Source organism: Streptomyces sp. LZ34 (assembly GCF_053890475.1).
The window spans coordinates 1551095-1607653 of the sequence record NZ_CM132680.1; the positions used below are offsets into that span (position 1 = coordinate 1551095).

Below are 56559 nucleotides of genomic sequence, written 5' to 3' on the forward strand. Positions count from 1 at the left end.
GGGCCGATGGGCCGGGCGGGGTCCGGCTCACGGCCGCGTGCGGAGCAGCTCCACCAGGCCCGAGATGTCCTCGTGGCCGTGGCCGTCGGCGACCCGCCGGGTCATCAGCGGCGCGAGCGGGGCGAGCAGTTCGGGGCTGACGCCCTGGTCCTCGGCGGCCTCGAGGAGATGGTGGTAACTGGCCGCCTGCATGGCCAGGTTGGAGACCACGCCCTGGGCGTAGTCGCCCTGGTCGATCTGGGTGGCGAAGCCGGCCGCGGCGCCCGACATGCTGTTCAGCCAGTTGCCCAGCATCGGGGCGAAGTCGGCCGCCTTGATGTCCTCGCTGCGGATCAACGCGTAGGCGTGCAGGATTCCGGCGAACATGCCGTACATCCCGCTGAGCAGGGCGATGTCGTACAGCGGGGCCAGCGCGGCGTCCTCGCCCAGGTACTCGCTCCGCGCCAGGGCGTCCAGCGACGCCCGGTGGGTCTCGAACACGTCCCGGGATCCGCTGTAGAGCACGAAGGCGGCGGGGGTCGCGATCATCGGGGGCACGGCCATGATGCCGCCGTCGAGGTAGTCGGCCCCCTGGTCCGCCGCCCACGCGGCCGTCTCACGGGCCTGCCGCGGGGTGCCGCTGGTCAGGTTGGCCACGGTCTTGCCGGCCAGCGCCCCGGCCACCGGGGCGAGGGTGTCGTGCACGGACTCGTAGTCCAGCAGGCACGCCACCACCAGCGGGCTCGCCTCGACGGCCTCGGCGACCGTCGCCGCGTGCAGCGCGCCTTCGGGGACGAGGGCTTGGGCCTTAGCGGCCGTACGGTTCCACACGGTGGTCCGGAATCCCGCCTTCAGGAGGGCGCGAGCCAGCGCCGTGCCCATGTCGCCCAGGCCGAGGACGGTGACGGGTGTGTCGCTCATGTCGGGTGCTCCCGTTGCTCAATGCTGCTGCTCGTATCGGTCTCGGCGCGCCTGTCCCAGCCTTGCCGCCCGCTGTAGTGTGGGCAAGTACCGATAAAAAAGTGCGTACTTACCTTGAGGTCAGTGTGGATGGGTTCATAAAGAAGCGGCCATATGTCTGTGGCCTGGACGCGGCCGTGGACGTCATTGGCGGCAAGTGGAAGGTGCTGATCATCTGGGCGCTCAATTCCCAGCGGTGCCGGTTCGGTGAATTGAAGCGGCTGGTTCCGGGGGTGAGCGAAAAGGTGCTGACCCAGCAGCTGAGGGAGCTGGAGGCGGACGGCATCGTCCACCGGGAGATTTACGACCAGGTGCCGCCGAAGGTGGAGTACTCACTCACCGAGCTGGGCGAGGATCTCAATACGGCGCTGAAGCCGCTGGGAGCCTGGGGAAAACAGCGGATGGCGGCTCTGGAGGACGCCTCCGACAACTGCCGTCATCAGTCGGCGTGCAGGTGAGGCGGCGGCTTCCGGGAATGATCCCCGGAAGCCGCCGCCTCGTGCCCGGGGGTTTTCAGGACGTGCGGTTGCGGCCCACATATACGTTCCGGGCCCGGTAATACGTGTCCCCGCTGGGGCCCGAGGACCCCGAGGAGCCCTCCATCTGGAGGTTGATGATGAGCCACAGGGGTTTTCCGACGAAACCCGCCCCGCGGTGGACCGCTTTCCAGGTCCCGTCGAGGTAGTAGTGAATGTCGACGTCGGTGTTGTTCACCTTGGTGATCCAGGCTCGATACGTGTTCCAGTTACCCGGTGACGACACCCCGACAATCGTGCTCGACACGTCCGAGGAAGTGCGGAAGGTATTGAACCAGTTGTTGGAGTTCCCCTTGAATTCCAGAATGTCGCTCTCCGGTGGCCAGCTGTTGACCCCCGTCAGCCAGAAGGCCGGCCAGGTCCCCGCGCCGTTCGGCGCCTGGAATTCGCCCTTCACCTCGTAGTCGGGGAACTGGTTGGTCACCACGATCTGGTTCTTGGCGTGCACCGCGCCCGAGTGGTAGCGGATCGGCAGATGCGGGGAGGAGGAGCTGGTTCCCTCGTCCCAGGTGATCCGGCTCGCCTTCAAGGTCAGCACGCCGGAGCCGAGATAGATGTGGTTGTGGTCGCTCGCGCTGCCGTACATCCGGGCGCTGCCATTGTGGTCGGAGCCCCAGGGGTACAGATAGTTCCACTCCGCCTCGAAGGCGCCGTAGCTCCCGAAGGAGCCGTTGATGACGTCCTCCCAGGTCGCGGCCGGGGCAGCGGCCGCGGCGCGCGGCCATCCGGTCAGGGCCGCGGCCCCGCCGAGGGCGGCGGCCGTGCTGAGGAATCTTCTACGTCCGTACGACTCGCTCCGTGCCGACGTGCTCCGTGCCGACGTGCTCCGTGCTGACTCGCCCCGTGCTGACATGCCACTCATGGCTGCCTCCCGAAGTCCGAAACTTCGAACACAAGCAAACAGAAGTCAATCGGAATCACCACAGTCCCAAGGGCCCCACACCTCGTCAAGGGTCTGTGTTAAGCGGAGGTTAGCTCTGGCCCCGGGGGTCTGTACGCCGCCGCCTTCCGCGCCCAAGCTGCCACCCGCGGCGGCGTCCTCGGGCGGGCCGCCATCCACCCGCATGCTCGAGGAGGCCCCATGTCCGTCAAATCCTCCGCACCACAGGCCCGCACACCATGGCGTGCCGTGCTCGGCGGCTCGATCGGAAACCTGGTCGAGTGGTTCGACTGGTTCGTCTACGCCAGCTTCGCCACCTACTTCGCCTCAGCCTTCTTCCCCAAGGGCGACCCCACGGCGCAGCTGCTCAACACGGCCGGCATCTTCGCCGTCGGCTTCTTCATGCGCCCCGTCGGCGGCTGGCTGCTGGGCCGCTACGCCGACCGGCGCGGCCGCAAGGCCGCGCTCACCCTCACCGTGACCCTGATGTCGGCCAGCGCGCTGCTCATCGCCATCGCGCCCACCTACGACCAGGTCGGCTACTTCGGCGCGGTGGTGCTGCTGGTGGCCCGGCTGCTGCAAGGCCTGTCGGTCGGCGGCGAGTACGCGGCCAGCGCCACCTATCTGACCGAGGCCTCCCAGCCCGGCCGCCGCGGCTTCGTCTCCAGCTTCCAGTACGTGTCCATGACCGCGGGCCAGCTGATCGGCCTGGGCCTGCTGATCGTGCTCCAGCGCACCATGTCCGACGACTCGCTGCACTCCTACGGCTGGCGCATCCCGTTCATCGTCGGGGCCGTGGCCGCGGCCGTGGTCTTCTGGCTGCGGCGCAACCTGCTGGAGACCGAGGTGTACGAGGAGGCCGGCTCCCACCGGACGAACGAGCGCGGGACCATCGGCGAGCTGCTGCGCCACCGCAAGGAGGCCCTCCTCGTCATCGCGCTGACCATGGGCGGCACGGTCGCCTACTACACCTACACGACCTATCTCACCAAGTACCTGTCCAACACGGCGGGGCTGAGCAAGTCCGACGCCTCGCTGGTCAGCTTCTGCGCCCTGTTCGTGTTCATGCTGCTACAGCCGCTGGCCGGGGCGCTGTCCGACCGGATCGGCCGACGCCCGCTGCTGATCACCTTCGGAGTCGGCTCGATGCTGGCCACCGTGCCCATCATGACCGCGCTGTCGCACACCGACTCCTTCGGCGGGGCGCTGCTGCTCTCGCTCGCCGCGCTGGTCGTCGTCACCGGCTACACCTCCATCAACGCCGTCGTGAAGGCCGAGCTGTTCCCCACCCACGTCCGGGCGCTGGGCGTCGCCCTGCCGTACGCGATCGCCAACGCCCTGTTCGGCGGCACCGCGGAGTATGTGGCGCTGTGGTTCAAGAACGCCGACGCGGAGTCCGGGTTCTACTGGTATGTCTCGGGCTGCGCGGCCGTGTCACTGATCGTCTACCTCACCATGCGGGAGACCCGGGACACCTCCCTCACGAAGGCCCGCGCCGACGAGCCGGCCACATCCGAGCGGGCGGCGCGCACCCCTGTCTGACCTGGCCCCTGCCTGACCTGAAAGGGGATGTTTACCCTTACGCCCATGCACATTCTCCTGGTCGAAGACGACGACCGGCTGGCGGCCGCGCTGACCGCCGCGCTGGACCGGCTGGGGCACCAGGTCGTCCGCGCCGGCCGCGCGGACGACGCCCTGCGGCTCAAGGACGGCGCCGACTTCGTCCTGCTCGACCTGGGGCTGCCCGACATGGACGGCCTGGAGGCGCTGCGCCGGCTGCGCCGCGCCTCCGCCGTCCCCGTCATCGTGCTCACCGCCCGGTCCGAGGAGCGGGATGTGCTGCGCGGGCTGCGCGGGGGCGCGGACGACTACCTGGTCAAGCCGTTCCGTACGGCCGAGCTGGTCGCCCGCATGGACGCCGTCGTACGGCGGGGCACCCGCCCCCTTTCCGCGCCCGGCACGGTGGTGGCCGTGGGCGGCGTGCGCATCGACCTGGCCGCCCGGCAGCTGGAGGTGGACGGCCGGCCGGTCGCCCTCACCCGCCGGGAGTTCGACGTACTGGCCCTGCTCGCCCGCGAGCCCGGCGTCGTCCGCAGCCGGGAGGAGATCCTGGACGCGGTGTGGGGGGACCTGCTGCTGTCGGCCTCCCGCTCGCTGGACGTGCACATCGCCGGGATCAGGTCCAAGACCGGCTGCCCCTGGCTGGTGGAGACGCTGCGCGGCACCGGGTACCGCCTGGGAACCGGCGGATGCAGCTGAGGATCCTGACCGTCTACACGGTGCTGATCGCCTGCCTGGTGACCGCGCTCGCCGTGCCGTTCTCCCTGGCGTACTCCTCGCACCGCACCGGCAAGCTGCTGCTGGAGCGGCGCGCGGACGCCACCCGCTTCTCCGAACTGGCCGACCAGGCGATCCGCGACGGGGACACCACCGGACTCGTCCAGGAGGTGTCCCGCTACCACGAGCTGTACGGCACCGCGGTGGAGATCCGCGACCGGGACGGCCGGCGGGTGGCGGGCGGCGGGGCCTGGTCCAAGGACCCCGCCGAGCGCGCGCTGTCCGGCCGCACCACCGCCGGCCTGCCCCTGGTCACCCCCTTCGGCCCCGCCTCGGCCGTGGTCGCGGAGCCGGTGGGGCGGGACGCGCAGGTCTTCGGCGTGGTGGTCATGAAGGTGTCCACGGCGGCGGCCAGGCGCGATGTGACGCTCGTATGGGCCGCGGTCGTGGCCGGCTCGGTGATCGCCGTGCTCTGCGCCCTGATCGCCGCCCGCAGGCTGGCGCGGTGGATCCTGCGCCCGGTGACCGAGCTGGACCTCACCACCCGCGCCATCGCCGAGGGCAGGATGGACGCGAGGGTGCGCGACGGCGGCCGCGGCCCGGCCGAGCTACGGCTCCTGGAGCGCCGCTTCAACGCGATGGCCGACGCGGTCTCGGCCGCCCTGGAGCGGCAGCGCGCCTTCGTCGCGGACGCCTCCCACGAGCTGCGCACCCCGCTGACCGTGCTGTCGCTGCGGCTGGAAAACCTGGAGCCGCATCTGACGAAGGACGGCACCGAGGAGTTCGCCGAGGCCCTGGCCGAAGTCGACCGGCTGGGGCGGCTCATGGAGGACCTGCTGACGCTCGCCCGGGTCGAGGCCGGCACGGCGGCCCCCGAACCGATCGCCCGCGCGGCGCTGCGCGGGCGGCTGGCCATCTGGCACGACGTGTACGCGGCGCGCGAGCTGACCCTGACCGTGGAGCTCGACGACGCCGGCCCGTCCGCCGCGCCGCTGCCCGCCGCGGCCGCCCGGATCGCCGACATCGCCCTGGACAACGCCTCGAAGTTCGTACCGCCCGGCGGCACGGTCACGGTCCGTCTGGAGGCAGGCGTGCTGCGGATCGCCGACGACGGCCCGGGGCTCGAGCCCGAGCAGCTCGAGGCGGCCCTGGGCCGCTTCTGGCGCTCCCCCGGCCACGGCAACGTCCCCGGCAGCGGGCTCGGCCTGGCCATCGCCTCGGAACTGGCCCGCGCCGCCGACTGCGAGCTGTCCCTGCGGCCTGCCACGCCGCACGGCCTGGTGGTCGAGCTACGCCTGCGTGAGGCGTAGCGGGGGCGTGCCGGGCCCCCGGAGCGTTCAGCCGTAGACCGCGCGGTAGTACGCCGCCGCCCCCCGGTGCAGCGGCACCGTCCCCGTGCCGATCGCGTACCGTTCGTCGAGCCGGCTGCCGGGGGCGTCCGGGACGGGGAGGCGGGCGCGGGCCTCGAAGAGGACGCCGGTGACGGCGCGCGCCGTGTCCGCCGCGAGGCCGGTGCGGCAGACCAGATAGCTGGGGGTGCCGACGGTGGGGGTCGGGGCGCGCAGGCCGTAGACCCCGGCGGGGATGGAGCCGCTCTCGTAGACGGGACCGTGCTCGCGGCGCAGCGCCGGGGCGAGGCCGCCGAGCGGCACCAGGCGCACGGGCCGGCGCCGGGCCAGTTGGGCTATCGCCCGGGTCGGCGCGCCGCCCGACCAGAAGAACGCGGCCACCTCCCGCCCGACCAGCGCCGCGATGGACTCGCCGAGGCCCAGCTGTACGGAGCGGACGCGGCGCACGCCCGCCGCGGCGAGCACCCGCCCGGCGGTCACCGAGGTGCCGGACTCTGCGGCGCCGAGGGACACCGTGTGCCCGGCCAGTTGGTCCGGCGCCTTGATCGGCGAGTCGGCGGGCACGACGAGATGCAGGTAGTTGAGATACAGCCGGGCGAGCGCCGCGACCGGCTCCGGCCGCTGGAAGAGGCCGCGGCCCGCGGTGGCGTCGGCCGCGCTGTCCGCGAGGGACAGGGCCAGATCGGCCCGGCCGTCGGCCAGCATGCGCAGATTCTCCACGCTCGCCGCGGTGGTGAGCACGCGCACGGTGAGCCGGTCGTGGGCCCGGTGCACCTCGTCGGCCAGCCGGCTGCCGAAGATCGCGTACGGCCCGCCCCGCGGGCCTGTGGCCAGCCGGACCCGGCCGGACGGGCCGTCGCCGGAGCATCCCTGGAGGGCGCCGGTCGCGAGGGCGCCGGCCGTGAGCGTCAGAAGACGGCGACGTGGGACGGGCACCCGGCCATGGTAGGCCGTGCCTTGTGGATCAGGCCGGGCTCCCGCCGCCCGGCACGCCCGGCGGCACGGATCCGGGAGGGAGCAGGCAGGAGAGCCGCGCGGTGTCAGAGCACCGCGCTCAGCTGGGCCCACACCACCCGGCCGCCGTCCAGCCCCGGCCGGTCCCCCCACGCCGCGGCCATGGCCCGCACCAGCGCGAGCCCCCGTCCGCCCTCGTCCTCCGCGCCCGCCTGGCGCGGGGCCGGTCCGGCCGACGCGCCGCCTTGGTCGGCCACCTCGACGTACAGCGTGCGCGGCGCCTCCGCGCGCAGGACGCAGAGGATCTGCTCGCTGCCGGTGTGTACGAGGGCGTTGGTGAACAGCTCGGACATCACCAGCTCCGCGGCGTCGCACACGTCGTCGCAGAAACCCCACACCGGCACCCGGGAGCGGACCCGGCGGCGGGCGGCGGCCACGGACGCGCCCTGCGCGGGCAGCTGGAACCTCTCCTGACGGACCCCGGCGTCGAACCCGCCGGGAGGCACGGGGCGGGCCATCGTCATGCGTTGAGGCAGTGCCATGGCCGTTCGCCTTCCGTCTAACGGTGGGGGGTTCGCATGCCGCAAGTCGGCGACACGTCAGCCACATTGGGCCCAGTCACCCCATCACTATCGGTGGTGTACGCGTCAGTTGGCAAGCGGCGTTCTGCAAAATGCAGAATAGCCAGAGCACTCTGTTCGGGTTCATCCCGAGCATGGCACACTGAGGCCCACAAGACCGTCCGAGGAGGTAAGGCGTGGGTGAAGCGCGGTCTGCCCCGACTGTCGGGCAGATGGTCCTCGGCATGCGCTTGAGGGATCTTCGCGAGAAAGCCGGCGTCAGTTACGACCAGGCCGCCAGAGCGCTGCACGTCAATCAGACGACGGTGCGCAGGATGGAAAAGGCCGAGGTCGGCCTGAAGCTGCCGTATGTCGAGAAGCTGCTGCAGACCTACGGAGCCGAGCAGGAGGAGGTCGACGCCTTCCTCTCCCTGGCCGAGGACGCCAACAGACCCGGCTGGTGGCACCGCTTCCGCGATGTGCTGCCGGACTGGTTCAGCCTCTATGTGAGCCTTGAGGGCGCGGCGAGCCGTATCCGCGCGTACGAGCCCCACTTCATCCCCGGACTGCTGCAGACCGAAGACTACGCACGAGCGCTGCTGACCATCGGATTCCCGCAGGCCGACACCAAGGAGCTCGACCGACGGGTCGCCCTGCGGATGGAGCGTCAAGAACTTCTCACACGACCCAACGGACCTCATCTGTGGGTCGTCATGGACGAGCCGGTGTTCCGCCTGCCCATCGGCGGCCCGGACGTCATGCGCGCGCAGATCGACCGCCTCATCGAGGCGATCCAGATGCCGAACGTCACCTTGCAAGTGGTGCCGTTCACCGCCGGACCGCACCCGGGCATGGGCGGACCGTTCCAGCTCTTCCGGTTCCAGATCCCGGAACTGCCGGACATCGTCTACAGCGAGGGACTGACCGGTGCGGCGTATCTCGACGAACGCGCGGACGTGGCCGCCTACTTGGAGGCCCTCGACCGAATGGGCACCCAGGCCACACCGGCGCGACGCACGGAGGCCTTCCTCCGTGAGATTCGCAAGGAGCTCTGACCGTGGATCAGGTGGATCACATTTACAACGGTATGCCTGCCAAGCACCTCGGTGCGGAAGGCTGGCGCAAGCCCTGGAGCGGCCCCAACGGCGGCGCCTGCGTCGAGGTCCTGAAGCTGAGCGACGGCCGCGTGGCGCTGCGCCAGTCGACCGACCCCGACGGCCCCGCGCTGATCTACACCCCTCTTGAGATCGAGAAGTTCATCCAGGGCGCCAAGGCCGGCGCCGCGGACTTCCTCCTCACCACCCGTACAGAACCGAACCTGACCACCTCGGCGGGTACCGCAGCAGAACGGAGGGCCGCATGAGCGAGCAGCACGGCGTCGCACACGGCCGGATCGACACCACCAAGCCGCATTCGGCCCGGATGTACGACTACTACCTCGACGGCAAGGACCACTACGAGGTGGACGCGCAGGCCGCCGCCAAGGTCCTGGCCGTCCACCCGACCGTCAAGCTCAACGCCCGCATCAACCGGGGCTTCATCCACCGGGCGACCCGCTGGCTGGCGAGCGAGGCGGGGATCCGGCAGTTCCTGGACATCGGCACCGGCATCCCCACCGAGCCCAACCTCCACCAGGTCGCCCAGAGCGTGGCCCCCGACGCGCGGGTCGTCTACACCGACAACGACCCGATCGTGCTGGCGTACGCCCAGGCCCTGCTGAACGGCACCCCCGAGGGCCGTACCGCCTATGTCGAGGCCGATGTCCGGGAGCCCCAGAAGATCATCACGGCTCCCGAACTGCTCGAGACGCTGGACCTGGGCAAGCCGGTGGCCATGTCCGTCAACGCGCTCTTCCACTTCATCCCGGAGGAGCAGAAGCCGTACGAGATCGTCCGCGAGCTGATGGACGCCCTCCCCTCGGGCAGCTACCTGATGATGTCGCACTCCACGCACGACTTCTCGGCGGAGACCTGGCGAAACGTCATCGAGGTCTACAAGGAGAACGGGATCCCCTTCATCACCCGCTCCAAGGACGAGGTCGCGGGCTTCTTCGAGGGCATGGAACTCGTCGACCCCGGCGTCTCGGAACCGCACTACTGGAAGCCCGATCCCGACGAGCGCCCCGAGGCCATCCGCAGCGCGGACATATCCATGTGGACGGGAGTGGCGCGCAAGCCATGAACCCCATGACCCCCATGACCCGTCTGAGCATCGACACCACCAAGCCGCACTCGGCCCGGATGTACGACTACTACCTCGGCGGCAAGGACCACTACCAGGTCGACGAGGAAGCCGCCCGCAAGGTGATGGAGGTCTATCCGGGCATCATCCCGTGTGCCCGGAGCAACCGCGCCTTTATGCACCGGGCGACCCGCTGGCTGGCGAGCGAGGCGGGGATCCGGCAGTTCCTGGACATCGGCACCGCCATCCCCACCGAGCCCAACCTCCACCAGGTCGCCCAGAGCATCGCCCCGGACGCCCGGGTCGTCTACACCGACAACGACCCGATCGTGCTGGCGTACGCCCAGGCCCTGCTGAACGGCACCCCCGAGGGGCGCACCGCCTACATCGAGGCCGACATCCGCGAGCCCGAGTCCATCCTGGGCTCGCCGGAGCTGCTGGAGACGCTCGACCTGAGCGAACCCGTGGCTCTGTCGATCAACGCGACGCTGCACTTCGTCCCCGACAAGTACGGGACATACGAGATCGTGGAGCGGCTGATGGACGCTCTGCCCTCGGGCAGCTATCTCGAGATCAGCCACAGCTCACCGGACTTCGACCAGGCGAGCGTGGACGCGGCGGTCGCGATCTACCGCAAGGGCGGCATCGAGGCCCAGCTGCGCACCAAGAGCGAGATCGAGAAGTTCTTCCACGGTCTGGAGCTCATCGAGCCGGGCATTGTGCCGCCGCACCGGTGGTGGCCCGACGGCCCCGTCACGGTCACCGACGAGGAGGTCTCCTTCTGGGCGGGGGTGGCCCGCAAGCCCTGACACACCTCACGCCCGGCGCGCGGCGTCGGTGACCGTGAAGCCCATCACCGCGCCGCCGCCCGGCCGCCGCTCGGCGAAGACCGTGCCGCCGTGCGCGGCGGCCACTTCCCGGACGATGGCCAGGCCGAGACCGGAGCCGGGCAGGCTGCGCGCCCCGGGCGCGCGGTAGAAGCGGTCGAAGACCCGGTGGCGGTCCTCCTCGGCCACGCCGGGCCCGCGGTCGAGGACCGCCACCCGGCCGTCCCCGACGACCACCTCGATGGGCGCGGTGCCGTCCTGGTCGAACTTGGCCGCGTTCTCCACCAGATTGGTGATGGCGCGCTGGAGGGCCGCCGGGCGGCCCTCCAGGACGGTGTCGTCCGCGGTCACGGTGATCTCCCGGCCGGTGCGGCGGCGGGCGAGACCGGCGGCCCGGTGCGCCACCTCGCCGAGCGAGGTGGCGACGCGCGGCTCGTCGTCGCCCTGCCCGGCCGCCAGGCTCACCACCTCGTTGACCAGGTCGGTCAGCTCCCGGGTCTCCCCCTTGAGGTCGGCCAGCAGCTCCTCGCGGGCCGCCGGCGGCAGCTCCTCGAAGCGGCGCAGCAGCGCGATGTTGGTCCGCAGCGAGGTGAGCGGGGTGCGCAGCTCGTGCCCGGCGTCCTGGACCAGCCGCCGCTGGTCGTCCTTGGAGCGCGCGAGCTGTCCGAGCATGCCGTCGAAGGCCCGCCCCAGCCGGCCCACCTCGTCCTCCCCGGCGACCGGCACCGCCACATCCATCCGCCCGGTGACCGTCACGCTCTCGGCGACCCCGGTCAGCCGCACCAGACGCCGGGTGATCCGCCCCGCCAGCCACCATCCGGCCACCCCGGCCGCGACGATGGCCGCGCCGACGAACAGCGCCGTGCGCTTCTGGAGGTCCCGCAGCAGGTCCTCGATGTCGCTGGACTGCTGCGCGACCTGCACCGCGCCCCGGCCGTCGCCGAGCGAGACGGTGGCCATCCGGAACCGCTCCTCGCCGATCTCGACGTCCCGCCGCGACACCAGGCCCGCCGTACGGGACGCCGCCATCCGGCGTTCGGCGGCGCCCACGGGCAGGGCGGGGCTCCCGGCGTCGGCGACGGCGCCCGTGGGTCGGAGGATCTGGAGGTCGGTACGGGTCGGGCGGCGCAGGTCGTCGCGTGGGCCGTCGTGGTCGGGGTCGGCGGAGACGAAGTCCGCGTAGCCGAGCGGCTGCTGCCTCACCTGGTTCCGCAGGTCGTGGATGACCTCGGTGAAGACGGTCTGCTGGTCGACCCGCACCAGCCCCGCCGCGGCGTCGTAGCTGAGGAAGCCGACCAGGAGCGTGACGGCGGCGGCCACCGCCGCGAAGGAGATCGCGAAGGTGATGCGCAGGCTGGACCTGGGGCGCCGCGGGCGCGGGAGCGGCACGGTCAGGCCTCCCTGAGGGTGTAGCCGACGCCCCGTACGGTGTGGATGAGCGGGACCAGCCCGGGCTGGTCCACCTTGCGCCGCAGGTAGCCGATGTAGACGGCGAGGTTCTTCGATCCGGGGCCGAAGTCATAGCCCCATATGCGGTCGTAGATCGTGGCGTGGTCCAGCACGATGCCGCTGTTGCGCACCAGCAGCTCCAGCAGGTCGAACTCGGTGCGGGTGAGCTCCAGCTCCTCGCAGGCCCGCCAGACGCGCCGGGCCGAGGGGTCCAGGCGCAGATCCGCCACCTCCTCCGTGCCGTCGTCCGGCCCGCTCTCCTCCTCGGCCGCCCGGGGGGCGGGGGCGGCGCGGCGCAGCAGGGCGCGCAGCCGGGCGAAGACCTCGTCCACGTCGAAGGGCTTGGCCACGTAGTCGTCCGCGCCCGCGTCCAGCCCCTCGATCCGGTCGGCGGTCTCCACCCGGGCGGTCAGCATGAGGATCGGGGTACGGTCCCCTTCCGCGCGCAGCACCCGGCACACCTGTAGCCCGTCCAGGCCCGGCATCATCACATCCAGCACGATCACATCCGGGCGCTCGCGGTGGGCGGCGGCCAGCGCCTCGATGCCGTCGGGGACCGCGGTGACCCGGTAGCCCTCCAGGGACAGGGCGCGCTCCAATGCGTGGCGGATGGCCCGGTCGTCCTCGGCGAGCAGCACGGTGTTGTACGTCGTCACACCCCGAGTCTGCCAAGCCGTGCGGGGTGCGGGCGCCGCGGAGCACCCCGTCGCCTGGCTTCTTACCCGGCTCTCACCTTGTTCTCGCGGCCGGCTTACCGTGCCCGGCCATGGTGTCCGGTGTTGTCACCGGCCGGAAAGACATCACATGAAGATCGCATTCCTGCTCCACAACGTCTACGCGATCGGCGGGACGATCAGAACCACGCTGAACCTGGCGGCGGCCCTGGCCGAGCGGCACGATGTGGAGATCGTCTCGATGCAGCGGCACCGTGAGACGCCGCGCTTCACCGTGGACCCCCGGGTACGGCTCGTCCCGCTGGTCGACACGCGTCCGAGCGGCCTCGACGCGCAGGACCCGCGGTTCGGCGAGCCCGCCCGGGACTTTCCCGCCGCCGAGAAGCGGCACCGCCAGTACAGCCGGCTGCACGACGAGCGGGTCGCGGAGTATCTGCGCACCGGCGACGCCGATGTGATCGTCGGCACCCGCCCCGGCCTCAATGTCTACATAGCCCGGTTCGCCCCGCGCCGCGCCCTGCGCATCGCCCAGGAGCACCTGCGGCACGACGCGCACGGCAAGGCGCTGCGGGCCGAGCTCGCCCGCCACTACCGCACACTCGACGCCGTCGTCACGACGACCGAGGCGGACGCGGCGGTCTACCGGGCGAAGATGCCCCTGCCGGGCGTACGGACCCTCGCCATCCCCAACAGCGTCCCCAGGCCCCCCGTCGGCCCCTCGGACGGCACCGCCCCGGTCATCGCCGCGGCCGGCCGGCTGGTCCGCGGCAAGCGCTTCGACCTGCTGATCGAGGCGTTCTCGGCGGTCGTGGACAAGCACCCCGACTGGCGCCTGCGGATCTACGGCGGAGGCACCGAGGAGGACCGGCTGCGGGCCCTCATCGACCGGCTCGGCCTGTCGGAGAGCGCACGGCTGATGGGGCCGCACTCGCCGATCGAGGCGGAGTTCGCCAAGGCGTCGCTGGTCGCGGTCGCCTCGGACGCGGAGTCCTTCGGCATGACGATCGTCGAAGCGATGCGCTGCGGTGTCCCCGTCGTCAGCACCGACTGCCCGCTCGGCCCCGCGGAGATCATCCGGGACGGGGCCACCGGCCGGCTCGTCCCCACCGGCGACAAGGACGCCCTCGCCGCCGCGCTCCTGGACCTCATCGCCGACGCCCCGGCCCGCCGGGCCATGGGCGCGGCGGCCCTGAAGAGCGCGGAGGCCTACGACCCCGAGCCGATCGCCCAGCGCTACGGGCGCCTCTTCGAGGACCTGGCGGCAAGCCGTCTCTCCCGCGGCTGGGAACGCGGCCGGGCCCGGGCGCGGCGCCGCGTGGGAAGCGTGGCCCGCCGCTGGCTCGCCGCACCCCGCCCGGCCACCGTGGCCCCCACGACGGCCGCGAAGCGCCCATGAGCGGCCCCCGGCCGAGCGGCCCGCCCGGCCGGTGCCGGTCGCGGCTGGACGCGGCACGCTCTGCCCGGCACCGGCGGCTGGAGCGCGTACGTGGCGCCGCGCCCTTGAGCCGCTGCGGCAGTCTCCGGGGCGTTACCAGTCCGTGGGGGCGTAGTCCTTCAGGAAGCAGCCGAAGAGGTCCTCGCCTCCTTCGCCCCGGACGATCGGGTCGTAGACGCGGGCCGCGCCGTCGACGAGGTCGAGCGGGGCGTGGAAGCCCTCGGCCGCCAGCCGCATCTTGTCGGGGTGCGGCCGCTCGTCGGTGATCCATCCGGTGTCGACGCTGGTCATCAGGATGGAGTCGGTCTCGAACAGCTCGCGGGCGCTGGTGCGGGTCAGCATGTTGAGGGCGGCCTTGGCCATGTTGGTGTGCGGGTGGCCCGCGCCCTTGTAGCCGCGGCTGAACTTGCCCTCCATGGCGGACACGTTCACCACGTACTTCCGCCGCGCGGGCGAGGCCGCCATCGCCGGGCGCAACCGGCTGACCAGGATGAACGGCGCCGTCTCATTGCACAGCTGCACCTCGAGCAGCTCGACGGGGTCCACCTCGTGCACCCGCTGGATCCAGGTGTTGGTGTCGTCGAGGTCGGGCACCAGCCCGCCCGCGTCGATCGCGGTCCCCGCCTCGATCCGCGCGGGCGAGGCGGAGCCGCTGGTCAGGGCGAGGGCGGTGAGGTCCTGCGCGCTCAGCGCGCCCTCCCGCGCGGCTGCCGGCCCCGGCAGGGCCGCCTGCGCGCCACTGCCGAACGCGCCCAGGACGACGGACTCGGGCAGCTCTCCGGCGGGCAGCGGGGCCGATTCGCCCGCTATGAGCCCCGCGTACGCGGTTGGCGTGCGGCGCACGGTCTGCGCGGCGTTGTTGATCAGGATGTCCAGCGGGCCGGCCGCGCTCACCGAGTCGGCCAGCGCGACCACCTGGGCCGGGTCCCGCAGATCGATACCGACGATCTTCAGCCGGTGCAGCCACTCCCCGCTGTCCGGCATGGCCTTGAAGCGCCGGACCGCGTCATTCGGGAAACGCGTGGTGATGGTGGTGTGCGCGCCGTCGCGCAGCAGCCGCAGCGCGATATACATGCCGATCTTCGCCCGGCCGCCGGTGAGCAGCGCCCGGCGCCCGGTGAGGTCGGTGCGCGCGTCGCGGCGGGCCCGGTTCTCGGCGGCGCAGCTCTGGCAGAGCTGGTGGTAGAAGGCGTCGACCTCGACATAGCGGGCCTTACAGGTGTAGCAGGACCGGGGCCGCTGAAGGATGCCCGCGATCGGGGTGGTCACCGAGCTGCTGAGGGCGCGGCCCAGCGTCTCGTCGTCGATGCGGTCGGCGGCGCCGGTGGCCGTGGCCTCGGTGACCGCCTTGTCGTGGGCCGTCTTCGCGGCCCGGCGCTCCTGGCGCCTGCGCTGCTTGACCGTCCGGTAGATGCCGGAGGTGGCTCGGCGCACCGCGATCGCATCGGGGTGGTCGACTGGCAGCCGGTCGAGCTCTTCGAGCACGCTCAGGCAGGTCGCCAGACGCTCCGGGTCGATGCCCGCCTTCTCGGCCCGGCCCTCTTCAGTCACCGTCATTCGCCGCTGCCGCTTTCTGATTCGCCCGTTCCAGGGCGGTGCCCTAGGTGGTGGGGTGGGTAACGGCGAAACTTTACGGAAGCGGGGGCGGCCACGCCAAACTCGGGGCGGGCTCACCCCCGCCCGGGCTTGCGGTAGACGTAGCGGGACTGGGCCGCGCCGGCCGGGGCGGTGTCGTCCTGCCCGGGCCCCGCGGCCCCGGTGAGCCCGCGGATCAGGCCGTGGTGCGGGGAGAGCCCGCAGGCCGGGTCCGCGGCGGCCGCGTCGCCGGTCAGCGCGTACGCCTGGCAGCGGCAGCCGCCGAAGTCCGCCGCGCGGTGCGCGCAGCTGCGGCAGGGCTCCTTCATCCAGGTCTCGCCGCGGTAGTGGTTGAAGGCGCCGGAGTGGTTCCAGATCCAGTCCAGCCGGTGGTCGCGCACGTTCGGCGGGTCCAGGCCGGGAAGCGTGGCGGCCGCCGGGCAGGGCAACGCGGTGCCGTCGGGCGCCACGGTGAGCGAGACCGCTCCCCAGCCGCCCATGCAGGGCTTCGCGACCCCGTCGAAGTAGTCGGGGACCACCCACACCAGGTCCATCGCGCCGCCCAGCCGCTCCCGCCACCGCTCGACCGCGTCGCGGGCCCGCGCCAGCTGCTCACGGGTGGGCAGCAGAGCGGTGCGGTTGCGCAGGGCCCATCCGTAGAACTGGGTGTTGGCCAGTTCGATCCGCTGGGCGCCCCAGGACACGCCCAGTTCCACCAGGTCGTCGAGCGCGTCGAGGTTGCCGCGGTGCAGCACGATGTTGAGGCCCAGCGGCAGCCCCGCGTCCCGGACCAGTGCGGCGGCCCGCTCCTTGTCGGTGAAGGACCGGCGCCCGGCGATGCGGTCGGAGGCGCGCGGGTCGGCGTGCTGCACGGACAGCTGGACGCCGCGCAGCCCCGCGTCCACCAGCGCGGCCAGCCGCGCCGCGGTCAGCCCGACACCGCTGGTGACCAGCTGGGTGTAGATCCCGGCGGACTCGGCGGCCGCGGTGATCGTCTCCAGGTCGGTGCGCAGCAGCGGCTCCCCGCCCGAGAGATGGGTGTGCACCACACCCAGCTCCCCGGCCTGGCGCATCACCTCCGCCCACTCCTCGCCGGTCAGCTCCCGGGAGCGGCGGACCAGTTCCAGCGGGTTGGAGCAGTACGGGCAGTGCAGCGGGCAGCCGTGGGTCAGCTCGGCCAGCATGGCCCAGGGGGGAGGTGCGCCGGTCATCGCAGCCAGCCCTCCCGCCGCAGTCGGCCGAGGAAGGCGGGGACCTCGGTGGCCACGGGGGCTCCGGGGAAGCGCCCGGCCAGTTCGGCGACGATCGTGTCGATGTCGCGGGTGCCGTCGCACAGCCGCAGGATCTCGCCCGCGGTGCCGCGCAGCACCACGACCCGCTCGGGCAGCACCAGCAGGTCCACAGCGCGCACCCGGTCGTGGCGGAGGTGGACGGCCGGCGCCGGAGCGGGCCGCCACCGGGGCGTGGCGGCCGTCGCGGTGTCGGCGGTTACGGAGGGGTCGACCGCCGTGGGCGGGTCGGCGGTCACGGCCCCTCCTTGGGGTCGGCGTGGTCGACCGCGTCCAGCAGCGACCAGAGCACCTCGCATTTGAAGGAGAGCGCCGCCACGGCCCGCTCCCGGTCGTCCTCGGTGCGCGCCCAGGACAGCACCAGCTCCAGGGCCTCCCGGCTGTCCTGGCGCCCCTGGGTCTCGCGGGTGCGGAAGTACGCGAGCCCGTCGCCGTCGATCCACCGGTAGTGGCGCTCGAAGGCGTCGATGCGGGTGCGCATGATGTCCGGGGCCGACAGCTCGGTGAGCGAGGCGGCGACCGCCTCCAGCGGGGAGCGCAGCCGGCAGAAGTTGACGTAGCCGTCGACGGCGAGTCGCACCCCCGGCAGCACGTCCCGGCCGGACAGCAGTCGGGACCGGTCCAGGCCCGCGGCCTCGCCGAGCCTGAGCCACCGCTCTATCCCGCCCTCGCCCTCGGTCGTGCCGTCGTGGTCCTGGATGCGCCGCAGCCACATCCGGCGCAGCGCCGAGGTGTCCAGCTTGGCGGTGATCAGGGCGTCCTTGACGGGGATGTGGCGCTGGTAGTGGAAGCGGTTGGCGATCCACCGGCGGAGCTCGTCGGGGGTCAGCTCGCCCTGGTGCATCCGGACGTTGAAGGGGTGGCGGTCGTGGTAGCGCTCGCGCGCCACGGTCCGCAGCCGCTCCTCGAACTCCCTCGCATCGCTCACATCGCTCGCATCACTCACAGCTCGATCACCATCCCGTCGGCGGCCACCTCGAGACCCAGCCCGGCCAGCGCCTCGTGCTGGGGCGCCGCCGGGTCGGCGAGGGGGTTGGTGTTGTTCAGGTGGGTGTAGAGGCAGCGGGCCGGAAGTTCGGCGAGCCGCTTGGCGGTGCCGCCGGGGCCGTCGATGGGCAGATGTCCCATGCCGGTGGCGGTGCGGGTGGAGAACCCGGCGCGCCGGGGCTCCTCGTCGTCCCAGAACGTGCCGTCGACGATCACGCAGTCGGCCTCGGCGGCCGCCCGCTGGAACGCGTCGGACCAGGCGGCGAGGGCGGGGGCGTAGAGGAGGGACCGGCCGGTGTCCCGGTCGGTCAGGCGCAGCGCCACCACCCACCCCTCGTCCGCCGCCTGGTCGGCCTGGTCGGTCTCGATGTCGGCCGCGTAGCGCGGGCGTTTGGCGGACACCGGTACGGCGCTGACGGTCAGGGGCGAGCCCTCGGCCAGGGGCAGCGGATCGGCGCCGAGTCCGCGCCACCGCAGGGTGGTGTACGGGCCCAGGACGTCGCCGAGGTGCAGGCCGTCGAGCAGGGCGCGGCGCACGGGGGCGGTGGCGAGTACGTCGACGCCGCCGGCCGCCTCGCGGAGCCGGGCGATGCCGAGGGTGTGGTCGAGTTCCGCGTCGGTGAGGACCACTCCGGCCAGCGGGGTCTGGCGGGGCCGCGGCCCGGGGTGCAGGTCGGGACAGTCCTCGATCTGGTCGCCGAGGTCGGGGGTGGCGTTGACGAGGTACCAGTGGCCTTCGGCGGCCCGTACGGCAAGGGAGGCGTGGCGGCGGCGCCGGCCGGGGTGGGCGCGTGCCCCGGAGCAACCGGGGCACGCGCAGTTCCACTGAGGCAGTCCGCCGCCCGCCGCGGTGCCGAGCACGCACAGCAGCATGGCGGCGCCGTCAGCGGGTGGTCAGCGAGTAGGCGGTGACCTCCAACGCGGTGTCCACGACCACGTAGTCGGGGGTCTGCCAGGCCGTTTCCTCGATACGGGGGCGTGCCTGCTCCGCCGTCCGCCTCGACTGAGGTTCGCTGCGCTGCACGGTTTCGTTCATGTCCGTACCTGCCTTCCTGTGTGTTGGGGGTGATCCGCGGGACGGTTTCCCGTGGATCCGCACGGAGGGTGGAGGGGCGTGGAGGGACGTGAGGGGACGTGGCGTTCCCGGGCCTCATGAGCTCTTCGTCGCATACCCGGAGCCGATCCGCACCTCGTCGATGAGCAGCTTCTGGTAGCGCTTGGTGTCGGTGGCGGCGGCCCAGGTGCTGTCCACGGTGAGCCGGAGGTACCGCTTGGTGGTGGCGGGGATGTCGATGAACTGCACGCCGCGGGCGCTGGGGAGGGTGCCGGTCCTGACGGCGCTCCCCCAGTCGGTGCCGTCGCTGGACACCTGGATCTGGTAGCCGCGGATGCGGGCGGACTGCTCGGTGTCCGAGCGGGCGTAGCCGACCGACCACTCCCGCTGGTTGACGGCCAGGTACTGAATGCTCTTGGCGGAGCGCAGATCGAAGGTGAGCGAGACCGGCAGCTTGGTGTTGTTGTCCCAGTACGTCTGGGGATTGGCGTCGAGGACGGCGGAGGCCGGGTGTCCGCCGGCCGAGGTGCTGGCGCTCGCGGTCATGGAGTCGGCGGGGATCAGGCCCTGCCTGCCGTCGGTCTCGACCTCGAGGACCGTGTCGTACGGGTCCCAGTCGCCGATCCCGGTGATGCTGATCTTGCCGTTGCCCTGGCTGAAACTCAGCTGCTTGCCGGTGCGGAAGTCGGTGATCCGCTTGGCTCGGTAGCCGTTGTCCCGCACGGTCAGGGTGGCGCCGGAGGGCTTGGTCAGAACGTGCACGAAGTGCTGATCCGGATCCGTCCTGGAGACCGTGGTCACGCCGTACGCCCCGTCGTTCCAGGCTCCGGGCGTGAGGCCGCCGTAGCTGTAGCCGCCGCCCTCGGTGCCGTTCAGCGAGCCCCAGATGGCGTCCAGATAGGTCTTGGCAAAGTCGTTGAAGGCTTCCTGTTTGCTCGGGAACCGGCCGTTCACCTGAGCGGTCTCGGCCATCAGCGACTTGACGGAGGAACCCGAGTTGGCGATCAGCCGGCCGAGGGTGAGACCGCGGTCCACCGTCGAGTCGGTGCCGCTGTACCACCAGGCGCCGCTGCTCGGCAGCTTGAAGCAGGCCTCGGTCAGCCGGGGCTGGGGGCTCCAGATCGCCTGCGGGTAGTCATAGGCGGGGGTCATGCCGGTCTTCTGCTCGTTGCTGACCGTGTCCATGATCGGCGTGTCTTCGTTGTTGTTGCTCAGCAGCCAGCCGGGACGGTCCGCGCGGATCTTCTCGTAGAGGCCGTGGTCGAGCCAGTAGTCGTTGTCGTTGTCGATCCAGAGGCCGGACAGCTTGGGGTACTTCCGCATGACCTCGACGAAGTTGTCGTACGAGTACTCACCGAACCCGTCGCGCGTGGTCAGGTCGACATCGCGGCCCTTGTGGGCGGAGTACCCGGCCGAGTCCAGCCATTCGTGGCCGCCCTCGTCGTGCCACTGCGGGTCGTCGGTCATATAGAGCAGGACCTTCAGCCCCTGGGCGTCGGCGGCGCCGATCAGCTCGCCCAGGAAGTCGCGCTTGGTGGAGCAGCTGCCGGGGATGTCGGACGGCCAGGCCCGGGCGTACCCCAGACGGCTGTGAAAGGAGGCCAACACCAGGTATTTCGTGTGCAGCTTCTTGGCCTCGCCGACCCAGTAGTCGGCGTCCCAGCCGCCGTCGGTCACCGCCTTCTCCCAGGCGGAGCAGCTGGTGTAGCCCGGGGAGGTGCGCATGCCCCAGTGCAGGAACAGGCCGGCTTGGGAGTCGCGCAGCCACTGCTGCCGCGCGTGCACGACTTCGGCCCGTGCGGGGGCGGGACCCGCGATGACGAGGGTGCCGACCGCGAGCAGTGTGGCCAGCCAGGCGCGGAGACGTCCGCGCGGTCTGCGGCTCATGGGACTCCTTCCCCGAGCTGTCGGTGCCGGGCGAGCGAGACGTGGGTTCGGGTGGTGTTCTGTTGAAGAGTTGCGAGCCACCAGGGCCGGGTCAATGGGGCGGACACAAAAATCCTCCGATCTCTATCCGCCGACCTGACGGCATATCACACTTCAAGTCACCTATAATCGCAGGCAGTTGGCCCGCGTACGGACCATCGAGCGCCCCTTACCCACCTTCTGGCCTGTACCAATCCTTGACTCGGCAGACCACACCTCCTACCTTCCGCGATGCAACACACAGGGATGCCTCATATGCGTTCGGAGGAGATGATCATGCAAGGAAACGCACGATCCGGCAGACTCCGCTCGTTCGTCGCGGTGGCCACCGCCACCGCCACCACCGCGGCAGCGGCCATCACCCTCACCCTCACCGCCGGGGCCGGTCAGGCCGCCGCGCTGGACAACGGCCTGCTCCGCACGCCCCCCATGGGCTTCAACAACTGGAACGCCACACACTGCGACTCCTCGTTCAACGAGTCCATGGTCAAGGGGGTCGCCGACGCCTTCGTCTCGCTCGGCCTCAAGGACGTCGGCTACGAGTACGTCAACATCGACGACTGCTGGGCGGAGACCAGCCGGGACTCGGACGGCAACCTGGTGCCGAACCGCACCCGCTTCCCGAACGGCATCAAGGCCGTCGCGGACTATGTGCACTCCAAGGGGCTGAAGTTCGGCATCTACACCAGCGCCGGCACCAAGACCTGCAACAGCGCCGGCTTCCCCGGGGGGCTGAACCACGAGAAGCAGGACGCCAAGCAGTTCGCGTCCTGGGGCGTGGACTACCTCAAGTACGACAACTGCAATAACCAGGGCGTGGACGCCCAGCAGCGCTACAAGGCCATGCGCGATGCGCTCGCGGCCAGCGGCCGGAAGATCGCGTACAGCATCTGCGAATGGGGCCAGACCAACCCCAAGGTGTGGACCTGGGGCGAGCCGGTCGGGAATCTGTGGCGCACCACCGGCGACATCAGCGACAAGTGGTCCAGCATGATCGACAAGGTGCACATCAACGACGACCTCGCGCAGTACGCGGGCCCGGGCCACTGGAACGACCCGGACATGCTGGAGGTCGGCAACGGCGGGATGACCGCCACGGAGTACCGCACCCACTTCAGCCTCTGGGCGATGATGGCGGCGCCGCTGCTCATCGGCAGCGACATCCGCGACGCCTCCGCCACCACCCAGTCGATCCTGAAGAACACCGACCTCATCGCGGTGGACCAGGACACCCTGGGCAAGCAGGCGACCATCGCGTCCTCCAGCGGCGGCAAGGTCGTCTACACCAAGCAACTGGCCAACGGCGACCGGGCGGTCGCCCTGCTCAACGAGAACTCGTCCACCGCGACGATCTCCACCACCGCCTCCGCGATCGGCCTCGGCGGCTCGTCCTCGTACCGGCTCAAGGACCTGTGGTCCAAGGCGACCAGCACCACGACCGGTTCGATCAGCGCCTCGGTGCCCGCGCACGGCACGGTGGTGTTCCGGGTCTCCCGCGGCTGAACCGCACAGTCACGACCGAACTGTTGACGGGATAGGAACGTTTCTTTACAGTCCCCCTCAACAGCGATTCACCTCATGCGCCACTCCCCCACCGCGGCCTCTCCATGTCCAGCGAGTTCATGGATATGACCGAAGGTCAGTCAGGAGAATCACTGATGGAGCGCAATCGGCTGTCGGGGCGCCGCACCGCGGCGGCCCTGGCGGCAGCAGGCGCGCTGCTCCTCCCCACGGTCGACGCCCACGGCGCGGAGCGCACACCGACGGCACCCACGGCTTCCTGGAGCCTCAAGTGGAGCCCCGCGTCGGGGGCCAGTGTCGCCGACGCCTTCGAGGGCGCCGAGGACGACCGCGCCGACTCCCACCCCGGGGTCACCCACATCTACCCGAACAGCGGCGGGTTCCGCACCGACATCCACTATCCCAAGGACGTGGACACCAGCACCGACCGCCAGCGCAACGAGGTCAGGGGCATGCGGCAGAACGGCGCCGCCGTGAAGATCCTCAAGGACGAGACCTGGCGGATCCAGTACCAGATGTATGTGCCGGACACGCTGGACGCGACCACCAGTTTCACGCACATCATGCAGATCAAGGTGGGGGACGTCGCCGCCCCGCTGTTCACCATGTCGCTGCACCAGCACGACAACGGCCCGAAGGTCGAAATGCGCACGTCGGACGACGACGACAACCTGACGGAGGCCGGAGCCTCCGACATGTCGCCGGTCCAGGGCAAGTGGAGCGATGTGTCGGTCGAGGTGAAGGCGTCCGACTCCGGGGCCTACGTCGACTGGTCGGTCGTCACCGACGGGAAGACGGTCGCGGGGCACAAGCGCACCGGTCTTGACATGTGGCGCGGCAAGAACTACCTGCGGCCCAAGTGGGGCATCTATCGCAGCCTCAACAGCTCCGGCCTCCAGACGACTTATCTGCTCACCCGCAACTTCAAGGCGTACAAGCTCCAGTAGGAGGAGACGCGATGAAGAGCCATCGGAACCTTGTGGTGGCGGCCACCGCCACCGCACTCGCCGCCGGGCTGCTGGTCGGAACGGCCGCCACGGGCAACGCTTCGCCCGACAGAGCGGACTCGGCGCCGTCCGGCATCAAGACCGTCTCGTCCGGCTGGTCGATCCCCTGGGGACTCAGCTGGCTGCCCGACGGGTCGGCGCTGATCACCGAGCGCGACTCGTTCAAGGTGTTCAAGCTCACCCAGTCGGGCACCAAGACCCAGGTCGGCTCGGTGCCGAACGTCGTGACCACCAGCGGCGAGGGCGGGTTGCTGGGGATCGCGGTCTCCCCGAACTGGAGCACCGACCACTACGTCTACCTCATGCACACCGCGTCCGAGGGCAACCGGATCGCCCGGATGACCTTCGACGGCTCGTCGCTGAGCGGCTACACCACGCTGGTCAGCGGCATCAAGAAGAACAAGTACCACAACGGCGGACGGCTCAAGTTCGGCCCGGACGGCTATCTGTACGCCACCGCCGGGGACGCGCAGACGTCCGACCTCGCCCAGGACAAGAACGCGCTCAACGGCAAGATCCTGCGGATGACCACGGACGGCAAGCCCGCCCCCGGCAACCCGTTCGGCACCCTGGTCTACTCCTACGGCCACCGCAACCCGCAGGGCCTCACCTGGGACGCACAGGGGCGGCTGTGGGAGGCCGAGCTCGGCAACAGCAAGTACGACGAGCTCAACCTGATCGAGCCGGGCAAGAACTACGGCTGGCCGACCTGCGAGGGCAACTGCTCCACCTCCGGGATGACCAACCCCAAGCGCCAGTGGTCGGTCGGCGAGGCCTCGCCCAGCGGGGTCACCTACGCCGATGGCGCGCTCTACATGGCGGCGCTCAAGGGCGAGCGGCTGTGGCGGATCCCGGTCGACGGCACGTCCGCGGGCACCCCCAAGGCGTACTACGTCAATGAGTACGGGCGGCAGCGCACGGTCGAGACGGTCCCGGGCAAGAACACCCTGTGGCTGTCCACGACCAACGCCGACAACAACGGCGGGGAGCCGGACGGCGCGGACAAGGTGTTCCAGGTGGAGCTGAAGTAGCCACCGCCACCGGCGCCCGGGCCAACTGCCCCATGTCGCACTGTCGCGCTCCGCGGTCCACCGCGGAGCGCGACCGTGCGGGTGGTCAGTAAGCGAGCCGCTCGTTCATGAGCAGGAAGGCGCCCAGGCCATGGAGATCGTTGGTGTTGCGCTTGCGGCCGAAGTAGTAGTCCAGATCACCGATGTTGGTGCCCTCGCTGATGTCGATGATGTCGGTCAGCCCGTCCGCGTTGACCTTCACCTTCTTCAGGACACCCTGATAGCCCCTGCGCGCCGCGGACACATAGTCGCCGCCGGCGATGTATTTGCGCTCCAGCGCCGCGTGCAACATCAGGGTGTACATGCTGGAGGCGGAGGTCTCGGTCCAGTTGTCCGCATCACTCCCCTTGTCCACGACCTGGAACCAGCGGCCGGTGCTCCGGTCCTGGTAGCGGACGAACCCCTTGGCCAGGTGTTTGACGTCGGCGATGAGCCCGGCCCGCCGGGGGTGGTTCGCGGGCAGCACCTCCAGCACCTCCAGCACCTCGATAAGGGTCATCGCGGTCCAGCCGATGGCCCGGGCCCAGTGGTAGGCGGAGGTGCCGGTGGCGGGGTCGGGCGACCAGGGGGCGTCGCCGTCGGCGTCGTACGCGTGGTAGAGCAGCCCGTTCGACGCCTTGAGGTGGTCGAAGTACACGGCCAGATTGCGGGTGACCTCGTCGTACGCGTAGGCCTCGTCCCCGTACGCGAGGCCGTAGCGCAGCAGGAACGGCTGGGCCATGAACACGCCGTCCGCCCACAGCTCGTTGGTCTTGCCGGTGGCGTGCCACATGCCGCCGTCGGAGGTGCGCGGATAGGTCGTGATGCGGGTGCGGATCTGGTCGGCGGCGGTGCGGTAGCGCGGGTCGCCGGTCTCCTTGTGGAGGATCAGCAGCAGGTTGCCGGACTGCATGGCGTCGAGGTTGTCGAAGCTGTGGTTGATGTGGCCGTCCGCGTCCACGTAATAGTCCACCCAGCGCTTGATGTACGCCAGGTAGGACGGCTCCTTGACCCGCTGGTACACGCGGTGGGTGCCGTAGAGGAACAGCCCGCGCGTGTAGCCCCAGCCGCCGAGCGTCTTCGGGTCCGGGTTGCGGGCGATGGTGGAGTCCACCACGGCCCGGGACCAGTCCGCGGGGGCCGCTTCCGCGGCCGTCCCGAGGAGGAGGCCGCCGGTGATGCCCAGGGTGCTCGCGAGTACGGTCCTGCGTCTGATCACTGGTCATCTCCTGAGTGTCCGATGTCCGTGTTCACGCCTTCTTGTACTGAGCACGCCAAGGATAGATCTGATATTTGAGCGCAGCAATGGTTTAATTGCTATGAAATGATCCGGATCTGAGTGGGGGTATCCCTGCGATAGATCGGACCTCCGCCACTTCCGGTAACGCTTCCGGGCCCACCCGCGTTAGGCATCGGAGCCCCGCACTCACATCGGATGAGCGCACCCCGGACAGGAGCCGCCCGTGGACACCGAACATCGCGCCCAGGTCCGCGCGCGGGCGCGCGAGGAGGCCGGTCGGCTGGCCGCCCAGGGGATCGTCGGCACCGCCCTGACCTGGGTGGACAACGCGGGCCTCACCCGCGTCAAGGCCGTGCCCACCGCGCGGCTGGAACACGCCGCGCAGTGGGGTGTAGGCATGTCCCCGGTCTTCGACGTCTATCTCGTCGACGACTCCATGACCACCAGCCGTCACATCGGCGGCCCCGACGGCGATCTGCGGCTCTTCCCCGACCTCGACCGGCTCACCCCGCTGGCCGCCCAGCCCCGCTGGGCCTGGGCCCCAGTCGACCGCTACGACGTGAGCGGGCGGGAACACCCCGTGTGCCAGCGCAGGTTCGCGCACCGCATGACCGAGCGCGCCCGGGAGCGCGGCCTTGGGGTGCTCATGGGCTTCGAGACCGAATGGGTCGTCACCACCGCCGACGCGCCGGAGCCGGAGTTGCGCTACCCCACCTCCGGGCCCGCCTACGGGATGAGCCGCCTGGTGGATCTGTCCGACTACCTCGCGGATGTGCTCGACGCCCTCCAGGCCCAGCGGGTCGAGGTGCTTCAGCTGCACCCCGAGTACGCCCCGGGGCAGTTCGAGGTGTCCGTGGCGCCCGCCGACCCGGTCGGCGCGGCCGACCTCGCCGTGCTGGTGCGCCAGACGATCCGGGGCGTGAGCGCCCAGCACGGCCTGGAGCCGTCCTTCGCGCCCCAGGTCACCCCGGGCGCCGTCGGCAACGGCGGCCATCTGCACCTGAGCCTGTGGCAGGGCGACCGCGATCTGTGCCGCGACGGGGACGGGCCGTGCGACATGACGGCGACCAGCGAGGCCTTCCTGGCCGGTGTGTTGCGGGCGCTGCCCGCCCTGCTCGCCATCGGCGCCCCCTCGCCGGCGAGCTATCTGCGGCTGGAGCCCTCCCGCTGGGCCGGGGCGTACCAGTGCTGGGGGCTGGAGAACCGCGAGGCCGCGCTGCGCTTCGTGGCCGGGGCACCGGAGGACCCCGGCGGGGCCAACGCCGAAGTCAAGTGCGTCGACCAGGCGGCCAATCCGTATCTGCTGACCGGCGCGGTCATCGCCGCCGGGCTCGCCGGGCTCGACTCCGGGCTGACGCTGCCCCCGCCGGTGGCCGGCGACCCGGCGCACGAGGGCCGCGAGCAGCGGCTGCCGACCTCGCTGCCCGCCGCCCTGGAACACTTCGAGGCCTCGGACACGCTCCGCGAGGCGCTGGGCGACCCGCTGTTCGAGTCGATCGCCGCCGTGCGCCGCGCCGAGGCCGCGCTGTTCGAGGGGGCGAACCCGCAGGACATCGCCGCGGCCACCCGCCGGAGGTACTGAGCCATGGCCGGCCACGGCGAGCCGCGGCCCCGGCCGCTGGTGGACCACCACTGCCACGGCGTGGTGCGCGGCGAGCCGGACGCCGCGGCGTTCGAGGCGTACCTCACCGAGTCGGACGCACCCGCCGCGCCCGGCACCAGCTACTTCGACACCCAGCTGGGGTTCGCGGTGCGCCGCTGGTGCCCGCCGCTGCTGGGCCTCGCGCCCCACTGCCCACCCGAGCGCTATCTCGCCCGGCGGCACGAGCTCGGCCCGGCGGAGGTCACCCGGCGGCTGCTGCGCGCCGCGGGCATCACCGAGTTCCTGGTGGACACCGGGCTGCCCGGGGACCTGACGAGCCCCCAGGAGCTGGCCGAGGCCGCCGGGGGCGCGGCGCGCGAGATCGTACGCCTGGAACACCTCGCCGAGCGGATCGCGGACACTTCACGGACCGCCGACTCCTTCCTCACCGCGCTCGACGGCGCGGTGCGCAGGGCCGCGCGCACCGCCGCCGGGTTCAAGTCGGTGGCCGCCTGCCGCTACGGACTGGACCTCGCGCCCACGCCGCCCGCCCCGGCCGCGCTCCGCGCGGCGGCGGACCGCTGGCTGGCGGCCCGCGCCGGCGGCGCCCCGGGCCTGACGCGGATCGCCGACCCGGTGCTGCTGCGGCATCTGCTGTGGTCCGCCGTGCGCACCGCCCTGCCGCTGCAGCTGCACACCGGGTTCGGCGACCCGGATCTGCGCCTGGACCGCTGCGACCCGCTGCTGCTCACCGACTTCATCCGCGCCGTGCGCCCCACCGGCTGCCCGCTGATCCTGCTGCACGGCTATCCGTACCACCGCGGCGCCGCCTATCTGGCCGCGGTCCATCCCCACGTCTACGCCGATGTGGGCCTGGCCCTGACCCACACCGGGGCGCGGGCCGGGGCCGTGCTGGCCGAGGTGCTGGAGGTGGCCCCCTTCGGCAAGGTCCTCTTCTCCACCGACGCCTACGGCCTGCCCGAGCTGTACGCGGTCGGGGCGCTGCTCTTCCGGGAGGCCCTGGACAGGCTGCTGGCCCGCTGGGTCCGCGACGGCGCCTGGTGCGCGGCGGACGCGGAGCGGGTGGCGGCCCTGGTGGCCGCGGGCAACGCCCGCCGAGTGTACGGGCTGAACAGCACAATCACCGGTAATACCTGGAGTCGACCGTAAAATCACCGGTAACCAACGCGCCGGACGCGGGCTTTCGCCACGATGGTGTCATGGACGAAGAGCACTTCCTGGAGCGCGCCAAGCAGTTCGCCCACCGGCTCGCCGAGCTCCAGAACCGTCTGGACCCCGACTCGTACGACCTCCTGCTGCGCATCCTCCGTGGCATCAACGACGCCATCGTGCACCGCGGTGACGGCGACGGCATCGACGTGGCGTTCTCCCCGCGTGACCAGGATCGGTTCACCCCCGCCCTCGGACAGGAGCTCGCCGAGCTGACCAGCCTGCTCGGGCCGCACGGCCTGCGGCTGGTGGTGGACTTCGGGGCCGAGCAGGAACGCGACCGGCGGGAGGTGGAGGCCATCGCGCGGGTGAGCGGCATGGCCCCCGGGCGGTCGTGACATGAGCCGCGCGCCGCCGGGCAGTACCGTTCGTCCGGTACGGACCGGCCCTACGGCCACCACCCGGACAAGCCCACTACGCGGAGGAGACACGCATGCGGATCGGCGGCGCGACCGTCCTGCTCACCGGAGCGACCGGAGGCATCGGGCAGTCACTGGCCCGCGCCCTCGCGGCCAGGGGAGCCAAGCTGCTGCTCACCGGCCGCCGCGAGGAGGTGCTGCGGCCCTTGGCCGACCGGCTGGGCGCCCGGGCCATCGTCGCCGATCTGGCCGACCGGGCCCAGCTGGACGACCTGATCGCCGAGGCCGCCGATGCCGACATCCTCATCGCCAACGCGGCGCTGCCGTCCAGCGGTGAAGTCCTCGGCTACGCCCCCGACGAGGTCGACCGCGCCCTGGAGGTCAATCTGCGCGCCCCGCTCCAGCTGGCCAGGGCGCTGGCGCCGCGGATGGTGGCCTCCGGCTCCGGCCACATCGTGATGATCGGCTCGCTGTCGGGCCGCACCGCCTCCCCCGGGGCGGCGCTCTACAACGCGGCCAAGTTCGGGCTGCGCGGCTTCGCGCTCGGGCTGCGCCAGGACCTGTACGGCACCGGGGTGGGGGTCTCGGTGGTACAGCCGGGCTTTGTGCGCGACACCGGGATGTTCGCGGAGTCCGGCGCCACCACGCCCCCCGGTGTCCGTACGGTCTCCGCCCGCCAGGTGGCGGTGGCCACCCTGCGCGCCATCGAGCGGGACCGCGCCGAGGTGAATATCGCGCCCCTCGAACTGCGCCTGGGCAGCGCCCTCGGCGGGCTCTTCCCGAGCCTGGCCGCCGTGGCGCAGCGCGGGGCCGGGGCCGACCGGACGACCCGCCAGTTGGCGGAGGGCCAGCGGCACAATCGCTGAGCCGAGGAGCGCCGCCTGTCTCGCCCACCCCTGCGGGCCGACGACGCCCGACACTCCCCCAGCGACTGCGTCGGCGGGCCCGCCGGAGGAAGCCCGCCCCAGCCTTCGGCGGGGCGGGCTCGGGAGGACGGCCCTCCGCCTCGCGATCCCACGCGCCCCGGCTGCTGCCGACCCGGTGGAGGCCGGCCGCCAGTTCCACGAGGGCGGCGCCTACCAGTACCAGTGGCTGGTTCCGCAGGACCCGGCCGGGCTGGTCGGGCTGATGGGCGGGCGGCGCGCCACGGAGCGGCGCCTCGACTCCTTCTTCGTCTACGACAAGCCGACCTACAACCGTTCCTAATCTGATTGGCCAATATTGGCCGTATCGGGCATTCCGAACAGCTCTGGTTGCTGGTCGTGGATGCTGGGCCCCCGAACGGTGTTGGCGCTTTCTAGGGGTCGTTGCAACACGTAGTCGTGTTGATCAGGCCGCGAGTAGTTTATGCAGGCGCTCGGCTGGGGTTTCCCAGCCGAGCGTCTCTTTGGGATCGATGCCGATCAGCATCATCGGCGGTCCTCTTTCTCGGACGTCGGGTCAGTGGAATCCGCAGCTGACATCCCGACTTCGAGAAACGTGGGGTGGCCGATGCTCATGCCTCTGTTGAGTCAAGCCGCGAACGGACACCAGGCAGGTCGACACACCCAAAGAGAGCCAGCGTCCGCGAGCGGCAGGAAGTACTCGAGTCAGCCTGCCCGATGTCCTGCGGCACGTTACGGGCGGCCGACCCGATCACGAACACCGCTACCCCCAATACAAGTCGGAAAGTACTGCCGCAGCAGGCCGTTCGTGTTCTCGTTGGAACCGCGCTGCCAGGGGCTGGCCGGGTCGCAGACCTCTCACGGCATCTACTCGTCAAGCGGCGGTGGCGAGAAGGTGCGGGAAGGCCACTTGTTCTTCGAACATGGTGCGGGTCTGGAGGCAGTGGAAGAGCTGCCCGAGCATGCGGTTGAACAGGTTCCGGAGGGCCGCCGCGTGGAAGTCGCCCGTGCGCCCGTCGTCGGCGGTAGTGGGCGTTGGCGCCGCCAGAGGCGGTGAGGGAGGAGAAGGACCACAGGAATCCGGCGTTCAGGAGGCGGTTGTTCTTGACGCGGCGGCGTCCGACGTAGTGGTGCTTGCCTGATGCCCTGGTGATCGGTGCGGCCCCGGCGTATGCCTTCAGTCCTCTGGCATCGGTGAATCGGGACCGGTCGTCTCCGATTTCGGCGAGGATGCGGGCGCCGAGCTGGACGCCGAGGCCGGGAAAGCTGAGCATCACCTCGGAGTCGGGGTGCTGCCGGAACGCCTTCTCCGTCGCGTCCGCGAGATCGTCGACGGTGCGGCAGGCGGCGTCAAACTGCCGCAGCAGCCCGAGCATCTGCCTGCCCAGCGCGTCCTCGACCAGCTCGGGATGCCGGGCCTGTGTTGTCTGGAGGATCTTCTGCCAGCGTTCGGCCTCCGCCTCGATGCCGCGGACCCGGCCGGCCTTCTTGAGGGCCGTGCAGAGCCGTTGACAGGTGACCTTGGCCGCCTTGCCGGGCGTCGGGACGACCGCCAGGATCGCGCGGGCCTCGGGACGCGTCAGGCCGTTCTGCCAGCCGACGACCGCTTCGAGCGCGGCCGGGTAGTACTCCCGAAGCAGGGACCTGAGCTGGTTGCTCAGCTGCTGGCGGTTCCATACGGCGTCCTGCTGGGCTCGTGCCAGCACGGCCACGGACCGGGCCAGATCACTGTCGTCGGGCAGTGGCCGGTGCATGTCACGGTCGGTGCGAAGGATGTTGGCCAGCACCAGGGCGTCGCCGGGGTCGGACTTCTTCCGCGAGACTCCGTGGCGGTCGCGGTAGCGTGCGGCGGACATCGGGTTGATGGCATAGACCGGCCGCCCGCCCTGGCGGAGGAAGGCCACCAGCAGACCGCGGTTGGTCTCGATGGCGACCGGGATGGCCTGCGACTCGGTGTCGCCGTGTTCGGCCAGCAGGTCCAGCAGCTGCTGGTAGCCGGCCAGGGTGTCGTCGATCCGTAGCTTCACGGCGAGCTTGCCGGCCTCGTCGGCCAGAGCGACGTCGTGGTGCCCTTCCGCCCAGTCGATTCCACAGGTGATGCTCAAGCTGCCCCTCCCCTTTCGCTCGCTGATGCGCTGGTGACGAGCGCAAGCGGGCCACGCGGCGTTCTAATACCAGGGCTCTGCCCGTGCGGGTCTGGCCCTCCCTCTCACTGGCCGTTCGTGGCACCAGCGCACCGCGCGGGCCTCGGCCGGTCCCGGGCCTCAAGGGCCGGAAGCTGTGAGAGGTCACCATGCAGCGGGCTCGCACCATGAACACAAACGAGTGACGCCCGGATCGGGTGGCGGCAGCTCCGAGAGCACCGGGCTGTGCCGGTCTCTACGGAGGCTTCACGAGCCGGAAGTAGTCGAAGCATCGGGCCCGATGCCCGCGGAACCACCACCACCCAAAGCCTCGACCGGTTGACGGCTACGCAGCTTCAGCGGTGACCATCTGCGACGAGGCTTCGACGAACCGGAAGTAGACAAGGCATCCGTCCGCAACCACGCAGCCACCATCAACCAATCGAACAGCCAGCACCTGCCGGAGGGCCCGAAGGCTTCCATCGAGGGCGCTGACCCCTCGTATTAGAAGTAGACGGGGATGTCGGTGGCGACAGTGAACTCGCGGTGGCGGCCCATCTCGCTGCCCTGGTCCCAGGTCAGGGACCGCTTGAGGTGGCCGGGCAGGGTCTGGGCGGTCTTGACCAGGGCGTCGCGGACTCGTTCGGTGCCACGGCCGTCGGGCAGGTGCAGGAGCATCACGTAGCGAGTGGAGCGTTCGACGAGGGTGCCGATCGCGGAGGTGCTGTCCTTGCCGATGATCAGTCGGGTAGCGGGGACGTATTACTACGTCCCCGCCCCCTCAGAACCGTGCAAGCAGCTATTCGCCGCACACGGCTCAAGCAAGCCCCAGAGGCTCACCGGCAGGCAAAAGTGCTGGACTCGTCATAGCGGCGGCTTTATTCCGCCGCTGACAATGGGTGTGGAGGAGACGGAGTCGTTGACCGTCCGGTGCGCTCTCGTCCGGGAACGCGATGTATTGCTTGGAGATCGCTTTCCGGATGACGGCCCGCCACGTTTCCCATTCCTGCGGGCTTTGTGGCGGGTGGTCGGCATGCAGCAGGAGCCCTCCGCAGGTCGGGCAGCGGCCGTCTTGCGCCTGTAGGAGGCGCACGGTCATTGCGTCGACTGGCAGAGGAGTTCCCTTGCGGCGCCGCTGAGCCCAATACGATTCCAGGGCGGGGTCGTCCGGGGACGCCTTCCCCTTGACCAACTGGTGCCGGACTATCTTCGTCCAAGAGAACTTGAGCAGGTAGGCGCCGCTGTCGCGATCACCGAACACCCACCGGTCCTTCCTGGACCTGTTGAACCGGCCGAAGTACTTGTCAGATATCCAGTGCTTCGACTTGTTCGGGTGGCTGTGTTTGGCCCACTTGTAAGCGAGCTTCCACATGTGATTGTCCAGCGCCGTAAAGATCTCGCTGGACACCACCGTCCGGTAGTAGGCCGACCAACCCCGCACGATCGGGTTGATCTTCTTGAGCACCGCACCGGCGTTGGCCCCTCGCAGGGCCACCATTTCGGTGCTGAGCCGTTCCCGGATTCTCCGTTGAGCCGATGTGCTCGGCTTGATCAGCAGTTTGCCGTGATAGCGGCGGACATTGAACCCCAGGAAGTCGAATCCGCTCTCCGCATGGACGATGCGCGTCTTGTCCTCATGGAAAGCGAGTCCCCTGGGTGCGAGCCATGCAGTCAGCCGTTCCTTGACCTCTTCGGCCTGTTCACGGCTGGTGCACATCGCGACAAAATCGTCTGCGTACCGCACCAGCACGGGGCTGCCGCTCTGTGCACTCCCGGCGTCTCTGCCGGTTGTGTAATAGCGGACCCCTGCGGCTTCCTCCATTCCGTGCAGGGCCACGTTGAAAAGCAACGGGCTGATCACCCCACCCTGCGGAGTCCCCTCCTCGGTCGGGGCGAACCGACCTCGATCCACGACCCCAGCCTTCAACCACTGTCGGACCAGTCCCCGGGCGGGGAAGGCGCCGAGAGAGGCCATGAGCCGGGCATGGTCGATGCGGTCGAACGCCGCTGTCAGGTCCGCATCGAGTACCCACGCCCGCTGCGGGTTCTTCCCGTTGAGCGTGGAGTAGATGGCCCCGATCGCGTCGTGACAGCCGCGGCCGGGCCGAAAGCCGTACGACTTCGGCTCGAACCGCGCTTCCCACTCGGGCTCCAATGCTCCCAGTGTCACAGCTTGCAGGCACCGGTCAACAATCACGGGAATTCCGAGTCCGCGCTTATTCATGGTCCCCGGTTTGGGGATGAACACCCGCTTGACGGGCTTGGGAATCCACGGTCGGGCCCGATGCTGGACCCAGTTGGCCAATGCGGCCTTGGACTGGGAAACCAGCACGACTTTTCCGTCGACTCCCGCCGTCGCGCGTCCAGCGTTGATCTCCGTGACCCGTCGCACGCTCAGGAGCGTGTTCGAGCGGGACCGGAGCATCAGCTTCTGCAAATTGCGGCCCTTCTTCAGATCCCCTGCCTGCGATGCCGTGAAGATTCTCTGCCGCAGACGCCGTACGTCTTCTTCGACCCGCCGCCAGTCAATCGACGCCCAGTCCAAGTCTTCGCCCTCGGGTCCGTTCACCGGAGCGGATGCAGCCGGAAGGGCCGAAGCCGCCCCGTCCGCTATCAGCGTGGTGTCCAACTTGCCCCTCGGTTCCGTCGTCTTTATCCAGTAATTCTGCACAGGCTCACCCGGCCCACGTCAGCACCCTTTCGGGTCCGGGCAGCTTGCCCGTATCCGGACGGTTATGCGGGGCAACCGGCGGAGAGGCCGATCATGACGCCCCGGGTTCCCGTTTCCTTTCGGCTTCCGGCGTTGGCTTGTTGGGCCGTCCTGTTCCCGCTGGGGAGTTGAGCCTTCCTCGCGGTCGGCTGACCGAGCCAAAACGGCCCGGACCCAAACGGGGTTTCCACGTTCCACGCGAATGAGATACGACCGGGGTGGGTGCTCCCTTTACCCCGAGGCGGCGGTGTCCACCTGGCCGGAGTGACCTCTACCAGCCAGCGCCTGCCGCTTCTCAACGGCTAGCCATACACCCCACTCACGCATTCCATCGGCGGGGCTTGGGATCACGAGGCATCATCGGGAGTTCATATTCTTCACCCGTCCGGTCTTCCCCTTGCCGGTAACTCCCGGATGGAACGGAAGTCCTTGGGCTTTCCCCTGAGCTTCGCACCACGCCGTTACCGGCATCGCACGTCAAGGGCGGGGACGGGTCATACGGACACGGACCCGTGACTGCACCTACAGCTTCATCAGCCGCCTCTCCAATCGGTCAGTCCACTCAAATTCGTGCGGCATCGTGTCGCACGGTCGCCTTCCCAGTGGCCGGGCACCGCCCGGTCCTCCGCTTCGGCAGGGCGTTCGCTGATCATCACCATGGGGTCGCGGAAACGGGACTGCCGCTGCTGGGCCTGGCGGCGGGGCTTGCGCCGGGCCCGGCCGGTCCGCAGGGCCCTGGCGAGTTCGCGGCGCAGTTCACCGCGGCCCTGGACGTAGAGGGCCTGATAGATCGTCTCGTGGACCACGTGCATCTCCGGACGGCCGGGGAACTGTGCTCGCAGAGCCTGGCAGATCTGCTCCGGGCTCCACCGCACGTCGATGGCCCGTATGGACGCCTTCTCCCGCAGCCGGTCGGCGATGTGGATGCGCTCGTCCTCGTTCAGGTACCGGGGGCGGTGGGAGCGGTCAGGGAGAGCCCGCACCGGCCGCGCGGCGTTCCTGGGCCGCTTCTTGCGGCCCTCGGGCCGGCCGTTACGCCACTCACGGCCGGTCCGGGGGCTGACGCCTACACGTTCACACGCATCCGCGTTACTGAAGCCCAGTCGCCTGAGCCGGAAGTATTCCTCCCGCTCCCGACGCAGCTTCTTTCGCCCCTGGATCTTCTGCTTGCGGATCTCGAAGTCCATCGCACCCCCTGAGCTGGGGTGTTGCGACGACCACTAGAACCTAAGCTCGGGCCGGATGGCGGGGGCTTCCGCATGCTCTGACCAGCCGATAAGCTCCAGAACTCTCACTTACGAGCGTCGGGGCTTCCCGAACCAGAGGGCTCCGCCCCCTGCCCCGGACGCCGGCGGGGCCAAGGCCACTTACCTTGCCAGCCAGAAGAGGAACCTGAGAGATTCGCGATGATTTTCGCCGGGGCAGCCCTGCTGTTGCTCGTCTTCGTCCCCGGCACGTTTGTGCGTCTGTTGAGGGCGCGGGCCTTCCCCCGGCGTGGTCCACGGGCGTGGTCGGCGGCCGCAGCAGTGTGCGTCGGCATCACACTCTTCGTGTACATGTTCGGGGCGCTGTCCGGCTTCACGCAGACGAGCGAGGTCTGCGCCGTGAAGTCCGGGCACGGGTCCGGAAATCGGCCCGACTCGGTCACGGAGACCGCGTTCCCGCTGAGTTATGAGTGCCGGTGGAGCGACGGCACCACGATCGATCTCGTTCCGGCCTGGGCGAACCCGATGGTCTTCGTCTTCGCCGCAGGTTTCGTTCTGTGTTCCGCCAAGGCCGTGCACGCGGCCGTCACGTCGAGAACAGGAGCCCGTTCATGAACGACCAGGCTCGCCTCAGCCACTACAAACGACGCGGACACAGCCCATGAAACTGCCCAACGAGGCGGACGAGGCCGTGCAGCAGCTCCGACGCGCCGTCGAAGGCCGTATAGAGGCCGGACCGGACGTCGTCGTCCTCCAGCTCGTGCAGCATGGCCAGGCACTCGCGCGGATCGCGGTCCGCAGCAACCTGCGCGAACGTCTCCACCGGCCGCGTCCGCAGAGCCGCCCGGTAGACCTCGTCCGCATCCAGCCCGTACCGCTCCGCCCAGGTTCCCCAGACCCGGCGCTGGTTGCTCACCACGTCGAAGCATCGATCATGCCAGGCAGCAAGCAGGCGATTGCGGGACAGCCATCCCACCCATCGGCCGGAGGCCGGATGGGAAAGGCGCGCCGCGCGGGTTACGTGCCATCGGCGGGCTGTGGGGCCTCGGACAGCAGGCGTTCGCGCTGGGCGAGCGCCCACGCGTAGCCGGGGTCCATCGCCACCGCGCGCTCCAGGTCCGCCAGGGCCTCGGTACGTCGCCCCAGGGCCTCGTGCGTCATCGCGCGGCTGCCGAGGGCCCAGGCGTACCCGGGGTCGAGGACGAGCGCCCGGTCGTACTGCTCGAGGGCCTCCTCGTACCGGCCGGCGAAGTGGAACACCCTCCCGCGCTCCCCCACGACGCTCCGCGCGTCAGGGGCCGCTCCCTCCGCCCGGTCGAGGTCCTCCAGCGCTCCCGCCACGTCGCCGAGCCGGCTGCGCAGCCGGGCCCGCCGGAGCAGGGCCCAGAAGTATTCGGGGTACAGGCCGATGGCCCGGTCGAGGTCGTCCAGCGCCGCACGCTCCATGCCGAGTTCGGCCCGGATCTGTCCGCGGCTGGCCAGGGCGAAGGTGTCCGCCGGGTCGGCCTCGACCACCCGGTCGAACTCCGCGAGCGCCTCCTCGCGGCGACCGGCCTGGCGGTAGGTCTCGGCGCGCTCTCTGCGGACCCAGATCGAGTCCGGCTCCAGCCGGTCCGCTCGGTCCAGCGCTTCCAGGGCCTGCTCGACGTGGCCCATCGCCCGGTGCATCACAACGCTTCCGAAGTGGGCGCGGACATGGCCGGGGTCCAGGGCGAGGGCCTGCCGGAAGTCGGCGAGCCCGGCCTCGTGCTCCTCCACGGACCTGCGATGCCAGCCACGGACCACGAGCGCGGCGACCCGGCCCGCGTCGTCCAGCTCCGCCCGGGCCAGCAGCAAGCCCAGCACCTCGATCCCGAGGCGGCGGTCTTCCGCGAGCGCGGCGAGAGTGTCGCGCCCCCACCCGCGCAGCAGGTCCGAGTCGGTGTCCTCACCCGCCTCGGCCAGCGTCCCCGCCCACCGGCGGGCCACCGCGGGGCCCGCGTCGCAGGCGTCGATCCCGTCCCGCAGCACGTCGGGCAGCGCCACGGATGGCCGGGCGCACAGGAGGTGGTACGACTCCTCCAGCCGCAGCGCGCGCCAGGGCTCGTGCTTCCACAGCCCGGCCGGTTCCAGCCCCGCCGCGGCCGCCTCCCGCCACTGGGCGTAGGCGCCGGCCAGCCGCGTGTGCCCGGCGCTCCACCGCTGGGGCGAGGCGGTCCGCTGGAGGCGGAGCATCGGGGCGCGCACGACGTCGTGGTAGCGGGCCGGGCCGCCGCGCTCGCTGACGAACGGCAGGGAGCGCAACCAGGCGAACAGCTCCGCCGCGCGGTCCTCGACCACCGCCTCGAACACGTCCTCGTTCAGCAGCCGCGGCAACGCCCCGGCGAGCGCGGCGAACCGGCGGGCCGGGTCGCGCTCCCACTTCAGGAAACGCCCGACAGCCGTGGCGCTGGGGTCGTGCACACCACCGGGGTGTCCGGAGTTCTCGGCGAGGGTGGACACCAGGACCGGCAGCCGGCCGGAGAGCCGCAGCACATCCCGTACCACCTGCTCGTCGGTGACCCCTCGGGCGGCGAGCAGCTGCCGCGCCTCCGCCTCGCTGAACGGCGCCAGGGGCAGGTCCTCGACGACGTCGCTGAGGTCCGCCCAGAAGCTGGGGTCGAGCGGGCCCTGTCCGGCCAGGACGACGACGGTGTTCTCGGGCAGCTTGCCGTAGCGTTCGCTGGTCAGCAGGGTGCGCAGCCAGGGGTCGAGAAGCGGCCCGGTGCGCTCGTACGTGTCGAAGAAGAGCACGGTCCACGGCGCCGCGGCCGCCGCCTTGGACAGCTCGGCCACCAGCAGCGGGGTCAGCACCTGGAGCGGGTCGAGCAGCAGCTGGACGTCCTGGTGGTTGCGGAAGCGGGCACTGAGCGCGGCGCGCAGCCGGTCGGCGCCCTGGGCGAGTTGCGCCGGGTCGACGGCGCCGGTCAGTGTCCCGATGCCCGGGATCAGGCCGATTCCGGCGAGTCCCGCCCGCGCCACGGCCAGCCCACCGGCGCTGGGCGTCCGCGGATCGTCCGCCACCTGTATCGACTCCGCCTCGTGGACGCGCTGCCGGTAGGTCACGAGCATCCGGTCCAGGGAGGTGAACTCGCACCCCTGCTGGGCGAACTGGGCGCTGATGGCGGCCATGACCTCGGGCACGCTGCCGGCCGTCTCGTCCACGCAGGCGGTGAGCGCGGCGTGTTCCTGGCGGGCGGCCTGTTCCAGCTGGCGGACGAGCCAGGTCTTGCCGACGCCGGCGTCGCCGTGGACGTGGAAGACGAAACGGTGCCGCTCGTCCTCCGACGGGAAGGTGAAATTCCGGCGGAAGAGGGCAAGTTCACCGCGCCGGCCCACGAATCGGGCTCGTCCGCGCCGCTGGATCAGCTCCTGCATCGACGGCCGTGCCTGCCCCATCAGCCCTCCCCGGTCCGCGCCCAGTCTCTCATCCCGGGTGGGCGTACTCGGGTGTCGAACAGCCGCGACAGGGCGGCCATGCGCTCGTGGTCGGGGTCTTCGGCGTCGGCGCGGCGGCGGGCGTAGAGCCGGATCAGGGCGTGGTAGCGGTAGTGGCCCGGGGCGGGCGACTCCAGGAGGCCGCTGTCGACGAGGGATTCCAGGAGGGGTTCGACGGACGGGTCGCGCAGGTCCCGGCCGAGCAGCGCGGCGGCCGCGGGGAGGGACAGATCGGGGCCGTCCGCGAGCGCCAGCAGCCGGAAGGCGCGTGCCTGGTCGGGGCGCAGCCGGCCGTACGCGGGGGCGAAGCAGGAGGCGACGGTGAGGTCGCCGATCCGCAGCTCGTCCAGCCTGCCGCGCTCGTCGGCCAGCCGGGCGGCGAGGGCGGAGACGGTCCAGGCGGGGCGGGCGGACAGGCGGGCCACGGCGATACGGATGGCCAGCGGGAGGAAACCGCAGGCGGCGACGGTCTCGCGGCAGGCCGCGGGGTCGGCCTCGGCGCGCTCCTCGCCGATGGCGCGGGTGAACAGGGTGAGGGCTTCCTCCGGGGTCATGACGTCGAGGTCCACCGGGCGGGCGCCGTCGAGGTCGGCGAGCCGGGCGCGGCTGGTGACCAGGGCGGCGCAGCCGGGGGCGCCGGGGAGCAGGGGGCGGATCTGGGGTCCGTCGTGGGCGTTGTCGAGCAGGACCAGCACCCGGCGGCCGGCGAGGGTGGACCGGTAGAGCGCGGCCCGTTCGGGTGTTCCTTCGGGGACGGCGGCGGCGGGGATGCCCAGCGCGCGCAGAAACGCGGCGAGGACGGCTCCGGGGTGGCCGGGGCCGGGGCCGTGGCCGAGCAGGTCGACGTAGAGCTGCCCGTCTGGGAAGTGGCCACGGACCGCGTGGGCGACCCGTAACGCCAGCGCGGTCTTGCCCACTCCGCCGAACCCGCGGACGGCGAGGACGGGCATCACCGCCCCTGGGGCGCGTGGCAATTGCTCGGCCAGGCGGTGGGCCAGGGCGGTGCGGCCGGTGAAGTCGGGTAACTCGGCGGGGAGTTGCGCGGGACGTGGCGAGACGTACGGGACGGCGTCCTTGGCGGGCGGGCGCCGTCGCGGAACCGGGGTACGGGCGAGGGCCGGGGAGGCGCACAGGACGTTCTGGTAGAGCTCGGTCAGCTCGGGGCCGGGGTCCACGCCGAGCTCCTCGGCGAGCGTGCGGCGGGTGTCGGTGTACACCCGCAGCGCCTCGGCCTGCCGGCCGCCGCGGTACAGCGCGAGCATCTGCAACGCGCGCAGCCGCTCCCGCAGCGGGTATTCGACGGACAGCGCCGTGAGCTCGGCGATGGCCGCGGTGTGGTGGCCCAGTTCCAGGTCGAGTTCCAGCCGGGCCTGTAACAGGGTGAGCCGCCACTCCGTCAGGCGGGCGCGCTGTGCCTGCGCGTAGGGCCCGGGGACGCCGCCGAGGGGTTCACCGTCCCACAGGTCCAGGGCCTTGCGGACCAGTGTCCGGGCGCGCGGCGGATCGCCCGCGGCCCGGGCGATCCTGGCCTGCGCCTCGTAGCTCTCGCACACCACCAGGTCCAGCGCCTCGGGCGGCACCTGCAGCGCGTATCCGCCGGAGTCGGAGACGAGGGCGCGTGGGCCCAGTGTCTTGCGCAGCTGGAAGGCGTACGTCCGCAGGGTCGCGAGCGCGCGGCGCGGCGGTTTGCCGCCCCACACCGCGTCCATCAGTTCCTGCGCGGTGGCCGTGTGGCCGCGGCGCAGCAGCAGGGCGCACAGCAGGGCCCGCTCCTGCGGCCGCCCGGCGGCCAGTGTCTCGTCGCCGCGCCGCACCCGCACCGGCCCCAGGACCGCGAACCGCATGGTGGCCGGGGCCGGCTCGGCCGCGGACACGGGGGGAGCCGAGGTGTCCCGTCGGCGGTGTTCGGGCACGTCGAAGCCGAGGTGGTGCAGCGGGGTGCCGAACATCTCCTCCAGGACGCGCTGTGCGGAGGGCTGAGGGCAGGGTGGCCCGGGCTGCCGCCACCGGTGGAACTGCCGCGCGGTCACATCCTGTGGTTCGCCCAGCCGCGCGGCCACCGTCGCGTAGACCATGAGAAAGACCGCCGGCCGTGCCCACTGCCGCTCCTCGCACGCGTGTGAAAAGGCCGTCCCCCGCATTCCCTCGCCTCCGAGCCCTGTCCCCCGATGCTCGTAGATCACTCTAGTCGCCGGGGCTCGCGGGCAGCAGGGTTGGCCGTAGCGGGAAAAGTCCGGGGAGAAGTCCGGTTTTCCGGCCTTCTCCCCGGCCGTGCCAGGGGGCGGACCAGGATATGGACATCGACCTGCCCCCGGCGGGCCCGGGCGGGCGGCGTGTCATCCGACGTCAGTATCGATCCGATGGCCACCACTCCGCTTTTCCACTCTCAACTTCCGGACATTCGCCCGCATCCCAGCTCCTCCTGATCGGACGCCAATCCCGGCGATGTTGACTTTTCCCCACTCAGCCGGGACGGCACCCCCGGCAGCCGATCGGCGCGCCGCCACGCGGCCCGGACCGCGGTGGCGAGCACTGCAACTACGTAAGGAGTGCCGATCATGCGAACGACCCATCCCGGTTTTTCGGTCCTTCTGGGGCCGGACTACGCCGGAAAGTCTTCGGTGATGTCCGAGTTCGCCAGGTCCTCTCCGTCCTGGCGGCTCATCTCCACGGACGAGCGTTTTCTTCAGCCCGCCCACGCGCTGATCGGCCGGCTGCGCAGAGATGTGGCAGTGGATGTGCTCCCGTCCCTGGGGACGGACTACTCGCCGGAGTTCACGGCCAGCCTGCTGCAGACGGCAGTGGTGCATCTGCGCGACCGCGTTGAGGAGAGCGACACGTCGTTACCCACGCTCGTTGACTCGTACTACTACAAGATCTTGGCCAAGTGCAGGCTCGCCGGGCTGCGGGACAACCCGATGTTCACCTGGTGGCGTTCCTTTCCGCAGCCACGGCGCGTGGTGTTCCTGGACGTGTCCACCACCACGGCCTGGCGCCGCTCCGGCAACGGCGCGGCCACCAACCGGCTGGAGTACTACGGCGACCGCCCTGACCAGAAGGGTTTCGCGGCCTACCAGACCAAGCTGCGGCGCCTGATGCTCGACGAGGTCAGCCATCTGCCGGTCACGGTGATCCGGGCGCAGGGCGATGTCGCCCAGACCGCTCAGGCCATACGAAAGGTGTTGTCAGATGAAGACCGCTGAGCCCCCGACCGCCGAACCCCCGAACACCGAGCCCCCCAACACCGAGCCCCCGGCCGCCGAGGACCGGCTCGACCAGTACCGGGCGCGCGTGTTCGAAGAGCGAAACCGGCTGTGGCGGGCGTTCTCGGACCCGGCGGCGCGGCAGCGCGAAGTCCTCACCGACCTGCTGACGTTCAACGTGGGGACCGCCTACGGAAAGGCCCACGACTTCGGCCGGCTGCGCACCCTGGACGACCTCCGCAAGGCGGTTCCGATCCAGGACTACGCGGCGCTTTCGCCGTGGATCGAGCGCATGGCCGAGGGCGAGCCGAACGTCCTGACCGCCGACCAGCCCGCGGTGTTCTTCACCAGCAGCGGCAGCACGGGCGCGCACAAGAAGATCCCGGTCACCCCGCGCTTCATGCACACCACCTTCTTCCCGTTCTACTACGCCGCGTGGGCCCCGATGGCCGAACACTTCCCGGACGTCCTCACCCGGCCGGACGCGGTGCTCAACCTCAAGCACGACCCCGTCGCCGCACCCGCGACCACCGCCTCCGGGCGTCCCCATGTCGGCGCCAGCCAGGTGGACTTCGGGAAGATGTTCGGCGAGCACCTGTCGGCCGAGCCCGGCACCTCGGCCCCCTGGGCCGTCCTGCCGGTGCCGGTGGCGGCGGACGACCACATGGAGAAGATGTATCTGCGGCTGCGCATGGCCGTCGAGAGCGATGTCCGCTGTGTCATCGGGATCAATCCGGCCATGGTCGCCGCGGTGCCGTACCAGCTGAGGCTGTGGTGGCCGCGGATCGTCAAGGACGTCCGCGACGGCACGCTGGGCGGCCATCCGTTCCGCTCGCCCAACCGGGAGCGCGCCGCCGAACTGGAGCGGCTGGCCGCGTACTTCGGCACCGTACGGCCCGCCCACATCTGGCCGAACATGCGCCTGCTGTTCTGCTGGACCACCGGCCTCGCCTCGCTGTATCTGCCCCTGCTCCGCGAGGAGTTCGGCACCGCGGTGACGGCCCTTCCGGCGCCCGTGGCGGCGTCCGAGGGCCCGGTCGGCGTGGCGCTCGACCGGCACCCGACGGCGGGCAGCCTGGTCGTCACGGCCTCCGTGTACGAGTTCGTGGACGCCGACCGCGACCTGGGCCCCGACGTGGAGACGCTCGGGCCTGACGAGCTGGAGGCGGGCCGGGAGTACCACGCGATCTACAGCCATGTCGGCGGCCTGTACCGCTACGCGGGCGGCGATGTGGTCCGCGTGGTCGATGTGCCCTCCCAGCCCGGCGGCGTGCCGCGGTTGTCGTACGCGGGCCGCAGGAACCTCTCCGACGTGGCCGGGGAGCGGCTGCGCGACGCACAGGTCGTCCGGGCCCTGCGGTCCGCGCTGGGCGGCGCCGGCCTCGCCGTGCGCAACGCCGCGTGCCATGTGGAGACCCCCGACGGCCGGACGCCCCGGTATGTGTTCGCCCTGGCCGGCGAGTCGGCGTGGAGCAGCGACGAGACACGGCGGCTCACCGCGGCGCTCGACACCGAGCTCACCCGCGAGTCGGCCGGCTACCGGGCGGCTCGTGCCGCGGGCCGACTGGGACCCGCCGAGCTGCTCCGGCTCGACCGGGACGCCTTCCTGAAGGAGTGGCAGGACTCCGTCGGCCGCGGGGTGCGCCCCACCCAGGTCAAGGACCGGCTTTTCCGACAGGACCCCGAGAACTGGCGGCAGCTCACCGGCGAGGCCGCCCGGCAAGGAGATCGATCATGACGCAACTCGACGCCATCGAGCGCACCTGTCTGCTCACCGCCGCGCTCAGGGCCGGGGAGAGCCGCAGGGACGACCGGCTCTACCACGACCCGTACGCCCAACTGCTCGTCGGCGAGTCGGGCCCCGAGCTGCTGGCCGAGATCCGGTCGGCGACCTTCCCGGACGGTGAGGTCCCGCGCACGGTGCCGAGCACCTTCGACTTCAACCCCATCCGCACCCGGTTCTTCGACGACTGGCTGCAGAACGCGGCCGCCGACCCGTCGATGACCCAGATCGTGCTCGCCCCGGCGGGCATGGACTCGCGGGCCTACCGGCTGGGGTGGCCGGACCACGTCCGCTTCTTCGAGATCGACCGGCCGATGGTCCTGGAGGTCAAGGAGAAGCTGCTGGCCGCCGAGCGGCCCGGCGCCGACCGCCGCCCGGTCCCCGCCGACCTGCTCGCCCCCGGCTGGGAGGACGCTCTGCTGGAGGCGGGCTACGACCCCGGCCTGCCCTCGACCTGGCTCTTCGAAGGGCTGCTGTACTACTTCTCGGAGGCCGAGGTCGACGGGCTGCTGCGGCGGGTCGCCGCGGTGACGGCGCCCGGCAGCCGGATCGGCGCGGACGTGGTCAACGACATGGCGCTGACCGCCCCGAACATGCGTGGCCTGCTGGAGGTGTTCGCCGGCTGGGGCTGCCCGTGGGTGTTCGGCACGGACGAGCCCGAGGCGCTGTTCGGGCGGCACGGCTTCACCGTCGAGGCGGTGCAGCCCGGGCAGCCGTCGGCCCACTACGGCAGGTGGCGGGACCCCGTGCCGCCGCGCACGGCCGAGGGCGCCGAGAGGGTGTTCCTGGTCCACGGAAGCCGGGCCGCATGACCGGGACCGCGGAACCGATACCGCTGCTCCGCGGCGACCCCGGGCGGCCGTACGGACCGGCGCCGCTGCCCGGTGGCCGTGGCGGCCCGGCCGCGCCGCGTCCCGGCCGGCCCCGGGTCCTGCTCGCGCCGGTCACCATCACCCCCGGCAAGCCACTGACCCCCAGCCACCTCAAGGGGCTCTTCTGGGTCGATGTGATGTACCGCGCCACCGCGCGGCTGGCCGATGTCACCTACCGCTACAGCCCCACCACGTACCACCCCACCGACCAGACCCTCGGCTTCTGGGAGTACCTGGACCACACGCTCGGCGACACCGACTACTCCCAGCTGTCCGAGGAGGAGATCGGCGAGCTGTACGTCGGCTACCGCGCCGACGGCCGCCGGGCCCCGGTGTCCGCGCTGCGGCCGTATCTCGACGCGATCGAGCACCACGGCTGGGTGCATCCGTCCAGCGCCCGGGTCCTGGAGCTGTGGTCGGCGCAGTACGCGCGGCTCGGGATGCACGACCCCGGCCTCACGGAACACCAGCCGCCCGGCATGACCCTCGACGAGGTGCTCGACCGCCTGGTGCCGCTGGGGCTGTGCCTGGACATGCGTGACTACGGCGGGCCGGTCTACCTGGACGCCACCCGGTACGGGCTGCCGCTGCGGCAGATCGCCACGGCGCAGGGGCGGCCCAACTACCTGGCGTGCGCCCTGCGTGAGCTGGTCCCCCTCGTCCCCGGCTACGACGAGGTGGTGCTGCTGTACGACCGCGAGCTGGAGCCCGACTACCAACTGCTGCAGCGCGTGCTGTCGGAGCTCGGCCCGGTCGTGCGGCGGGTGCCGGTGGGACGGGTGCCCATCGACGGACGGATCCGGTCCGCGCGCCACGGCGACTGGCGCGGCCACTCGGCGGGCGCGCTGCTCGAGGCCCTGGGCGCGGACCACGACGACCCGGCGCTGCGGCTCGGCATGCGGCTGTACTTCATCGCCACGCTCGGGCCGGGCGACCGGCAGTCGTTCCGCCCGGACCTGCTGCGCCAGTGCGTGGTGCGCGCCGAGCGGATGCTCGCGTCGTCCGGCGCCCCTGCCGACGCCGCCCTGACCGAAACGGACCAGGGCGAGGCGGACCAGCGCGAGGCGGGTTCGCCGGGGACGGCGCTGACCGGTTTCCTCGAGCGGCAACGCGGCGACCACACGTACGTCGACCCGTACCGCCTGACCTCTGGGCTGCTGGCCAAGCGCCGCCCGGCCCCGGTCCGCGAGTTGCTGCCGGCGGTGTTCCTGTGAAGCTCTCCCAGGACCTGCTGCGGGCCGAGGCGGCGCGGCGCGTCCGGGTCGCCCGCCCCGATCTGGCCGAGGACGTGGATCTGTCCACCGCCACCGGTCTTTCGGAGGTGCAGGCCCGGATCCAGGAGTTCGCGGACACCGACGGGCTGCTCGCCGTGTCCGTCGTACGCCGCTTCGAGCTCGCCGAGTGGACGCGCGCCACCTGTGAGTTCGCCATCGGCCTGGCGCCGGAGCGGCTGGCGGCGTGGCGGGGCTCGTTCTCCCGCACGATCTTCCTGGCCGGAAACCCGGACAACCTCGGCGACCGGGTCCGGTTCGACCACATCGCCGAGGACGGCTCGGCCGCGTGGACGGGACCGGCCCCGGCCGGCGCCTCGGCCGGGCTGCGCAGACTGCTCAAGCTCTTCGACGGCTCCCGCGGGCTGCCGCCCCGCCCCGACACACCGGTCCGGATCCCGGAGGCCATCGGCCCGCGCCACCGGCCGCCCGTGCGGCGCGAGCTGTACGTGGCCACGGCCGGAATCACGGTCGCGGACTGCCTGGTGCACCTCAACCATCTACTCGTCGAGGCGGTCCTGGACGGTCTGATCGCCCCCGGGGACACCCTGATCATCCGCCAGGTGCCTCGCCTGGCCGGGCTGGCCGGGCCGTACGCGGCGCTGCGGGTCGGCACGGAGCGGGAGCACCCAGACCGGCTGCGGGCGTACGCCTGTCTGACCGAGGAGACCGTGGGCGCGGGGCGGGGGTGAGCCGGCCGGCGCGCGAGCGCGGTGGCCGGCTCGGGCGGCCGGCCACCGCTTCACGTCACCGCCTCACGTCACCGCCTCACGACGCCGACGATCCCTGCTCGTCACTGCCGTAGGGGCGGGTGATGATCTCCATGCCATGGCCGGCCGGATCATGGAAGTACAGGCCGCGCCCGCCATGGTGGTGATTGATCTCTCCCGGCTGCTTCCCGTGCGGATCGGCGTAGTAGGTGATCCCCGCCTGCTTGATCCGCCCGAAGGCCTCGTCGAACTCCTCGTCGGAGATGAGGAAGGCGTAGTGCTGCGTGGTGATGGACTCGGCCGGGATCGTGGCGAAGTCCAGAGTGACCCCGTTACTGGTGGCCACGGGGATGAACGGGCCCCATTCGGCACCGACCTCAAGACCCAGGATGTTCGCCAGGAACTCGGCGGATTCCCGGTTGTCCCGGGAGTGCACGATGGTGTGATTCAACTCGACTGACATTTTGGAATGCCTCCACAAGGCATGTCCCGGACACCTCCATGCCTCACCCAGCCGGTGACCGACACGCGATGCCGTACTCATGAGCCTAGTCGGCGGCCGACCAGCACGTCGAGTGCACGCCAAGGACCTCACAGGCCGAGGTCGCTCAGCCCCGGGTGGTCGTCCGGGCGGCGCCCCAGCGGCCAGTGGAACGTGCGCTCCGACTCCTTGATCGGCAGGTCGTTGATGCAGGCGTAGCGGCGCGTCATCAGCCCGTGCTCGTCGAACTCCCAGTTCTCGTTGCCGTACGACCGGTACCAGTTGCCCGAGTCGTCGTGGCACTCATAGGCGAAACGCACGGCGATACGGTTGCCGTCGAAGGCCCACAATTCCTTGATCAGCCGGTAGTCCAGCTCCCTGCGCCATTTGCGGGCCAGAAACGCGACGATCTCCTCGCGGCCATTGACGAACTCCGCGCGATTCCTCCAGCGGGAGTCCACCGAGTAGGCGAGGGCGACCTTCTCGGGGTCGCGGGAGTTCCAGCCGTCCTCGGCGGCGCGGACCTTCTCGATGGCGGATCCCCGGGTGAAGGGAGGGAATGGGGGACGGGATTCCTCGGACATATCAGCTCCTCACAGGAGAGAACCATCGTTCCCTGCCTCCGTGGAGGACTCTACGAGAACGATGGTTCTCATGCAAGTACGCCGCAGCCGATGCCGGCAGGGGTGAAGGGCGGGTCAGGCCCTGGGAGCGCTCCCGATCGCGGTGGCGGCCAACGCGCGCGAAAGGTCACCGGCCACCACGCACAGGAAGGTCCAGTCCACGCGATCCACGGAGAAGAAGCGGACGCGGCCCTCGCCGTGCTCCGTCAGCGTGTCCACGAACCGCTCCAGGTCGTACGTCGGGCGGGGGCTCGACATCCGCGCGTACTCCTCGGCCCTGGCCCGGTAGTTGCCCACCAGGGCCGCCGCGCTTCCCAGCCACAGCGGAACGGAGCCGGACGGCCGCTCGGCGAGCCCCTGAACACCCAGCTCCGCCGAGCTCCAGCCGTCCGCGAGCAGTTCCTCGCAGAAACCTCCCGCCGCCGCGGCCGACAGCTCCCCCTCCGCCGCGCTCCGCCCGGGCCGCCCGCCGCCCCGGACCGCGGTGGCGGCCACTCCCCGCGCGAGGTCGTCCGAAATCACGCAGAGGACGGTCCAGTCGCCACGGTCCACGGAGAAGAAGCGGACGACGTCCTCGCCGCATCGCGCCAGCTCGTCGGCGAACCGCTCCAGCTCGACGGTCCGGCCCGGCTCCCCGGACATCAGCTCGCTCCGCAGGGCGTACACCCCCGCCATGGTGGCGGCCCCGACCCGGGGCGCGCTCACCGGCTCGGCGCTTCGGCGCGCCAACTCCTCCAGAGCCAGGCGCGCCGACTCCCACCCCCGCCGCGCCAGCTGCGCGCAGGCTTGTTGTGCGGCGCTCGACGGAATCGCGACCTGATTCATCTCGTCCATGCTCTCTCCACGGGGCCGGGATCTCTTCAGGATGCCGGAATGTGGAACACCTTGGCGTTGGTGACAGACCCCTCGACCAGGTGCTCCGTCAGCTCCCACAGCTCCGAGGAGAACATGAACGAGGGATACACCGGTTTCCCGAGCGGAAGCGCGACCTGAAGGACCACGCCTGGAAGATCGCTACGCCCTTCCGCGGCGCCACGTGCGTAACGCCACGCCGTGTCCGGCGTCGTGGCCCAGGACGTATAGACGCTCCGCGTATCGCCTTGATGGTGGGCGACCATATCGGAGTGCCCGCCCCGGGGATGGGCGATTCCGTTCACGGCGTCCTGGTAGGCGGGGCTCTCCACGGACACCCCGCGATACAGGTAGTTGACCCCCGGCTCCTCCGGCAGGGACGCGACGAATTCCTCGCACGGCGTGAGGCCGAGCGGATCGCTCCAGGTGGTGGGGTTGTGGACGTAGGTGGCGGGGTTGGGGGCGGGGGCGAGGCCGAGGGGGTCGGGGGTGAGGTAGCGGGCGGTGGTGGGGTCGTAGTAGCGATGGTGGTTGTAGTGGAAGCCGGTTTCCGGGTCGTAGTACTGGCCGGGGAAGCGGAGGGGGGTGTCCGTGGTGCCGTCGGCGGTCGTGGCTGCGGTGCCCCACAGGGTGGTCTCGGTGCGCCAGGCGGTGACGCCGGTCTCGTCGATGAGGTGGGTGGGGGTGCCGACGAGGTCGGTGACGATCGCGAAGAACCGCTGGTCGATCTCGCGCTGGGTGGTGGCGTCGGTGATCCGCTCGGTCTGGGCGACCGGGTGCAGGCCCTGATGGTCCCAGGTGAGGCTGACGGGGTGGGACAGGTCGGGTGCGGTGGTGGTCTGTTCGGCGAGGGTCGGGCCGTCCCAGGTGAAGTCGGTCTGCTCGGCGATGCTGTGGCCGTCGGGGGCGAGGCGTTGTTTGGCGGTGCGGCGGCCGAAGGGGTCGTACAGGTAGCGCCACACCGTGCCGTCGGGGGTGGTGACCGTGGTCAGGCGGTCCTCGGCGTCCCAGGTGTAGCGCCAGGTGTCGGGCTTGCGGGAGAGGCGGGGCTTCTGGCGCAGGGTGAGGCGGCCCGCTTCGTCGTGTTCGTAGCGGACGTGTCCCGCGCGGATGATCCGGGTGCCGGTGTAGCGGCGGTCTCCGGTGGCTTCCTGGGCGGGATGGCCGGTGGGCCAGGTGGCGTGGGTCTGGTTGCCCGCCTCGTCGTAGGCGTAGCTCTCGGTCCAGCGTCGCGCCTGGACGGCGGTGACGCGGCCCGTGTCGTCGAGGGTGAAGGTGCGGGGGCCGGTGTGGTGGTCGTCGATGGCGGTGAGGTGGCCGTCGGGGCGGTAGGTGTAGGCCCGGTGGTGGAGGGGGTCGGAGGCGGCGGGGCCGGTGAGGGTCTGTGCGGTGAGCCGGCCGAGGGGGTCCCAGGTGTGGGTGAAGGTGAGGGTGTCGTCGATGTGGCGGGTGGTTTCGCGGCCTGTGGCGTCGTGGCCGAAGCCGAGGGTGTGCCCGGAGGTGGTGAGGGTGGTCTGGTTGCCCGCCGGGTCGTAGGCGTACGTGGTCGTGGCGCCGGTGGGGGTGGTGCGGCGGGTGCGGCGGCCCAGGGCGTCGTACGCGTGGGCCAGGACCCGGCCGCCCACCATCTCGGATTTGACGCGGCCCATGCGGTCGCGCTGGTAGACCACCTCGGCGTCGGGCCCGGTGGCCGAGGTGAGGCGGCCGGCGGGGTCGTAGGCGTAGGCGGTGGTCCGGCCGTCGGCGGTCTTGCTCAGGGTGCGGCCGAGCGCGTCGCGCTCGAAGGCCACGGTCTGGCCGAGGGGGTTGGTACGGGTGGTCAGCCGGCCCGCGGCGTCGTGGGTGTAGGTGAGCGTGCGGCCGTCGAAGTCCGTCTCGGACACCATACGGCCCGCCGGGTCGTACTCATAGGACCAGGTCAGGCCCTGCGGGTTGGTGACCTGGGTGAGGCGCAGCGCGGTGTCGTGGGCGAACGCGTAGCGCAGCCCGTCCGGGCCGGTGCGGGCGGCGAGCAGGTCGAAGTGGGTGTACTCGTACGAGGTCACCCCGCCTGCCGCGTCGACGCTCTGCGTGCAGTTGCCCTCACCGTCGTACGTCCAGGACTCGCTGGTGCCGTCCGGATGGGTGCGGGCGGCCAGCTTGCCCTCCACCGTCCACCGCAGGTGCGTGGTGTGGCCCAGGGGGTCGGTGAGGACCACCGGACGGCCGAAGGCGTCGCGCCGGTAGCGGGTGGTGGCGCCGAGCGGATCGGTGATCTCGACCGGCAGGCCCGCCGCGTCACAACGCACGCCTGTGGTCTGACCCAGTGCGTCGGTGATGGCGATCAAGTGGCCGCGGTCGTCGTAGGCGTAGCGGGTGGTGTGGCCGGTCGGGTCGGTGACGCTGGTGCGTCGGCCTGCCTCGTCGTAGGTGTTGTGCCAGGTGGCGCCGTCCGGGCCGGTGACGGTCACCGGCAGCCCCAGGGCGTTGTAGGCGGTGTTTGCTTCCAGGCCGTCGGGGCGGGTGACCGTGGTGAGGTGGCCTGCCTCGTCGTATGCGTACGTGGTGGTGTGGCCGAGTGGATCGGTGCGGGTCTGGGGCCGGCCGTGGCGGTCGTAAGTGGTGCGGGTGGTGTGGCCCAAGGGGTCGGTCTCGGCGATCACCTGGCAGGCATCGTCGATGACGTAGCGGCTGATGTGGCCTTCGGGCGTGGTGACCGTCGTGACCCGGTGGCCGGTCGCCTGGTCGGCGTCGTGGTAGTCGATACGGACCGCTATATGGCCCGCCTCGCCGCCTTCCGCGATACACCGGTCCCGGTTGTCGTACACGTAGTCGTAGCGGCGGTCGTTGGTGTCGGTCCAGGAGATGACACGACACTCGTCGTCGTACTCGAACCGCAGCGGGCGGCCGGAGGAGTTGATGACCTCGGTGAGGTTGCCGTCGGCGTAGCCGTACCGAAGCAGCTCTTGGTCCGAGCCGTCCTCTGCCGCGCTCGCCAGGTGAAGGGCGGTGATCCGGCCCGCTGTTGCCGTCAGCTTGAGCTGGTGTCCGGCGCTGTGGCGGATGCCTGTGGGCACACCATCGGTGTCGTAGTCGAAGGTGATGACGTGGCCCGCGCGATCCGTGATCCGCGTGGGTCGGGCGGCTCCGTCTCCCCCACCGTCCGGGCCGGTGAAGTGGCGGGTGTGTCCGGTGGCGGGGTCGGTGAGGGTGTAGTCGCCGTCGGCGTCCCGTTCCAGCGGCCACCGCGGACCCGCCACCGGGAGGGTCGCCAGGCCCGGGGCCGGGTGCGGATAGGACAGCAGCAGGCCGTCCTCGCTGATGAACACGACGCCCTCGGCGTCGATCTCCAGCCGCTGGTCGGCCGTGCTCGACCACGACGGCCCGAACCAGCCCCCCGCCGCATACCCGGACTCCACCCGGCGCCGGAAGACCAGCGGCAGCTCGCCCGGCAGCGCCACATCCGTCTGCGGCAGGAACATCTTCCCCGTCGCCAGGTCCACCGGGTCCGTGCCCTTGCAGACTTTCGCCATGTCCTCGCGCCCGTACGCGTGCGGTCCCTCTTTACGCAGGGCCGCGCGGACACCGCCGCTGGAGAGCGGCCGGGCGTACTCGGCAGCCTTGGCGGCGCCCCTGAGGCCGCCGAGTCCCTTGGTCCCGATCAGCTCGGGCACCAGGCGGCCCAGTCCCTCCGACGGGTCCTTGGCGAAGGCGTCGAGCATGTTCTTGCCCGCACCCATGGGGTCGTTGGCCAGCGTGACCAGCCCGGCCGCGGTGCTGTTCAGGTTGGTCACATACTCGGCGGGATGGGTCACGTTGTACGGGTCCAGCGGATTGATCTGGCGTACGAAGTCGACGAGGCCCGCCGTCCCCTTCACCACACCCCCGGCGAAGTGGTCCAGATCCAGGGTCATGCCCTGCAGGCCACCCGCCACCTGTTCGGCGTAGGAGGGCTTGGGTGGGGCGGCGTCCCGCGCCTGCGCCACCGCCTTGGCTGCCGTCTCCTCCGCCCTGTTCCGCTGCCGCCGCGCCTCGTCCAGCTTCTCCTGAGCGGTCTTCGCCTTCTCCGGACCCGGGTCGTGAAACTCCCCCGGCTGCGGGCCGGGGTCCTTCCCCGCGTCCACGGCCGCGCTGTACGCGTCCACTTTCCCGTTGTAGGCCGACCGCGCCTCCTCCGACGCCCTCTTCGCCGCCTTGTACGCCTCGACCGCTTCTCGCGCCTGGCCCTGCGCCCACTCCACGGTGCCCGCGAAGCCTTCCAGCGCCACCGCGGCCTTCTCGCAGGCGTCGGCGGCCTTGAACCACTTCTTCGGCTCGATGGAGACCTTGTCGCGGAAGGCGTCCGCGCTCTTGCCCTTGAGGTGGGAGGCGTCCAGCCCCTTGAGGCCGTTGCCGACCTGGTCGAAGGCCTTCTGGAAGTCCCGCAGATGTGTGGCAGTGGACCGGAGCTTGCCGGCGCTGCCGAAGATGAGTTTCTTCGGGTCCTCGGTCTCGTCCAGCTGCATCTCGGCGACATCGGCGCCCAGAGCGTTCGCCGCCGAACGGGACTTGTCACGGACCCAGTCCGCTCCGCTCTCCCACCCGACCTTGTCCAGACCCTCCGCGGTCTTGTTGCCCAGCCACTCGACACCGTCCCCGACGGCCTCCGTGCCCGACTCGACCGCGTCATCCAACCAATCGGGCGTGAGGTCCCATCCCATCAGGCCTCACCGCCCCGGCCTCGACCCGCCGAACGACCGAGGCGGCTCGCCTCGACCAGCCGCGCACGCAGCGCCATGTCCCCCGATATGCCCACGTCAATCCCCTGATCACGCCGTCGTCCCACGACAGTTGGGGGACACCGTACTCCGCGCGCGGTTCCTCACGAGCTCCCGGACACCGCGAAGGGGGGCTGGGCGGTGAGCGGCTCTTCGCCGCGGAAGGGGTGGTTCCATAGGCCTCGCTCGCGCAGGATCGGCAGCACACCCTCGCCGAACCAGTACGCCTCTTCCAGGTGCGGGTATCCGGACAGGATGAACTCGTCGATGCCCAGCCCGTGATACTCAGCGATCCGGTCCGCGACCTCGGCATGGCTGCCCACCAGCGCGGTCCCCGCACCGCCACGCACCAGCCCGATACCGGCCCACAGATTGGGGTGGATCTCCAGGCCGTCACGCCCCCCACCATGCAGCGCCAGCATCCGCCGCTGCCCCTCGGACTCACTGCGGCCCAAGCCCTCCTGCACCGCCCGCACCGTCTCCTCGTCGAAGCCCTCCAGCAGCCGCCGCGCCTCCGCCCACGCCTGCCCGGCGGTGTCCCGGGTGATGACATGCAACCGGATACCGAACCGCAGACTCCGCCCCTCCTCCGCCGCCAGCCCTCGCACCCACGCGATCTTCTCCGCCACCGCACCCGGCGGCTCGCCCCAGGTGAGATAGACATCCGCGTGCCGCGCCGCCACAACTCCCGCAGCGGGCGAAGAACCGCCGAAGTACACCTGAGGGACCGGGTCGGGCAGCCGGGTCAGTTTGGCCTCCTCCACCCGCAGATACTCACCCGTCAGATCCACCGTCTTACCCGCCCACAGGTCCCGGACGACCCCCAGGAACTCACCGGTACGCGCGTACCGCTCGTCCTTGTCGAGGAAGTCCCCGTACGCGCGCTGCTCCCGGCTCTCCCCGCCGGTGACCACGTTCAGCAGCAGCCTCCCGCCCGTCTGCCGCTGATAGGTGGAGGCCATCTGCGCGGCGAACGTGGGCGACAGGAACCCGGGCCGGAACGCGACCAGGAACTTCAGCCGCTCGGTGCGCTGGCTGACCATGGCCGTGGTCAGCCAGGCGTCCTCGCACCACGCGCCGGTCGGCGTCAGTGCCCCCACGAACCCCAGATCCTCCGCGGCACGGGCGATCTGGGAGAGGTAACCCACGGTCGGTGGCCGGTCACCGCCGGACGCGGTGGCCGGGGAGCCATGGCCACCGCCGACGACATGGCGGCTGTCGCCATTGGTGGGCAGAAACCAGTGGAAAGTGAGACTCACGTGAGGAACTCCGTTCAAGGTGGCGTGCGGCCGGCACGGGCAGTGGGGGCGCCGGGGCCGTTCGGGCGGTGTCAGCCGGCGGCGGCGAGCAGCGGGGTGCCGCCGAGCGCGAGGGAGAACCCGTCGACGACCTGGGCGAGGGCTTCGGCGGAGCCGGGGGCGACGGTGAGGCTGCCGTCCGGCCCGACCTGGAGGTCCTTGTCGAGGGTGAACCAGCCCTGGACGATGTGTCCGGCGCCCATGGAGTTGAGCACCGGCCGCAGCGCGTAGTCGATGGCCAGGACGTGGGCCGTGGTGCCGCCGGTGGCCAGCGGGAGCACGGTCTTGCCTTCGAGGGCGTACTGCGGGAGCAGGTCCAGCAGGGACTTCAGCAGGCCGGAGTAGGCGGCCTTGTAGATGGGCGTGCCGATGACGATGCCGTCCGCGCGCGCGAACAGGGCGGCGGCCCGGACGACGGCCGGGTGTGCGAAGTCGGCGCCGAGCAGGGCGGTGGCCGGGAGTGTACGGACGTCCAGCGGTATCACCTCGTGTCCGTGCCGCTCCAGCCGGGCGTCCAGGTGGCGCAGCAGCCGCGCGGTGCGGGAGGTGGCGGAGGGGCTTCCGGAAACGGACAGGACGGTGGCCATGGCGGACCCTTCGGGGAGGTGGTGCGATGCGGTGGTCCGGCCGGTCGGCCGGTCAGGGCGCGAGAGCGATTGACAGGGCATCATGGGCGTACGGCGTCACGGGCGTACGGCGACCCGCATCACGGCCTTGACGTGCCGGCCGTGACCTCGCGACGGTCGAGTCGCGGCGGTGGAAACGTCGTAGCCGAGTGGCGCGCGGCCGCGAGGCCTCAAGGGCAAGGCGGCGGGGACGCTCAGGGATGTTGGCGGGCTCGCTCAGACCCGACGGCAACAGAATGCGCTCGAGACACGCAGGAGATCGACGTGGCGCCGCCGCGTGAGGTCCTGTCGCTTCATGTCATCGATCAAATCAGTGGCGAGTACATCGGGTCAAGGAGGTCCCAGCCGGATTCCATATCCCGGACCGCTCTACTCGCTTCTACTCGCTTCTACTCGCTCGCCGTGTGCGCCGGCAGCAGGGCGACCGCCGCCACCGGGAGCGCCGCGAGCACCAGCCAGGGGACCGCGGCCGGCAGCCCCGCGTCGAGCAGCGAGCCGGTCGCCGCGCCGCCGGCCAGGACGACCAGGCCGGAGACGGACGACAGCGCGCCGGTGTAGAGGCCGAGCCTGCCCTCGTCGGCGAAGTCGGGCACCCAGGCCCGGGCGGCCGGGGCGAGCAGCATTTGGCCGAGGGTGAGCAGTACGACGAGGCCCGCCGACGGGAGCAGCCCGGCGGTACCCGTCCAGGCGGCGGGGCGGGCGGCGGCCACGGCGGCGAAGCCCGCGGAGATGAGCAGCAGTCCGGCCGCCATGGAGCGGCGCAGGTCCAGCCGGGCGGCCGCCCAGCGGGTGATGGGCAGCTGGGCGGTCACGACCAGCGCCGAGGAGAGGGCGAACAGCCAGGCC

Annotated in this window: 46 protein-coding genes and 6 pseudogenes (1 of these 52 running past the window's edge); 23 read left to right on the plus strand and 29 right to left on the minus strand. The window is 71.0% G+C overall.

Annotated elements, in window-relative coordinates; translation table 11 throughout:
- Positions 1-27: 27 nt before the first annotated feature.
- Positions 28-900 carry an NAD(P)-dependent oxidoreductase gene (locus tag ACWY4P_RS05530; protein ID WP_456208999.1) on the minus strand — a complete coding sequence of 291 codons (873 nt, stop codon included), beginning with the start codon at positions 898-900 and terminating at the stop codon, positions 28-30.
- Positions 901-1037: 137 nt separating this feature from the next.
- Between ACWY4P_RS05530 and ACWY4P_RS05535 the strand changes: the two genes are divergently transcribed.
- Positions 1038-1397 carry a winged helix-turn-helix transcriptional regulator gene (locus tag ACWY4P_RS05535; protein ID WP_456212828.1) on the plus strand — a complete coding sequence of 120 codons (360 nt, stop codon included), beginning with the start codon at positions 1038-1040 and terminating at the stop codon, positions 1395-1397.
- Between the two features lie 55 nt (positions 1398-1452).
- Here ACWY4P_RS05535 and ACWY4P_RS05540 read toward each other — a convergent pair whose 3' ends face one another.
- The gene (locus ACWY4P_RS05540; RefSeq protein ID WP_456209000.1) at positions 1453-2337 is read right to left on the minus strand and encodes a glycoside hydrolase; all 885 of its coding nucleotides are present in this window, start codon (positions 2335-2337) and stop codon (positions 1453-1455) included.
- A 219-nt stretch (positions 2338-2556) separates the two neighbouring features.
- Between ACWY4P_RS05540 and ACWY4P_RS05545 the strand changes: the two genes are divergently transcribed.
- Genes ACWY4P_RS05545 through ACWY4P_RS05555 form a run of 3 tightly spaced genes read left to right on the plus strand, consistent with a single transcriptional unit; the run spans position 2557 to position 5942 of the window.
- Positions 2557-3897, plus strand: coding sequence for an MFS transporter (locus tag ACWY4P_RS05545; RefSeq protein WP_456209001.1), 1341 nt, complete (start codon positions 2557-2559; stop codon positions 3895-3897).
- Positions 3898-3942: 45 nt separating this feature from the next.
- The gene (locus ACWY4P_RS05550; RefSeq protein ID WP_456209002.1) at positions 3943-4614 is read left to right on the plus strand and encodes a response regulator transcription factor; all 672 of its coding nucleotides are present in this window, start codon (positions 3943-3945) and stop codon (positions 4612-4614) included.
- Complete coding sequence (locus ACWY4P_RS05555; protein WP_456209003.1) at positions 4605-5942, plus strand: sensor histidine kinase; 1338 nt, start codon at positions 4605-4607, stop codon at positions 5940-5942. The genes ACWY4P_RS05550 and ACWY4P_RS05555 overlap by 10 nt, the downstream gene beginning before the upstream one ends.
- Before the next feature lie 27 nt (positions 5943-5969).
- Here the strand turns inward: ACWY4P_RS05555 and ACWY4P_RS05560 are convergent, their stop codons facing one another.
- Positions 5970-6917 (minus strand): TAXI family TRAP transporter solute-binding subunit, encoded by a 948-nt coding sequence (locus ACWY4P_RS05560; protein WP_456209004.1) that lies wholly within the window; start codon positions 6915-6917, stop codon positions 5970-5972.
- A 104-nt stretch (positions 6918-7021) separates the two neighbouring features.
- Positions 7022-7477, minus strand: a complete 456-nt coding sequence (locus tag ACWY4P_RS05565) for an ATP-binding protein (protein ID WP_456209005.1) — start codon at positions 7475-7477, stop codon at positions 7022-7024.
- Positions 7478-7692: 215 nt separating this feature from the next.
- Here ACWY4P_RS05565 and ACWY4P_RS05570 point away from each other — a divergent pair, with 215 nt between their 5' ends.
- Genes ACWY4P_RS05570 through ACWY4P_RS05585 form a run of 4 tightly spaced genes read left to right on the plus strand, consistent with a single transcriptional unit; the run spans position 7693 to position 10485 of the window.
- Positions 7693-8550, plus strand: coding sequence for a helix-turn-helix domain-containing protein (locus ACWY4P_RS05570; RefSeq protein ID WP_456209006.1), 858 nt, complete (start codon positions 7693-7695; stop codon positions 8548-8550).
- A 32-nt stretch (positions 8551-8582) separates the two neighbouring features.
- Positions 8583-8858, plus strand: a complete 276-nt coding sequence (locus ACWY4P_RS05575; RefSeq protein WP_415925440.1) for a DUF397 domain-containing protein — start codon at positions 8583-8585, stop codon at positions 8856-8858.
- Entirely contained in the window at positions 8855-9676 is an 822-nt protein-coding gene (locus ACWY4P_RS05580; RefSeq protein ID WP_456209007.1) for an SAM-dependent methyltransferase, read from the plus strand. The genes ACWY4P_RS05575 and ACWY4P_RS05580 overlap by 4 nt, the downstream gene beginning before the upstream one ends.
- Before the next feature lie 14 nt (positions 9677-9690).
- Positions 9691-10485 carry an SAM-dependent methyltransferase gene (locus ACWY4P_RS05585; protein WP_456209008.1) on the plus strand — a complete coding sequence of 265 codons (795 nt, stop codon included), beginning with the start codon at positions 9691-9693 and terminating at the stop codon, positions 10483-10485.
- A gap of 6 nt (positions 10486-10491) precedes the next feature.
- Here ACWY4P_RS05585 and ACWY4P_RS05590 read toward each other — a convergent pair whose 3' ends face one another.
- Positions 10492-11892: a HAMP domain-containing sensor histidine kinase gene (locus tag ACWY4P_RS05590; protein WP_456209009.1), complete on the minus strand. Its 1401-nt coding sequence runs from the start codon at positions 11890-11892 to the stop codon at positions 10492-10494.
- Between the two features lie 2 nt (positions 11893-11894).
- Entirely contained in the window at positions 11895-12608 is a 714-nt protein-coding gene (locus ACWY4P_RS05595; protein WP_456209010.1) for a response regulator transcription factor, read from the minus strand.
- A gap of 148 nt (positions 12609-12756) precedes the next feature.
- Between ACWY4P_RS05595 and ACWY4P_RS05600 the strand changes: the two genes are divergently transcribed.
- The gene (locus tag ACWY4P_RS05600; protein WP_456209011.1) at positions 12757-14022 is read left to right on the plus strand and encodes a glycosyltransferase family 4 protein; all 1266 of its coding nucleotides are present in this window, start codon (positions 12757-12759) and stop codon (positions 14020-14022) included.
- 132 nt (positions 14023-14154) lie between these two features.
- Here ACWY4P_RS05600 and ACWY4P_RS05605 read toward each other — a convergent pair whose 3' ends face one another.
- The 7 genes from ACWY4P_RS05605 to ACWY4P_RS05635 form a co-directional block, all read right to left on the minus strand.
- Positions 14155-15618, minus strand: a complete 1464-nt coding sequence (locus ACWY4P_RS05605) for an SDR family NAD(P)-dependent oxidoreductase (RefSeq protein WP_456209012.1) — start codon at positions 15616-15618, stop codon at positions 14155-14157.
- Positions 15619-15731: 113 nt separating this feature from the next.
- The gene (gene pqqE, locus ACWY4P_RS05610; protein ID WP_456209013.1) at positions 15732-16847 is read right to left on the minus strand and encodes a pyrroloquinoline quinone biosynthesis protein PqqE; all 1116 of its coding nucleotides are present in this window, start codon (positions 16845-16847) and stop codon (positions 15732-15734) included.
- On the minus strand, positions 16844-17164 hold the full coding sequence (gene pqqD / locus ACWY4P_RS05615) for a pyrroloquinoline quinone biosynthesis peptide chaperone PqqD (RefSeq protein ID WP_456209014.1): 321 nt from the start codon (positions 17162-17164) through the stop codon (positions 16844-16846). The genes pqqE and pqqD overlap by 4 nt, the downstream gene beginning before the upstream one ends.
- Entirely contained in the window at positions 17161-17871 is a 711-nt protein-coding gene (gene pqqC / locus ACWY4P_RS05620) for a pyrroloquinoline-quinone synthase PqqC (RefSeq protein ID WP_456209015.1), read from the minus strand. The genes pqqD and pqqC overlap by 4 nt, the downstream gene beginning before the upstream one ends.
- Positions 17868-18785, minus strand: a complete 918-nt coding sequence (pqqB, locus tag ACWY4P_RS05625; RefSeq protein ID WP_456209016.1) for a pyrroloquinoline quinone biosynthesis protein PqqB — start codon at positions 18783-18785, stop codon at positions 17868-17870. Before pqqB ends, pqqC begins: the two co-directional genes overlap by 4 nt.
- A gap of 10 nt (positions 18786-18795) precedes the next feature.
- Positions 18796-18948, minus strand: coding sequence for a pyrroloquinoline quinone precursor peptide PqqA (gene pqqA, locus ACWY4P_RS05630; protein WP_456209017.1), 153 nt, complete (start codon positions 18946-18948; stop codon positions 18796-18798).
- A gap of 114 nt (positions 18949-19062) precedes the next feature.
- On the minus strand, positions 19063-20853 hold the full coding sequence (locus ACWY4P_RS05635; protein WP_456209018.1) for a discoidin domain-containing protein: 1791 nt from the start codon (positions 20851-20853) through the stop codon (positions 19063-19065).
- Between the two features lie 309 nt (positions 20854-21162).
- Between ACWY4P_RS05635 and ACWY4P_RS05640 the strand changes: the two are divergent.
- The 3 genes and pseudogenes from ACWY4P_RS05640 to ACWY4P_RS05650 form a co-directional block, all read left to right on the plus strand.
- Positions 21163-22386 (plus strand): annotated as a pseudogene (locus ACWY4P_RS05640) (glycoside hydrolase family 27 protein); the annotation flags it as partial.
- A gap of 164 nt (positions 22387-22550) precedes the next feature.
- On the plus strand, positions 22551-23360 hold the full coding sequence (locus ACWY4P_RS05645) for a hypothetical protein (RefSeq protein ID WP_456209019.1): 810 nt from the start codon (positions 22551-22553) through the stop codon (positions 23358-23360).
- An 11-nt stretch (positions 23361-23371) separates the two neighbouring features.
- Positions 23372-24451, plus strand: a complete 1080-nt coding sequence (locus tag ACWY4P_RS05650; RefSeq protein WP_456209020.1) for a PQQ-dependent sugar dehydrogenase — start codon at positions 23372-23374, stop codon at positions 24449-24451.
- A gap of 85 nt (positions 24452-24536) precedes the next feature.
- On the opposite strand, the gene ACWY4P_RS05655 is transcribed toward ACWY4P_RS05650, so the two are convergent.
- Positions 24537-25688 (minus strand): glycoside hydrolase family 88/105 protein, encoded by a 1152-nt coding sequence (locus ACWY4P_RS05655; protein WP_456209021.1) that lies wholly within the window; start codon positions 25686-25688, stop codon positions 24537-24539.
- 244 nt (positions 25689-25932) lie between these two features.
- Between ACWY4P_RS05655 and ACWY4P_RS05660 the strand changes: the two genes are divergently transcribed.
- From ACWY4P_RS05660 to ACWY4P_RS05680, 5 genes and pseudogenes are all read left to right on the plus strand, one after another.
- On the plus strand, positions 25933-27291 hold the full coding sequence (locus ACWY4P_RS05660) for a glutamine synthetase (RefSeq protein WP_456209022.1): 1359 nt from the start codon (positions 25933-25935) through the stop codon (positions 27289-27291).
- A gap of 3 nt (positions 27292-27294) precedes the next feature.
- The gene (locus ACWY4P_RS05665; RefSeq protein ID WP_456209023.1) at positions 27295-28461 is read left to right on the plus strand and encodes an amidohydrolase family protein; all 1167 of its coding nucleotides are present in this window, start codon (positions 27295-27297) and stop codon (positions 28459-28461) included.
- Between the two features lie 50 nt (positions 28462-28511).
- Positions 28512-28859: a hypothetical protein gene (locus tag ACWY4P_RS05670; RefSeq protein WP_456209024.1), complete on the plus strand. Its 348-nt coding sequence runs from the start codon at positions 28512-28514 to the stop codon at positions 28857-28859.
- A gap of 95 nt (positions 28860-28954) precedes the next feature.
- Positions 28955-29746: an SDR family NAD(P)-dependent oxidoreductase gene (locus ACWY4P_RS05675; RefSeq protein ID WP_456209025.1), complete on the plus strand. Its 792-nt coding sequence runs from the start codon at positions 28955-28957 to the stop codon at positions 29744-29746.
- 169 nt (positions 29747-29915) lie between these two features.
- A pseudogene (locus tag ACWY4P_RS05680) lies at positions 29916-30065 on the plus strand (glycoside hydrolase domain-containing protein); the annotation flags it as partial.
- 573 nt (positions 30066-30638) lie between these two features.
- On the opposite strand, the pseudogene ACWY4P_RS05685 reads toward ACWY4P_RS05680, so the two are convergent.
- The 4 genes and pseudogenes from ACWY4P_RS05685 to ACWY4P_RS05700 all read right to left on the minus strand — a co-directional run.
- Positions 30639-31869: pseudogene (locus tag ACWY4P_RS05685) on the minus strand (IS110 family RNA-guided transposase).
- A gap of 525 nt (positions 31870-32394) precedes the next feature.
- Positions 32395-32631, minus strand: a pseudogene (locus tag ACWY4P_RS05690) (transposase); the annotation flags it as partial.
- Between the two features lie 73 nt (positions 32632-32704).
- The gene (gene ltrA, locus ACWY4P_RS05695) at positions 32705-34558 is read right to left on the minus strand and encodes a group II intron reverse transcriptase/maturase (protein WP_456208456.1); all 1854 of its coding nucleotides are present in this window, start codon (positions 34556-34558) and stop codon (positions 32705-32707) included.
- Between the two features lie 629 nt (positions 34559-35187).
- Positions 35188-35784: pseudogene (locus ACWY4P_RS05700) on the minus strand (transposase); the annotation flags it as partial.
- 219 nt (positions 35785-36003) lie between these two features.
- Between ACWY4P_RS05700 and ACWY4P_RS05705 the strand changes: the two are divergent.
- Positions 36004-36417, plus strand: a complete 414-nt coding sequence (locus tag ACWY4P_RS05705) for a hypothetical protein (RefSeq protein ID WP_456209026.1) — start codon at positions 36004-36006, stop codon at positions 36415-36417.
- Between the two features lie 22 nt (positions 36418-36439).
- Here ACWY4P_RS05705 and ACWY4P_RS05710 read toward each other — a convergent pair whose 3' ends face one another.
- The 3 genes and pseudogenes from ACWY4P_RS05710 to ACWY4P_RS05720 all read right to left on the minus strand — a co-directional run.
- A complete protein-coding gene (locus tag ACWY4P_RS05710; protein ID WP_456209027.1) occupies positions 36440-36718 on the minus strand; it encodes a hypothetical protein in 279 nt (92 codons plus the stop codon).
- 101 nt (positions 36719-36819) lie between these two features.
- Positions 36820-39219 carry a tetratricopeptide repeat protein gene (locus ACWY4P_RS05715; RefSeq protein ID WP_456209028.1) on the minus strand — a complete coding sequence of 800 codons (2400 nt, stop codon included), beginning with the start codon at positions 39217-39219 and terminating at the stop codon, positions 36820-36822.
- 53 nt (positions 39220-39272) lie between these two features.
- Positions 39273-41207, minus strand: a pseudogene (locus ACWY4P_RS05720) (BTAD domain-containing putative transcriptional regulator); the annotation flags it as partial.
- A 609-nt stretch (positions 41208-41816) separates the two neighbouring features.
- On the opposite strand from ACWY4P_RS05720, the gene ACWY4P_RS05725 reads away from it, so the two are divergent.
- Genes ACWY4P_RS05725 through ACWY4P_RS05745 form a run of 5 tightly spaced genes read left to right on the plus strand, consistent with a single transcriptional unit; the run spans position 41817 to position 47079 of the window.
- Positions 41817-42461: a hypothetical protein gene (locus tag ACWY4P_RS05725; protein ID WP_456209029.1), complete on the plus strand. Its 645-nt coding sequence runs from the start codon at positions 41817-41819 to the stop codon at positions 42459-42461.
- Positions 42448-44199 carry a GH3 family domain-containing protein gene (locus ACWY4P_RS05730; RefSeq protein ID WP_456209030.1) on the plus strand — a complete coding sequence of 584 codons (1752 nt, stop codon included), beginning with the start codon at positions 42448-42450 and terminating at the stop codon, positions 44197-44199. Before ACWY4P_RS05725 ends, ACWY4P_RS05730 begins: the two co-directional genes overlap by 14 nt.
- Positions 44196-45056, plus strand: a complete 861-nt coding sequence (locus ACWY4P_RS05735) for a class I SAM-dependent methyltransferase (protein WP_456209031.1) — start codon at positions 44196-44198, stop codon at positions 45054-45056. Before ACWY4P_RS05730 ends, ACWY4P_RS05735 begins: the two co-directional genes overlap by 4 nt.
- Entirely contained in the window at positions 45053-46330 is a 1278-nt protein-coding gene (locus ACWY4P_RS05740) for a hypothetical protein (RefSeq protein WP_456209032.1), read from the plus strand. Before ACWY4P_RS05735 ends, ACWY4P_RS05740 begins: the two co-directional genes overlap by 4 nt.
- Positions 46327-47079 carry a DUF6182 family protein gene (locus ACWY4P_RS05745; protein WP_456209033.1) on the plus strand — a complete coding sequence of 251 codons (753 nt, stop codon included), beginning with the start codon at positions 46327-46329 and terminating at the stop codon, positions 47077-47079. The genes ACWY4P_RS05740 and ACWY4P_RS05745 overlap by 4 nt, the downstream gene beginning before the upstream one ends.
- Positions 47080-47155: 76 nt before the next feature.
- Here ACWY4P_RS05745 and ACWY4P_RS05750 read toward each other — a convergent pair whose 3' ends face one another.
- The 8 genes from ACWY4P_RS05750 to ACWY4P_RS05785 all read right to left on the minus strand — a co-directional run.
- Positions 47156-47560 (minus strand): VOC family protein, encoded by a 405-nt coding sequence (locus ACWY4P_RS05750; RefSeq protein WP_456209034.1) that lies wholly within the window; start codon positions 47558-47560, stop codon positions 47156-47158.
- 128 nt (positions 47561-47688) lie between these two features.
- The gene (locus ACWY4P_RS05755; RefSeq protein WP_456209035.1) at positions 47689-48162 is read right to left on the minus strand and encodes a nuclear transport factor 2 family protein; all 474 of its coding nucleotides are present in this window, start codon (positions 48160-48162) and stop codon (positions 47689-47691) included.
- Between the two features lie 114 nt (positions 48163-48276).
- Complete coding sequence (locus ACWY4P_RS05760) at positions 48277-49035, minus strand: hypothetical protein (RefSeq protein WP_456209036.1); 759 nt, start codon at positions 49033-49035, stop codon at positions 48277-48279.
- Between the two features lie 26 nt (positions 49036-49061).
- Entirely contained in the window at positions 49062-53732 is a 4671-nt protein-coding gene (locus tag ACWY4P_RS05765; protein ID WP_456209037.1) for a putative T7SS-secreted protein, read from the minus strand.
- Between the two features lie 161 nt (positions 53733-53893).
- The gene (locus ACWY4P_RS05770; protein WP_456209038.1) at positions 53894-55048 is read right to left on the minus strand and encodes an LLM class flavin-dependent oxidoreductase; all 1155 of its coding nucleotides are present in this window, start codon (positions 55046-55048) and stop codon (positions 53894-53896) included.
- Between the two features lie 71 nt (positions 55049-55119).
- Entirely contained in the window at positions 55120-55674 is a 555-nt protein-coding gene (gene ssuE, locus ACWY4P_RS05775) for an NADPH-dependent FMN reductase (protein WP_456209039.1), read from the minus strand.
- 255 nt (positions 55675-55929) lie between these two features.
- On the minus strand, positions 55930-56010 hold the full coding sequence (locus ACWY4P_RS05780; RefSeq protein WP_361723878.1) for a putative leader peptide: 81 nt from the start codon (positions 56008-56010) through the stop codon (positions 55930-55932).
- A 92-nt stretch (positions 56011-56102) separates the two neighbouring features.
- Positions 56103-56559: the 3' end of an MFS transporter gene (locus tag ACWY4P_RS05785; protein WP_456209040.1), read on the minus strand. Its footprint extends 827 nt past the window's final position; only the last 457 of its 1284 coding nucleotides appear in the window; its start codon lies off the right edge, out of view; its stop codon occupies positions 56103-56105.

Excerpts from the sequence above, each read along its gene's own strand:
- ACWY4P_RS05530 (WP_456208999.1), bottom strand. The coding sequence starts at position 900 with ATGAGCGACACACCCGTCACCGTCCTCGGCCTGGGCGACATGGGCACG.
- ACWY4P_RS05540 (WP_456209000.1), bottom strand. The coding sequence starts at position 2,337 with ATGAGTGGCATGTCAGCACGGGGCGAGTCAGCACGGAGCACGTCGGCA.
- ACWY4P_RS05545 (WP_456209001.1), top strand. The coding sequence starts at position 2,557 with ATGTCCGTCAAATCCTCCGCACCACAGGCCCGCACACCATGGCGTGCC.
- ACWY4P_RS05550 (WP_456209002.1), top strand. The coding sequence starts at position 3,943 with ATGCACATTCTCCTGGTCGAAGACGACGACCGGCTGGCGGCCGCGCTG.
- ACWY4P_RS05555 (WP_456209003.1), top strand. The coding sequence starts at position 4,605 with ATGCAGCTGAGGATCCTGACCGTCTACACGGTGCTGATCGCCTGCCTG.
- ACWY4P_RS05565 (WP_456209005.1), bottom strand. The coding sequence starts at position 7,477 with ATGGCACTGCCTCAACGCATGACGATGGCCCGCCCCGTGCCTCCCGGC.
- ACWY4P_RS05575 (WP_415925440.1), top strand. The coding sequence starts at position 8,583 with ATGCCTGCCAAGCACCTCGGTGCGGAAGGCTGGCGCAAGCCCTGGAGC.
- ACWY4P_RS05580 (WP_456209007.1), top strand. The coding sequence starts at position 8,855 with ATGAGCGAGCAGCACGGCGTCGCACACGGCCGGATCGACACCACCAAG.
- ACWY4P_RS05585 (WP_456209008.1), top strand. The coding sequence starts at position 9,691 with ATGACCCGTCTGAGCATCGACACCACCAAGCCGCACTCGGCCCGGATG.
- ACWY4P_RS05600 (WP_456209011.1), top strand. The coding sequence starts at position 12,757 with ATGAAGATCGCATTCCTGCTCCACAACGTCTACGCGATCGGCGGGACG.
- ACWY4P_RS05605 (WP_456209012.1), bottom strand. The coding sequence starts at position 15,618 with ATGACGGTGACTGAAGAGGGCCGGGCCGAGAAGGCGGGCATCGACCCG.
- pqqE (WP_456209013.1), bottom strand. The coding sequence starts at position 16,847 with ATGACCGGCGCACCTCCCCCCTGGGCCATGCTGGCCGAGCTGACCCAC.
- pqqB (WP_456209016.1), bottom strand. The coding sequence starts at position 18,785 with ATGCTGCTGTGCGTGCTCGGCACCGCGGCGGGCGGCGGACTGCCTCAG.
- pqqA (WP_456209017.1), bottom strand. The coding sequence starts at position 18,948 with ATGAACGAAACCGTGCAGCGCAGCGAACCTCAGTCGAGGCGGACGGCG.
- ACWY4P_RS05635 (WP_456209018.1), bottom strand. The coding sequence starts at position 20,853 with ATGAGCCGCAGACCGCGCGGACGTCTCCGCGCCTGGCTGGCCACACTG.
- ACWY4P_RS05645 (WP_456209019.1), top strand. The coding sequence starts at position 22,551 with ATGGAGCGCAATCGGCTGTCGGGGCGCCGCACCGCGGCGGCCCTGGCG.
- ACWY4P_RS05650 (WP_456209020.1), top strand. The coding sequence starts at position 23,372 with ATGAAGAGCCATCGGAACCTTGTGGTGGCGGCCACCGCCACCGCACTC.
- ACWY4P_RS05665 (WP_456209023.1), top strand. The coding sequence starts at position 27,295 with ATGGCCGGCCACGGCGAGCCGCGGCCCCGGCCGCTGGTGGACCACCAC.
- ACWY4P_RS05670 (WP_456209024.1), top strand. The coding sequence starts at position 28,512 with ATGGACGAAGAGCACTTCCTGGAGCGCGCCAAGCAGTTCGCCCACCGG.
- ACWY4P_RS05675 (WP_456209025.1), top strand. The coding sequence starts at position 28,955 with ATGCGGATCGGCGGCGCGACCGTCCTGCTCACCGGAGCGACCGGAGGC.
- ACWY4P_RS05705 (WP_456209026.1), top strand. The coding sequence starts at position 36,004 with ATGATTTTCGCCGGGGCAGCCCTGCTGTTGCTCGTCTTCGTCCCCGGC.
- ACWY4P_RS05715 (WP_456209028.1), bottom strand. The coding sequence starts at position 39,219 with ATGGGGCAGGCACGGCCGTCGATGCAGGAGCTGATCCAGCGGCGCGGA.
- ACWY4P_RS05725 (WP_456209029.1), top strand. The coding sequence starts at position 41,817 with ATGCGAACGACCCATCCCGGTTTTTCGGTCCTTCTGGGGCCGGACTAC.
- ACWY4P_RS05730 (WP_456209030.1), top strand. The coding sequence starts at position 42,448 with ATGAAGACCGCTGAGCCCCCGACCGCCGAACCCCCGAACACCGAGCCC.
- ACWY4P_RS05735 (WP_456209031.1), top strand. The coding sequence starts at position 44,196 with ATGACGCAACTCGACGCCATCGAGCGCACCTGTCTGCTCACCGCCGCG.
- ACWY4P_RS05740 (WP_456209032.1), top strand. The coding sequence starts at position 45,053 with ATGACCGGGACCGCGGAACCGATACCGCTGCTCCGCGGCGACCCCGGG.
- ACWY4P_RS05750 (WP_456209034.1), bottom strand. The coding sequence starts at position 47,560 with ATGTCAGTCGAGTTGAATCACACCATCGTGCACTCCCGGGACAACCGG.
- ACWY4P_RS05755 (WP_456209035.1), bottom strand. The coding sequence starts at position 48,162 with ATGTCCGAGGAATCCCGTCCCCCATTCCCTCCCTTCACCCGGGGATCC.
- ACWY4P_RS05760 (WP_456209036.1), bottom strand. The coding sequence starts at position 49,035 with ATGGACGAGATGAATCAGGTCGCGATTCCGTCGAGCGCCGCACAACAA.
- ACWY4P_RS05765 (WP_456209037.1), bottom strand. The coding sequence starts at position 53,732 with ATGGGATGGGACCTCACGCCCGATTGGTTGGATGACGCGGTCGAGTCG.
- ssuE (WP_456209039.1), bottom strand. The coding sequence starts at position 55,674 with ATGGCCACCGTCCTGTCCGTTTCCGGAAGCCCCTCCGCCACCTCCCGC.
- ACWY4P_RS05780 (WP_361723878.1), bottom strand. The coding sequence starts at position 56,010 with ATGAAGCGACAGGACCTCACGCGGCGGCGCCACGTCGATCTCCTGCGT.